Below are 57,671 nucleotides of genomic sequence, written 5' to 3' on the forward strand. Positions count from 1 at the left end.
ACTTTGCGCTTGATGACGAGGCTATCCTTCGCCATATCCATGAGCTCCCCCAGTCTCTCCATGAATTTATCCTCTGATGGTTGTTCGTAGCCAATCTGAGGCATATTCATTGTTACAACACCAATGGATCCCGTCAGCGGGTTCGACCCAAAGAATCCCCCGCCCCGCTTCCGCAGCTCTCGATTATCGATCCTGAGGCGACAGCACATGCTTCTCACATCCTCTGGGTTCATATCGGTGTTGATGAAATTCGAAAAGTATGGGATACCATACTTTGCCGTCATCTTAAAGATCTGTTCTGCGACAGGGGACTCCCATTCGAAATCTTCTGTGACGTTATACGTAGGGATGGGGAATGTGAAAACTCGACCTGAGGCGTCTCCTTCGCTGAGTACATTAGCAAATGAACTGTTGAAAAGGGCCATTTCCTTTTCAAAGTCCCCGTAAGCCGCGTCCTGAATTTTACCCCCGATTATGACTGGTTCATCTTTGAGGAATTTTGGAACGTTAATGTCTAGGGTGATATTTGTGAAGGGTGTCTGGAACCCGACTCTGGTTGGAACATTTATGTTGAAAAGGAACTCTTGCATAATCTGTTTTAATTCCTGTTCTTCTATTCCATCGTATCTTATGAATGGGGCTAGGTATGTGTCAAAGTTGCTGAAGGCCTGGGCCCCGGCAGCCTCTCCCTGAAGCGTATAGAAGAAGTTTACCACCTGACCTAAAGCGGTCCTGAGATGCTTCGCCGGTTTACTCTCCACCTTCCCCGGTACTCCCTTAAATCCAGATAACAGCAGATCCGGTAGATCCCAGCCCACACAATACGGTCCCAGAACCGCGAGATCATGAATATGGAAGGCCCCTGACCTGTGCGCTTTCCCTATATTCGGTGGATAGATCCGGTTTAACCAATAATTCGAGATTACGGATGATGAGAGATAGTTATTTAGGCCTTGGAGGCTGTAACTCATGTTCGAGTTCTCTTTCACCCTCCAATCTGCGCGGTCCAAATACTGTTCTACCAGATCATCAGAACTCAGCAGTGCCGCCATCTCCCGCATTTCTTTATGCTGCTGCCGATACAGGATGTAAGCCTTAGACATTTTGGCATGCCCATTCTGAATCAGGGTATTCTCCACAATGTCCTGAACTTCCTCTACTGTGGGAACCCCATCTAAACCAACCCTTTCATGGATTTTTTCTACTGTTTGATCGCTCAACCCTTGAGCAATATATCGTTCCTTTCCGCCAACCGCCTTAAACGCTTTCCAGATCGCCTCAGTGATCCTTTCTTGGTCGAATTTAGCGAGTTGTCCGTTTCTCTTTCTGACATAAGCCATCTTTTCTACCTCAACTCTTTCTATACACGCACTTCTTCCATCTGGGCCGCGAGGAACTCATGTTCCATCATCCAATTAAGTTATTCCGCCTTTCTTTTGAGAACTTCCACGACGCTATTGGATCGACATTCAATGTATACTTTTTTAAGACTGCGGTTATCTAAGTTGAATTTATCTTTTTTTAAAGAGATTCTAACGTTACTCTTGAAAAATCGACTTTACTCAACTTATGTCTGTTTCCTTAATGCATTTTTGACTTTCTATCCAGCTTTATACTACTAAATCCGCACGCCGTTACCTACTAGTTGGCCAGCTCCTGAAGTTGTTTGTTAGTTTGCCCAGTGGATTGCGTGTTTCACGTTCATTCCAATGAAGCCGTGGCATATAAAGTAGAACAATTCATGTACTCTCATGTTTGTTGGGGTTATACCCTTTATAGAAAACAATTCGCTTATTCGCGTTTTTGTTGGATTTATATCATTTGTAGAGAACAATTTACGGAGTCTTTTAGGGCGAGCCCAAGATAGGATCAGCCTGCCATGGATAGCTTTCATTTCTCATTTTCTTGGCATTTCAAGTTTGATAAGCAGCATTTGACGAAATGCTTCTTTATCACTTTAAAGAGGGGATCAAGCGTCTCGCGGTTTACTGAGTAGAGTCGCTCTCTGCCTTTCTTCTCAACGTTAACAAACTGACACCGAACCAGGGGGCGGAGATTATGAGAAATCATGCTCTGCTCTTTGCCCAATGTTTCAGCAAGTTGAGTCACGTTCATCGGGTTCTCCATTAAGCTCTCTAATACCGCTAATCTCGTTGGATTTGCCAGAGTTGAGAAGAAACGGTAGCAAGTCTCACTTATGCCTTTTTTCACCTTGTTAATCACATGATACTTTCTTCATATGAAAAATATATCATTAATATATAACATTTATCGGGTAAGCTAGCTTTCTTTGACGCCTTTGTTAAAAAGTCATATGCGTGACGTCAAGATCTGTCAGGTCCTAAAGGACATTAGTATAGTCGTGGCTATCATCAGGTATCTGAGATACTCCGGGGGATAAGAGGCTCTCTACACCTTTCATCAACACATATGAGAGTATTGACTATCTTATCGAGGTACACAAGTGAGTGCTATCCTAGTTTTTGTTTTCATACCCTTTATTTTATTAATCTGGAAGCAACTGTTCTAGTTGCCGGTCGGGTGACTGCCGAGTGAAGCTCCTCGAGTATCAGGCGAAAAAGATCTTTCTGGATTATGGCATTCGAACCCCGAGAGGAAACCTTGTGGATTCCGTGAGAAAGGCAAGGGAGGCCGTAACTAGGCTAGGGACCGTGGCAATAAAGGCTCAGGTACCTGTGGGGGGGAGAGGAAAAGCGGGGGGCATACAATTTGCGGACTCCCCGGATTATGCTGAACTTGTCGCCATGGATCTTTTGGGTTCAGAGGTTAGAGGTGCTAAGGTCGGACGACTTCTTATAGAGGAGAAAATTGATTTTACCGATGAGCTCTATCTAGGCGTTACAGTTGATCGGAGGACCAGGTCCTACGTGGTGCTGGCCTCCAGAGAGGGGGGCGTTGATATTGAGGAGGTCTCATCTATGACCCCTGAAAGTATCGTGAGGCACTCTGTGGACCCCGTGATCGGTCTGAGGGATCACCATAGCAGGAGGATCGCCGATCTTCTAGGCTATTCCGGAGATGAGATGTTCTCCCTCGCCTCGATTATTGGGAGATTGTATCGTGTCGCTTGGGAGAAGGATGTCGAGCTCACTGAGATTAATCCCTTGGTTTTAACACCCGATGGATTCGTAGCCCTGGATGCCCGTCTGAACATAGATACTAATGCTCTTTTTAGGCATCCGGATCTCGTGGAGGTCTCCAGATCTGGGGGCTTTAGCGATCTATCAACGAGGGAGATAAAGGCACAAGACCTTGGTCTCACCTATGTGGAGCTGGATGGCAACATTGGGATCGTGGGAAATGGAGCGGGGCTCACAATGGCCACCCTCGATACTGTGACCCTCTACGGAGGACGACCTGCTAACTTCTTGGATCTCGGTGGAGGGGCCTCCGCGGAGAGGATCGAGGCCGGGGTCTCCTTTGTAATGGAGGACTCTCGTGTGAAGGCGGTCTTCGTAAATATTCTAGGGGGCATCACTCGCTGCGATGATATAGCAAAGGGATTAGTGATGGCAAGAAGTCGGATGGGTGCTGATATACCTCTTGTCGTCAGGCTTGTCGGCACAAACGAGGAGAAAGGTAGGAGGTTTCTCAGAGCCCAGGGGATATCCACTTTGGAGACAATGGAGGAGGCAGCAGAGAGGGCAGTCTCCTTGGTCGGGGGGAGCTGAACTGGTCAGGTTCATAAACGCCGATACCCGGGTCCTCGTCCAGGGGATAACTGGTACCCAAGGCAGCTTCCACACGAGGCTCATGCTGGATTACGGGTCTAGGATCGTAGCGGGAGTTACTCCAGGAAGAGGAGGAATTGAGGTTGAGGGTGTGCCTGTCTTTGACTCAATAGCCGAGGCGCAGCTTCATGTAGAAGTTGATGCATCGATTCTTTTTGTCCCGGCTCGATTCGTTCTCGATCCCGCCTTAGAGGCTGTTGAGGCAGGGATTGACCCGGTGATAGTAATTACTGAGGGTGTGCCCGTTAGAGATACCATGGAGCTTGTGGCCCACGCTCGGCTGAGGGGCACGACAATCATCGGGCCGAACTGTCCCGGGATAATAAAGCCGGGTGAGATAAAGATGGGGATAATGCCCGAGCAGGTTTTCCAGAGGGGAAACATCGGAATCGTGTCACGTAGCGGGACCTTGTTCTACGAGATTGCATCCCATATTTCCAGACGTGGGCTAGGGCAGTCCACCTGCGTAGGCATAGGGGGTGATCCCGTAGTGGGCCTTGATTTCATTGATGTTTTGCGGTGGTTTGAGGAAGACGATGATACGGAGGCCGTCGCCCTGATCGGGGAGATCGGCGGGGATGCTGAGGAGAGGGCTGCGAAATTCATCTTAAATGGTGGGTTCACAAAGCCTATTGCCGCTTACATTGCGGGTAGGGCAGCAATTCCAGGTAAGAGTATGGGCCACGCAGGAGCCATAGTGTTAGGCAATTTTGGGACTGCCATCGGAAAAATTGAGGCGCTTAGGAACGCAGGAGTAACTGTGGGTGATCTGCCTGGGGATGTAGCTGACGCGCTTGCTAGGTTCCTGAAGGACTGAAGACTATGTCTCGCCATTGAGAATGTCAAAAACTTTCTCTAGCATCCTGTAAGTGAGACCCCATATTACTTTTCCTTTGAGGAGGTATGCGGGAACTTCTCGAGGACCTACCCTGGTTTTGCCCCGGGACACATCCAACTCCTCAAGGGGTATCCAATAGTGCGCTATGAGCTCCTCGTTCAGGACCATCTCTGGGGGATCCTTACAGAAGAACATGAAAGGTTGTATGCATAGATCGGGAATCACCGTCGAGTGGAGGCCGTCAAGAGGTCCAATGGTCTTGCAATGTGTCAGGTCTATCCCTGTTTCCTCCTGTGTTTCCCTGTATGCTGTTGCCATGAGGTCTGGATCTCCGTGGTCTCGCCTTCCTCCGGGGAACGCCATATTTCCAGACCAGGGATATCCCGTGCGTATTGCTCTCATAACAAGAAGGACTTTGAGTGTTCCCCCAGTCTCAATAAATAGCATGGTTACAGCTGCGTGGGCAGAGTCATCTTGTTTTGTGTGCCTATTCCGGATAATCATAGTAATGTGGTTGAGCATGGGGGTTACCGCCATTTGAGATGTGGACCTGAGCTTAATTTGTGTTTAATGGTGGAAGGAGTGCCTTTCCTTAGAGCTCTATCTCTTCTCTCTCTGAGGCTTTCCAGCCCTTGACTTCGTTGATGGCATCAGCAGCGGCTGCCCGGAGGAATCCCACGTCGCTGCTGACAGCGCAGAACTTGAATCCTTGTTCTATAGCGTTACTGATGTTGGTGGGGCCGCTGGATGTCTGGCAGTGCATCCCAGGGGCGACTCCGTACTCCTCCCCAGCTCTGATTATCATGTCCAGGGCGTCTGTGAATCTAGGGTGGGTGTACTGGCGGTGGATCCCCATATCTAATGTGAAGTCTGATGGACCAACGAAGCATGCATCGACTCCTTCTACAGCAAATATCTCGTCGATGTTATTTAGTCCTCTCTGGGTTTCGATCATGACAACCACGAGGGACTCCTCATTGACTGTGGTAAAGTAGTCCGGGTCCTGGAATGCGGCGAGTCTAGGGCCCGCGCCTCTCTCTCCTTTGGGAGGGTACTTCATAATCCTGACCGTCTCCTGGGCCATCTCCGCAGTCTCAACTCGGGGGATAACGAGACCCGTAGCACCGGCGTCCATAGCCTTCTTAGCCCAAATAAGGTCGTTCCATGGTATACGGGCCATAGGCAGGCAGTTTTCCCGGTTGTAGAGCATCGTTTGGACCATGAAATGATACGTCTCGGGGCCGAAAGGGCCGTGCTCCATATCACAGACGAGCCAGTCGAATCCTAGGTCGGCGAGGTACATCGAGACGTCGGGATGGCCTACTGTGATCCATGTGCCGATGCTGGGTTTACCTGCCTTGAGCTTTCTTTTAACCAGGTTCTTCATTGTGGAATCTTGTTATGTCTGGGTTTATTATGATTTAAGACTGAGGTGGTAACTGACCTGTTAGTCCTTCAGGGTCTATCCAGCTGAATTTACTCTGGAGGGTCTTAGAATAGACGTTCCTCCAGTTGTAATCAACTTTCTGGCTCCAGTTGTAATAGATTCGTGGGTCAATGTAGCTTTTCATGGATGTGCCAAGGTTGTAGTCCCGTGTCTCCGCCTGGGCCGTAATCTGAAGTTTGAGTTTTTGGATGGCCTCCCTATCCCGTTTTTTTATCTGTAAGATCCTCATCTTCAATTTCTCTAGGCGCTCCCTTTGCTTGATCTTGAGGTTCTTATTGCGTTCCCGCTGAGTCCTAATGGCCCTTTTCTTCGAGGCGATGCGTTTCTCTATGCCCTTTGTGGATTTCTCCTGTAGCCTCCTCTCCTCGAACTTCCCCTTGTACTCCTCCAGCTTTACTTTATGTTTCTCTAGTTTCAGATGGTAATTGCCGAGCCGTTCCTTATATTTCTCCTTTGTCTCCACAGTTTTCTGCTTCAGCTTTTTCTCTTTCTCTCTAGCCTTAACCTTTCTAGTTTCAAGGCGGTCTCTCTTCTTCTGGAGGGATTGCTCCCAGGTCTTAGGGATGGAGCGCTTGTGGTTACAGACCTTTGCTGCCTCGAGGTTGGCCATAATGGCGACGTGTTTCTTGACGTACTCAAGGGTTTCTGGGGCAACTTGAGTCCGGTTTAGTGCTGATTCCACGGCAGTCGTGGCGTAGTGGGTCCTGAATACCTTGGCGGAGAGGCCCGTCATAACCTCGTCAAGGAAGTGGCTTACCCGCTCCGAGTTAACTTTCTCAAATAGGGGCTTTTCAGGGTCTCCGCTGAACTCCTTGAGGTTGTTGACGACGGAGTCGGGGATCGCGACGCAGAGGGTGTGTCGGACTGAGTCCTTTCCAATGAAATTAAATGTGACCGTGCCGTTCCGATTGAAGTTTATATGCTCAGGGCGGAGGGTGGAAGCTCCGATGGTCTCGGCCTCGTCTTCGCTTTTCTCGTCGCCTACCCTGAATTTACAGTGGTCTATGAGGAATGTGACCGTGGCGGTCTGTTTCCTGGTGAGGTCATCGGAGTCTAGGTTGTCGTTGATATAGTTTTTGACCTTTTTGATGTTTTTCCTGAATTCACGGGCTTTATTAAATTTATCAATGTCCTTCCTCTGTTTTATGGTGCTAGAGTCGTGAGGCCAGACGTATTTGATCTTGTTACTAAGCTTGTCCTTCCATCTTGCGATCCACATGGTCTCTGGTTCCCAGTAGATCTTCTTCCAGGCCCCGGGTGGATATGGTACATTAGGGGAATGATTGAGCTCGACATCCTCATGCCTAGGCCCCTCCTTCCATTTTCCCCTCATGGGGTGCTGCCCTCGGCCCATGAATATACTGCTGGGTTCTACAGTGTAGTTTCCCAATTGTGTATGTTCCCCGTCTATGGTAGCCCAGCCATATCTCTCCTTGTTCGCCTCCCGGATCTCCTTTCTTTTGGCCGCAAGGGCTTTCTTCTCCTCACGCGTCATGTTGGCACGGGTCTCGCGTTCCGCTATGATGATCCGATGGATGGGGGTGAAGTCGACATCTCCTGGGAGGACAGTCGTCCCGAGGATCTCCGAAAAGTCCTTATGGAAATTTGAGGCAAACTCGGGGTCCTCAACATAGGGTGTGCCTATCTTTTTGGCCCAGGCCATGGCCCGTTCCTCCTGTTTGTTGTTGAGCGTAATGGTATGGCCCTTGACCTTGATGGTGAGATCCTGGCCTTTGTATCTGGGGGGGACCATGACTCCGTTGTGGCTTAGCTGCTTCATGGGGGTCCTCTTTTCTAACTTCGATTGAGATGTTCACCGTTATCTATAATAATTTCTGGTCCATTCATCTGATTCCCGGATTTTTTTCGGTGATATCCCTATCCATCTCGCGCCCATAAAGGTATATCCCTCGTCTGGGAGAAGATCATCGACAACTTGATGGTTAGAAGATATCTATTATTTTCGGAGTCGGGCTTGTGAGTTGTATTATGTTAACGCGGTTCTCAAGGGCAATAGCGATATTGTAGTCTGGACTTTTTCACGCGCGTGAGGAATCCCCTCTAAAGAGTGGAATAGTCTTCACATTGAGGGATTTGGCTAACGGCTATAGCTTCGGTTTAAACCCCCTCAGGAGGAGGCTGTTAAAGACTACGCTAATGCTACTAAATGCCATCGCCCCGGCGGCGAAGAGGGGGTGCATCTTCAGCCCCCAACGGATGAAACATCCAGCCGCAATGGGGATAAGCATCATGTTATATCCGAAGGCCCAAAACAGATTCTGCTTGATCTTGGAGTAGGTTGCCTTGCTCAGCTGTATGGCTATTACGACATCTATTAGATTATTCCTGATCAGAATGATCCCTCCCGTTTCCCTCGCCACATCTGTCCCGCTCCCTAAGGCGATACCCACCTCTGACTGGGCCAGAGCTGGAGCATCGTTGATGCCATCCCCCACCATCGCGACGATCAACCCCTCCTCTTGGAGACCCTTGATAACCTGGACCTTGTCCTGTGGAAGGACCTCAGCGAGGTAGTGGTCTATCCCTACCTTCCCTGCGATGGTCTCGGCTGTGCGTTTGTTGTCTCCCGTTATCATAACTACCTGTAGGTCCATGCTCTTCAGCTTGGCCACCACCTCGGCGGCATTTTCCTTGATCTCATCGGCTACCCCGATTAGGCCATTGACCTTCCCACCTGAGGAGATGAAGATGATGGTCTTTCCTTCCCCGTATAGCTGGTCAGCCTTGGCGTTGAGGTCTTCAGAGATCTTGGCCCCGATCTCATCCATGAGTCTTTGTGTGCCTACTATCATCTCCTGGCCATCGACAGTTCCCTTAATCCCTTTCCCAGCTAGGGCCTCTACATTTTTTGGCTCTAGGAGGTTCAATCTCTTCTCTTTAGCATATTTCATAATTGCCTCCCCAATGGGATGCTCCGAGCGTCGTTCTAAGGAGGCTACTAGCCTAATGAGTCCCTCATTTTCAGAGATAACATCCGTGACGGTGATCTCCCCCTTTGTGAGGGTCCCCGTCTTATCAAAAGCGATGGCCTGGAGCTCCCGGGTCTTTTCCAAGTATTCTCCTCCTTTTATGAGGATCCCATTCTCTGCCCCCTTGGCTGCCCCTACAAGGATTGCTGTAGGAGTCGCGATGCCTATTGCGCAGGGACATGCCACTATCACCACAGATATGAACGCCCTAAGGGCAAACCCGAATGTTGATCCCATAACGTAGTACCATCCGGCGAAAGTGATGATGCCGACGGTGATGACTATGGGCACGAAGTATCCAGCGACTATGTCGGCGACCCTCGGGATAGGAGCCCTGCTGAGCTGAGCTTCCTCGACCATCTGGGCTATCTGTTGCATGGTGGTATTCATGCCGATCTTAGTGACTTCCACCTTGAGGGCTCCCTCTTTGTTTACCGTTCCCCCAATTACCCCGTCCCCTGCAGACTTGACCACGGGGATGCTCTCTCCGGTGACCATGCTCTCGTCCACTGAGGAGTTCCCCTCAAGGATCTCTCCGTCTAGAGGAATCTTCTCTCCTGGTCTCACAATGACTACGTCGAAGGGCATCACCTCCTCCACTGGCAACTCCTCTTCCGTCCCATCTTCTTTGAGGATCCGTGCCACAGGTGGTTGGAGATCTAAGAGTCTGCGAATGGCCTCAGAGGCCCTCCCCCTTGCGATCTCTTCGAGGAGTTTACCCACCAAGATCAAGGCGATTATCAAAGCTGCGGTATCGAAGTAGACCTCGTTGCTGGGGGCTATTTGAGGGAAGAAGACAACAATGGTACTATATACCCAGGCGGTTGAGGTCCCCACGACTATAAGAGTGTCCATGTTCATGGTCCGAGCTTTGATAGCCCTCCAGGCTCCCCTGTAATATCTCCAGCCCGGGATAAACTGAACCGAGGTAGCAAGGAGGAAAGCCCACATCCGCTTGGATAACCAAGGAAGCGGGCCCTGGTAGAACATGATCGCCATCGTCAGAAGCCCGAAGCCGAGACTGAAAACAACCATGCGTTTCAGCAATACGCGTTCCTCTTCAGGTTGGACAAAAGTGAGCATGCAGGCATCACTGCAGAAGTAATAGGCCTTCCCTTCCACCTCCGCGGTGAATGCGGCTAATGTCTCATCAACATGCATCCCACAAATGGGGTCTCGTGCCATAACAATCTAGGAGTTGTTTCATGGAGATTATTAAATATCTCTTGAAATAATACATGGTCCCAGATCTATGGGATCCATCATTACTGCAAACAATATGCGTGCGATGGATTGATCCGCTGGGTGCGAAAACGATCTCAAAGATTAGACTTTAGTTTAGCCAAGATCCGTTCCCAGACATCTTCCTCAGTTCCCGCCCCGTTAATGATGATCCATCGGCTAGAACTAGCCAAGGCAAAGGCACGGGACCCAATTTTCTCGAGCTGTTCTTTAGATTCGAACATTTCTATTTGGCTTCGACCTCGAACGATACGAGAATAGGCTTCCTCGGGTTTAATATCTAAGTAGAAGACGTGTTTCGACCTGGGGAGGATGGTGGTGAAGAATCGGTAGGCAAAGACCCCTATGGGCGGAGGCAAATATATCGTTCCCATAAGGTATCGGACATAGATGACATAGTCATAGGCCCGCCACGGGGTTATGATAACACTCCTGAGGACGTCAGCTATGTAGAACATCGCAGCAGCAAAGTGGGCACTCCACCCATCCGCTAAAAGGAAGCGCCTCGCCCTGATCCCCGCCCAGTTGTCACTTTCAGGGTGGAAACGAGCGTAGACAGCGCATCCTCTCGCCTCCAAATGGTCCCTGAGTCTCTGCGCCTGGGTTGTCTTCCCTGAGGCATCTAGGCCCTCTACGACCAAGAATACCAGCTTAGGGAACCTCCAAGACCAGAAAGAACTTTAACGCTCATAGACAAAGTTCCGTAATGTTATCTGAACCCTTGGGAGATAGGGTCTTAGCTCCTGTGTATATGAAGGCGGCTGCAACTGATGGTGCCCTCCGCTGGACCAAGGTAAACCATTGATAGGATGAGTTAAAGGAGAGGTCTAGGATGAGGCTAACCATCCTCACCACGAACATCGAGACTGCGTCCTCCTTTGTTTTCCATTTCCCCATTCGTTACACCCCTAGATTGACCGAATTGACTAATATGCCAAGGATATGATATCTGTGACTATGATATAGAGCGCGTATTACGATAACTTCTAGGACGTGGCAAGAGAGGATAACGAAGACTCTCTTTTCCAACCTCGTCCCAGCATTCCCTTCCCGCCTAGATCAGAGGATGATTGAAATGTGTAAGAGTTTTTTTTTCCGTTCCACGCGCACGAAACAGGTCAATATACTATAGAAATCCTTTTCGAGTCTCTTAGGGAATCTGAAGAAAGGTTTGCCTTATTATTATCAAGCCATAAATTTCATATACCTTTTCTTTTCCCCAAAATCCATAAAAGTTGTAGCGCTTACAGAGAGGAGGATGACCTTCTCATTTTGTTCTTTTTTCGCGAGTCTCGCCTCGTCGATAGCAGCTTTAACTGCGTAGGCTGATTCTGGGGCTATGAGGCGGCCCTCTGTCTTTAGGAATGTTTTTGCTGCTTCAAAGATTACTTTTTCATCTTTAGGATAGGCGACCGTGTCAATAATGCCGATATTGTTAAGGTATCCAAGTAAGGGGGCTGTATTTGATGTCTGTATACCGATACCCATGACCTCCGGTCTTGGGTTCTCAATCTCGAATTCGTATGTTTTCCCGAGGTAGCTTGAAATCGGGCCTTGTAAGCGGATATAACTATAGATTCCTTGGGTCAGTTTAGCCGATGTCTCGGATTCAACAGCTAAGAGCTTGACTTGGCTTTCTTTTTTCAGCTTTTTATGAACGAATGGCGCTACTAAACCGTAAAAGTTGCTACCCCCGCCTACTGGCGCTATTATTATATCCGGTTTCTCTTCGATAGTTGTCAGCTGTTTTTCTGCCTCTAGACCCATGATCGTTTGGGTCAATAGGGCGTGATTTAGAAAGCTTGAGACTACCGCGACTGCATCATCTTTTCTTGCAGCCTCTTCCACTTCGGCCCTAACGACATTTGACTCGCGTTGATTATGGTCGCATCTAAGCGCTTTTCGCCCGACCTCTGTGGTCTCACTTGGGGAGTGAATAATGTCAGCACTTAACATTTCCTTTAGGAATTTCGGGTGCTCGGGGCTCCTTTTTGCATCCATTCTTGAAATAAACACCGTCGGTATGAGCCCGAAATACATCGCCGAATATGCGTGGGCCATTTTCGTCCTCGTGTTCGATGAACCGACGAAGACAGTTCTTCTGTAGCCCTCCTTCATAGCCCAATAAGCCTGAGGCAGTGCTGTATTTGTTTTAAAGGTCCCGACCGGATGCATCTCCTCGCATTTATAGTATATTTTCGCAGGCGTCTTCAAGGAATCTTCTAGCCTTCGGGCCCTTCTCAAAGGCATGGGCCTCCCCGATTTAATGTATGCCTCTAAAACTTCCCTCGGGATATCCACCCAACGCCTGCCCGAGAACTCTACTTTTGACGAAGCATCCGTGAATATACTGGGAAGATATCTCACCTCTTTTCCACTGTTAATGATCTTATAGGGTGGAAGCTGGTAGGGTAGGTCCGGAATGATGTTATACCACTTACTAGGTATCTCATCAGGGTCTAGAACAATGCAGTCAAGGCTCAATGAGACTCATGGCGTAGTTAGTGTCTTTAGCTTCATAAAATAATCGCGTGTGCATGAGGACAATTTTTGTAGTAATAAATAAAGTTCTATGTCTAGCTAAAAAAAATCCACTAAGCTTTGTTGTTTTGTTAAAACGGATGGCATTTGTAGTTGGGTTTTTTCTCCCACATTAAAAGTCTAGAATATTTTACGCGTTTGTATTGACACTTGACCTTTGTAGGTCTACATAGACAACCGTGTCGTTGACCCTAAAGTCCACCTTCCTCCAAGTGTATCTCGGTGGAACCTCCTCGAAGGAGTAAAAGGCTCCCAGATAGTAATGGAATCCCCAGTCCGCGAGCTCAACGACGTGGATTCTGGGGACAAATTCGGTTATTAGTTTCATTGGCAATCGATTCAGGTTTTAGCGATTGATAAGCATGACCGACATTTGAAAACTAGGGAGAGGAGAGTGAAACTGGAACTTTCCTTAGATCGCTTTTCTAGGAACGTCAAATTGGGATTGACCTAAACAATTTTTCATAATGACTGGGCTTGATGCGCGCGCTGACGGCATGATCCATCAGCTCTTCATACCTGAGAAAGTGTGAAACTACAGCAATATCGTTTCCCTAGTGGAATGACCCGGACAATAGCTTCTGCCGAGCCCGTGAGAGCTATTTCATGAGGTTTTCGGCAGAAACAGGATAAAAAAAGCTTTCCAGAAATCATAAGGGCTATATAATTTGCTAATTTTAGTTCCTAAGACAAAACCATGCCGTTATCCGATGTACTTCTCAGAGGCAACAGCCTCAAGAAGATCGTTACCCTCAGGAACCCCCATGTTCTGAGGCAGGTACGGGAGTTTATTGATTTGTGTAAGCCTTCCGGGGTCACCGTTATCACAGATGACCCCACGGAGATCGAGTACGTCAGGAACCTGGCTCTCAACTTAGGAGAGGAGCAGCCCCTCAAGATGGACGGCCATACAATCCACTTCGACGGGTACGCCGACCAGGCCAGGGACAAGGCTCATACAGCAGTACTTCTCCCAGAGGGCCAGAACCTGAGCCGAGGCATCGTTTCCGTGGAACGGGAGTCAGGGCTCCGGGAGATGAGGGGACTCTTGGACGGCGTCATGAAAGGTAAGGAGATGTTGGTCCGGTTCTTCAGTCTGGGGCCGACCAAATCCCGGTTTAACTTATGTGCTCTCCAGATCACGGATTCAGCCTACGTAAGCCACAGTGAGGATCTCCTCTACAGGAGCGGCTACGATGAGTTCAACCGCCTTGGGGGGAGTCGGGAGTTCTTTACATTCATCCACAGCGCAGGGGCCCTTGACAAGAGAAAGTGTAGCATCGACATCAAGAAGCGACGCATCTATATCGACCTCCTTGATGGCAAGGTCTACTCGGTAAACAACCAATATGCCGGGAATAGCTTGGGCCTTAAGAAGCTCGCCCTCCGCCTCGCGGTCTATAAGGCCAACCATGAGAATTGGCTAGCCGAGCACATGCTCGTGATGGGGATCCACCCCCCCGGCAAGGACCGAGTTACCTACTTCACCGGAGCCTACCCCAGTGCCTCGGGCAAAACCAGCACGGCGATGATCCCCGGGCAGACCGTCGTTGGGGATGACATTGCATATCTGAGAACTGATGGGGAGGGAAACGTCAGGGCCGTAAACATCGAATCTGGGATATTCGGTATCATCAAGGACGTTCACCCGGATGATGACCCTCTTATCTACAAGGCCCTAATTACTCCTAGGGAGCTCATCTTCAGCAACGTTCTCATTGAGGATGGGGTCCCCTACTGGCAGGGCATGGGTAGGGACCCCCCGGTAAGCGGGGTAAACTACTCGGGGGACTGGTGGAAGGAGAAGACCGACGGGGATGGCAAGGGGATACCCTTTGCCCACAGCAACGCCCGGTACACCATGCGGATCAGCGAGCTGGGCAACGCCGATCCCCACGTCAATGACCCCGACGGCGTTGTGATCCGTGCAATGCTTTACGGTGGTCGGGACTCAGACACCAACGTTCCAGTCTGCGAGGCGGTGAGCTGGGAGCACGGGGTCTACTTGGGGGCTATCATTGAGTCCGAGACGACCTCAGCAACCTTAGGCCGAAAGGGAGTACGAAAGTCCAACCCCATGGCAAATATGGATTTCCTCGTCATCCCCTTAGGAGCTTATCTCTCCAACCATATTAAGTTCGGACGTAGGCTCAGAAACTGCCCAACGGTCTTCGCGACCAACTACTTCCTAAAACATGAGGGTGAATACACCAACGCGATCCCAGACAAAAAGGTCTGGGTCCTCTGGGCAGAAGGCCGGGTCCACGGGGACTACGACACTATCAAGACCCCTATCGGCCTCCTCCCAAAGTATAGGGACCTAAAAGATCTGTTCAGGGACACCCTCCAGAAGGATTACTCCTTGGAGGACTATCATATCCAATTCTCGGTTAGGTTGGACAGGTACTTAGAGAAGATCGCTAGAATGGAGGAGATATTCAAGCCCGAGCCAAATATGCCCACTGAGTTTTGGGAGATCCTCAACCAGCAATGGGCGGAGCTAGAGGTTCTAAAGGCTGAGACCGGGAAGGCGACTCTGACCCCTGAGTACTTTCTATAATCCCTTCCATGGTAAACCATAATATCCTCACGGCGAAAGTAACCTATTCGTTAGGTGTCGATTTTTTTATGGGCTACGAGGAAAAGACAAAACGATCCAAGGGTTTGTATGCGCGGGCAGCGGAGGTCCTCCCGGCGGGGGTCTCCTACGCCATCAGAGACTTCCCCCCTCATCCCTTCTATATCGCTGAGGCAAAAGGGGCGAAGCTTACCGACGTAGACGGTAACGTTTACACAGACTACTGGATGGGTCACGGAGCTCTAATCCTGGGCCACGCCCAAAAGAGTGTGGTGAAGGCGGTCACGGAACAACTCATCAAAGGGACCCACTTCGGCTATGCCCATGAGCTCGAGGTCGAGCTAGCCGAGTGCATTGTGGATATGATCCCCAGCGCAGAGATGGTCCGGTACACCAGCTCCGGGACCGAGGCGAACATGTATGCAAGCCGCCTCGCTAGGGCCTATACAGGGAGAGACGGCATGGTAAAGATTGAGGGGGGCTGGCATGGGGGATACGATTCCCTCCACACTTCGGTCCATAACTTTGGGGCACCGGAGTCGGCAGGCCTCAACCCTAAGACCTATGAAGACACCCGGGCCGTCCCCTTCAACGACCTCGAGGCAGCTAGGAGAGCCCTAAAGGGGGAGGATGTAGCCTGCCTCATCATAGAACCGATGATGGGGGCCGCTGGCTTCCTAACCCCTGAGCCAGGCTATCTAGAGGGTCTCAGGGAAGTCTGCGACGCGAATGGGACGCTTCTCATCTTCGACGAGGTGATCACAGGGTTCAGGCTTTCCCCCGGGGGTGCCCAGCCCCTCTACTGTGTCGACGCGGATGTCACCATCCTTGGAAAGATCATGGGCGGGGGCTTCCCTATCGGGGCATTCTGCGGGCGCAGGGAGATCTTTGAGCGCCTGAACCACCGAAAGTACCCGGATTCCAAAAAAAGACCCTTCCACGGGGGTACCTTCACCGGCAACCCCGTCAGCATGGTTGCCGGGATAACGATCCTCAACATCTTAAAGGGGGGTAAGGTCCATGGGAAGATTGATAACCTCGGTGGTAAGGTCGTCCGGGGTCTCGAGGACATTATTAGCCGGAGCAGGATCGACGCAGTTATTACCGGGGTGGGTTCTGCCTTTGCAGTTCATTTCCAAAAGTTGAAGCCGAGGAACGCTAGGGAGATGGCAAGGAACGACACAGAGATCGCGAAGGGCTACTGGTCCCACTTGCTTGCGAAGAGCATAACCTATGTGAGTCCCAGCCTGCCCCACTCTTTCATCGGGGAGCCCCACACCAGCGAGGATGTCGAGGCTTATCTAGGGGCATCTGAGGAGTTCTTCAAGGACGGGATGAGTTAAGGACCATCAGGAGCCTTTAATCGGTTTCAGATGACGCCCGTAGCTACTAAAGATATCTGAAACCTGGTCCAGGGGTAAGGCGTGTCTCGTATTCCCATTCATACCGATCATGGTTTCAGCTTTGAACAATGCATTAAGAACGGCCTCTTGGATAGCCTCTCCCGTAGCCCTATACACTGGGTTCATGAATCTCTCCCCTAGCCGAGGACGCCAGAGCTCGGGATCCAACTTGATTAGTTCAGCTATGGGCTTCATTCCGGTGCTAAAGGCGATTGTGAAGTCACCGCTTGTGTTGGCTCCAAAGGTACCTGTTTTGGATAGTCCTAACATAGCCCTCTTAGCTGCATTCTGGAGCTGGCGGGAGTCAAGGGCGAGGTCAGTAGCAACCACCATCATAATTGAGTTCCCTGTGGAGGCGTTGGGGGGCTCTGGTAGCTCCACCTCCCTACCCACAGGGACGCCGTCTATCATAAGGTCCTCTTTCCTGCCGCAGTTGAGCTGGACGAGGGCCCCTACGGTGAAGTTATGGTATATTCTGGATGCTGTGCCGATGCCTCCTTTAAAACCGTATCCGGTCATTGGGGTGCCCCCGCCAACGTTTCCTTCTGGGACGGGACCCGTACCCACTCCACTCCGGGCAGTATCGATGGCTTCAAAAACCTGTTTCCTGCCAATATGTCTTCCGTGGTTGTTTGTGAGGTAGCCCCCGTTGGTCTCCCCCACCACTACGTTCAGCGTCCGGGGGGCATTCCCGTATCTTTCCTTCTGATAATCTAGCATTGCGTCAGCTACCCTCCAAGTGTTCATGGTCTCGGTGAGGAGGATAGGGACTTCAATGACTCCCTCGAGCATGACCTGAGGGAGCCCCGTTACCTTCCCAAAGGCGTTGAAGAGGTCGACTCCAGCTGTCACCTTCTCTCCATGGATGTCCCCTTGATGTGGAACTATGGCCGTCACACCAGTCCTCACGTTCTCCCCGCAGATCAGGGTCGAGTGACCCACGCCGACCCCATGTACGTCTGTGATGGCGTTCATTTTTCCTCTTTCCATTAAACCTAGATGTATCCCGAACTCTCTAGTCCTCGGCCTGTCGCCCATAACCTTCATTCAAAGAAAGCTTCTCAACGGGAAAAGGGTTGGGCCTGAAAAAGGTTTTATCCACTTCTCATGTAGTGGATCCATGAACATTTACGAGGAGCTTGGAGTTAAGAGCGTCATAAACGCTTCCTTCGCTCTTACCCGGTTGGGGGGATCAACCTTGACCAAGGAAGTCCAGCAGGCGATGGAGGAGGCGAACAAGACTTACGTCTACCTATGGGACCTGATGAAGAAGGGCGGGCAGTTATTGGCCGATGGCTGCGGGGCTGAGGCGGGATGGATAACCAGCGGTGCGTTTAACGGGCTTGTCCTCAGCGCGGCCGCATGTATTGCAGGGAAAGACCCCGAAAAGATCAGGCGTCTTCCTGACACAACGGGGATGAAGAATGAGATCATCATTCAGAGAGCCAACAGGATCCTCATCTACGATAGGGCAATGCAGGTCCCCGGAGGCAAATTCGTTTTCGTCGGGGACGAGCGTTGGGGGTGCACCCCGAAGCTCATGGAGGCCGCTATTAACGAAAACACTGCTGCCATCAACCACGTTATCATCGAAAATGACAAGCCCCGGATCGTCTCCATCGAGGAGACTGTGAAAGTAGCTCACAAGCACGATGTCCCAGTCATACTGGACTGTTCAGGGATGACCTATCCCCTAGAAGGTCTCACTAAGTTTGTGGAGATGGGGGTGGACTTAGCATGTTATGGGGGAAAGTATGTGGGAGGACCTAACTCCACAGGGTTCATCGTAGGAAGGAAGGACCTCATCGATACAGTGGCAATCCACAGCTTTATTGGGCACGAGGCCGGGCCCAACGAGCAGGGGGGCTATTACAGGGGCATAGGGAGAGGCTATAAGCTGGATAGACAGGAGATTGTCGCACTGTTGGTATCCTTCAAGAGGTGGTTGAAAATGGATCACAAGAAGGAGCGTATAGAGCCCGCCTGGAAGAGGGCTCGATACATTAATAATCAGATCATGAAGCTCCCCGGTCTCAAGGGCGCCGAGATAAACTTCACCCCGGAGGAGGGCGAGGAAATAGGTTACCATACTATAGGGATCGCCCTGAATTTTAAAGAAAAGACTGAGGATGAGGTTAGAGAGATGGTCTTAAGTCTCCGTGAGGATGATCCAGAGATCTGGCTAAGGTCGAGGGGGATAGGAACCTCCTTTGTCATCAACTGCCTTACATTGCTGCCCGGGCAAGAAAAGATCCTCGTAGAAAGATTCACCAAGCTCTTCTCTTAGTTCCGGTATTTTTCCCTGTTTTTTCATCCCTTGTTTTATTAGGACTGATCGTCGTTCCAGTAGCGGTAATAACCTTGAGGAAACCTGCGAAGATACATGGCTTAACCGAGGAGGAGCTCATGGATTTAGATCCCGTTGTCCTAAGGGCGATCCTCCATGAGAGGACGCACCACACCATAGAGGTGAATATTTATCGGATTATGGCAGGGAAAAAAGGGATATCCAAGAGCTTTGGGGAGACCGCGGGGCGTCTCATAGACATCTGGAAGGCTAGGGGGCTTCCAACTGACGCCCCCGATATCCAGTGGTGCCTAAACTACGTCGGCTTCGCACGGATGCTGAGAACGGGAGGAGACTTGGATCTGGGCCTGGAACTCGCTAAGCCATTCACAAAGGGCGAGATGGAGACCGTTGAGAAGCTCATTTACGGGAGGAAGAGCATTCGCCAGTTCAGGGACCAACCCGTCACTGATGAGATGATCGACAGAATCCTCCACGCAGGGCTTTATGCCCCCCACAGCTGCAACATGGGCTCTACCCGTTACCTTGTCCTCAGGGAACCCGAGGAGTGGAAGTTGGTGCGGAGCGATATTCCCCTCGAAAACTGCGTGATGATCGTGGTCCTCCAGGATCTACGCATGTATAAGGCGCTTAACTTCGACGAACTGGTTCCCCAGAACCTCTACTATGATGCCGCTGCGACAGCCGACCACATCTGTCTCATGGCACACGCCCTAGGGCTCGGGGGATGCTGGCTTACCCACGGGGAGGATACCCAAAGACGTCTAAGGGATTATTTTGGCCTCCATAAGGAGATCGTTAGCAGAAATCATATTGTCGTGGGCTGGCCTGATGAATCACCCATTAAATCCCAAAGGATGAAGCTAGAAGAGACTGTACTTAACCGCTAACCTTATCCCTCCGCGTACGCGTGAATTAAGACGAAATAGAAAAAATAGCTCTTTTCTTGGACCTCGCTCAAGCTGAGAAGGTACCCCTTGAAGCATTTGCAGAGTCGATAGGAGGATCTTTGAAAAAATGGGTTTAGAGGGAAGAGCTGGGGACCTTATGGGAGAGGTCTTTTAGGAACCTCTCCAATCTAATTGAGACCTCCTCCAGCTTCTCCACGGGTTTCACCAGGGCAAATCTTATGTGTCCCTCGCTGTTGGTGCCGTATTGTATTCCCGGGGCGCACCTAACCTTTTCGTGATAATAGAACTTTTGAACAAAGTCCTTGGACGTGCAGTTCAGTTCAGAGATATCGGCGAAGACGTAAAAGGCGCCTTCAGGCTTTGGACAACTGATCCCATCGATCTCGTTGAGCCGGGGGACAAAGTAGTCGATCCGCTTCTTGAACTCCGACTTCATCTCCTCCACGAAATCCCACCCCTCCTTCAGGGCTAGAGTCCCTGCCTTTTGGAAGGGGACCGGTATGCTAGTGATCCCTATAGGGACCCCCTTTACGACCTTCATCAGCTCAGGGCCTGCTATGATGTATCCCGCCCTACACCCTGTCCATGCGAAGGTCTTGGAGAAGCTCATGAGCACCATAGTCCTCTCCACCATCTCTGGGAGATTAATGATAGGACGATGCTTTCGGCCTCCCCATACGTACTCTGTGTAAATCTCATCCGCGATGACTATGATATCTTTCTCTACAGCGATCCCGGCAATCTCCTCCAGCTCCTCCTGAGTATAAACAGTCCCGCACGGGTTATCGGGATTGCAGATGATTAGAGCCTTTGTCTTACCTGTGATAGCAGCCCTGATATTGTCCATGTCGGGCCTAAAGTTCCCATTTTCGTCCTTGATCATATCCGCCTTTTTCATTGAGGCACCAAAATAAGCTGCAGGTAGATTGTACCCCTGATAAGCAGGGTCCTGGATGACGACCTCATCTCCCGGATTTAGGATCGCGCCAAAGGCCCTAAAGATGGCTTGGCTTCCCCCGGACTCAACAAGGATCTGGGTTTTTGGGTCTACGGTGACTCCATATTTCTGATAATACTCAGCGATGGCGGTCTTAAACTCAGGATCCCCCCCAAAAACGTAATGGGTGTGACCCTCCTTCATGGCGTCATAGACCGCTTTGTTGATGAACTCTGGTTGGTTGAAGTCCGGGTCTCCTGCCCCCAGATTGATCAGACCAGGTTCACTGGGTACCCTAATCCTGGTTGTGATACCTTGTTGCATAGCAGAGATCTCCTTTTTAGCGAATCTCTTGACGTCCAACTTAGTCATATATCGTCTTAGCTAATTGAATTCACTATAAAAGCGGTTCGGAACCTTTTCCCAGAAACTGGTGAAACTCCACAAAAAGATGGGAAAAGGGGGCGCGTATGAGGAGGTCTCTGAAGATCAGCTTGATCGTGCCATCGCTTTGGACTCGAACTGAATGCTTGACTTAGAGGACCCCCCTACCCTCTTTTTGCGCTCGTGAGTGCCAGTCTTCCTATTCATATTTTTCTTCCCATGAGCTAGCTGCGCGTGTGGAGGACTATTACCTAATAGAAGGGATCCAAGGCCATTTGTGTGTCCCCCATTTCCAAGGCTTGGGCGCTCATGATTATGGGGACAGCGGTCTTTTCCTTCATATGAACTCGATTATACATTTGTATTATAGAATTCAAATCTAAGTCCTTGAATTATTTTAGCTACAGGATTCTACAAGTGAGGTGGTGTTGCTGTGGTGCTTGGTGGGATTTTTGGGAGGTTATATAGGTGGGAGTGATTGGGTTTAGGCTTTGGGTTTAAAAAATTATTGTAAAACTAGATCAAGTGATTTTTGGACTGATACGATATGAATATAAATGAACTTGGATTGAACCAACCATTATCTCAATAGTTATCTGTTTAATTTTCTTGATAATTCTTGCTGGGATAAACATGTAACGTACTTTAGACAGATTATGCAACCTGAGCTTTCCGATCTCGAAGAATTGTTAGGCCGTAATGACGATTAAGGAACATTTAATGATATACCTCGAGATTTATGGAAGGTATGAAAATGGTTATGAGCTTGATCATTCTTCCAAGTTAACAGGTTTGATTAGTTAACCCTCTTTTACTATGTTATCACTTATGTGCATATTCAAGAAAAATGTCTTCTCAGTTTGAAAGGTTTTAATCGACTTAATTATTTTGGCCGGAGAGCCCCTTTAGGTGGCCAATCCTTCAGCTCATCTCTCTGATCTCGTCCGGTTTTGCATCGCGAACGCAGTAGCCATTCAATACCAAACATGACATCAGAAAATCAATAATAACCAACCAAACAACTAAACTACTCTAAATAATCGTCATCTTGAATGGGGGGGGATCAATCAAACACTAACCCCAGCCACAGATTGGAAACATTAAAACACCTACACCCAAACAATTACACGCCTTCCTAACGACGCACCATACAGACAAACCCCGTTGAGGGAAGACCCAGTGAACCGGGGTCCACCAGCTATGGTACAGGGGGGCAGGGCGGGCGCCGGAAACCTCATAGATGAGAGAGCTCGGCCGAGTGGGGCGCAGCCCCGACCGTGACGTCGTGAGTTTGCTAGGAGGGACAGGGGCGCCTGCCCTCAACCCTTAAATCAACGCCGACATCAACAGATACCAATTCCGAGGTTAAATCAATGGATACTGAGACTCGACTCCAACTAGTCACCCGCAACCTTCAGGAGATCATAACCAAGAACGAGCTCAGAAATCTTCTCGAGACCAACCAGCACCCCCGGGGATACGTGGGCTTCGAGCCCAGTGGCCTTATGCATGCTGGCACCGGCCTTATCGTAGGCCAAAAGATGCGCGACTATGCAGACGCTGGTTTCCACTTTATCATCTACCTCGCTGAGTGGCACGGCTGGATTAACAATAAGATGGGAGGTGTCCTAGAGAATCTTTCCACCGCCGCAGAATACTTTAAGGACTGTTTCACTGCCCTAGGCCTGCCCGAAGGGAAAGTTGAGTATCTCTGGGCCTCTGACATTGTAGACACTAAGGACTACTGGGAGAAGGTGATCCGGGTCATGAAGTTCACAAGCCTCCGTAGGACCCTCCGGGCCATGCCTATCATGGGCAGAAGCGCCGACTCCGTCGATGTGGAGTCTAGTTGGGCCCTCTACCCCGCTATGCAGACCAGCGACATATTCCAGATGAACCTAGACTGTGCATGTTCCGGCATGGACCAGCGCAAAGTTCACATGCTCGCCCGGGAGGCAGCCCCTAAGTTGGGCTTACCGCCCCCCGTTTGCCTCCACAACCCCCTCCTTCCCTCCCTTCAGATCACTGAGGCTAATGGGAGCTTTGATGATAACACTAACATTAATGCGAGTATCAAACACAAAATGAGTAAGAGCGTTGGCAAAGGTGCCCTATGGATAAATGACACCTCTCAGGAAATCCGGGAAAAGTACAGGCAAGCCTATTGCCCCCAGAAGGTTGTTACAGGCAATCCTGTCATGGACCACGCACATATGCTCGTATTCCCCCATTACCATCAGCTCGACATCCAACGATCCAGCAAGTACGGCGGAAATATTACCTACCACAGCTTCGAGGAGCTTGCTAAAGCGTACGGCAAGGGAGACCTTCACCCCCTCGATCTCAAGAACGGCGTTTCAGCTGCAGTTACCAAGCTCATCCAGCCAGTCTCGGACTATTTTGAGAACAAACCCGAGAACTTGCAAGCCATGCGCCGACTTCAGGTCACCCGCTAACCCATCGACTCAGCTAAACGTTTCGCCATTTCCGCGAGACGGCACGCGTACCCCCACTCATTATCGTACCACGCCACTACCTTCACCAGCTGTCCCCTCGCCCGCGTTAGGGGACCATCCACCACGGCGCTCAATGGATTATGGATATAGTCCCCTGAGACCAAGGGCTTCTCTGTATAACCCAGCACCCCCTCGAGTTCCCCCTCCGATGCCTCTTGATATACCTTATTCACTTCCTCAGCGGAGGTCTCATCCCGGAGAATACCGGTGAAATCCACCATCGACACCGCGGGGACAGGCACCCGATACGCAATGCCATCAATCTTGCCGTCCAGCTCCGGAATCACCTTTCCGATAGCCCTCGCCGCCCCCGTCGTGGTAGGAATGATATTAGTCGCCGCATTACGGGCCCTCCTGAGATCCTTCTGAGCTCTATCCAACAACGTCTGAGTATTAGTGTAGGCATGGATCGTATTCATGAACCCAGATTCCACCCCAAATTCATTGTGAATGACCTTTACCATAGGGGCGACACAGTTAGTTGTACACGAGGCATTAGAGACGATCACATGCCTCTCAGGATCATAGAGATGATCATTCACTCCCATCACCACAGTGAGATCCGGATCATCTGCCGGAGCAGAGATCAACACTTTCTCGGCCCCTGCCTCGAGGTGCTTTAAGGCCCCCGCCCTATCTCTGAACCTTCCTGAGGCCTCAATAACTAGCCTAACCCCTAGGTCTCCCCAGGGGAGCCTCCCGGGATCCGACTCGTACAGCACCCGGAGTTCACTCCCATCTACAATGATACAATCCCTCTCAACCTCTAACGTGAAAGGCAGCGCACCATGGACACTATCATACATCAAGAGATGGGCCATCGCCCTGGCATCTCCTCGATTTACTGCAACAAAATCAAGATCGAGTCCTAGCTCTAGGGCAGCCCGATATGCCAATCTCCCCGTCCTACCAAACCCATTTATACCAATACTAACGCCCATCTAGAATCCACAGCAACCTTTCTCCCCATTCCTGATTAACTTTTTTAAGAGCTTGGGTTCGATAAGGTTTTTATTTGGGGGGTGATGCTTATTCTCAGGGTGTGTAAAAATCACCTATCACTCTCATAGCAGGGACATCGATTGATTCCTCATGGAATGGAGCCTCGAGCCCTCATTAGTACACGAAGGGTTTGATACCATCAAACCCAGAGAACTCGACACGAGGACAAGGGTCATCTGCAATAGGAGTGAAGTAATGTATAAAAGTGAAAATAGATGGGTTCAAAGGAGAAGTTAAGCCCAAAATATCTTATCGAGGCCAACTTCATTGTTGAGGGTGTCGTAGAGCACCATGATGTAATAGGCGCAATTTTCGGTCAGACTGAAGGGCTGTTTCCAAAAGAGTTTGAGCTTCGGGAGCTACAAAAGTCCGGCAAGATAGGGCGTATCGATATCACACTGAAGTCAGAGAAGGACAGGACGGAGGGAAAGATCTCCGCTCCGTCGAGTCTGGATCGGGCGGAGACGGCGATCATCGCAGCTGCGATGGAGTCTGTGGATAGAGTGGGTCCTTGCGGTGCGACCGTGAGTATCGTCAAGATCTCAGATGTCCGCGTGGATAAACGAGATCAGATCCTAAAGAGAGCTAAGGAGCTGATGCGTGGCTGGGTCGTCAAAGAAGGTCAAGATATTGAAAAGCTCTTGAGCGAGGTCTCTCGGGTAGATAAAAAGATCAATCCAGTGTATTATGGTCGGGAGAGATTGACGGCAACGCCTAACATCTCGAAACTGAAGGAGATCATCGTAGTAGAGGGTCGAGCTGACGTGATCAACCTGCTAAAAGCAGGGCGGACTGGGGTGATCGCTCTTGAGGGGGTGAAGATTCCTCGGACGATAATCAATTTGGTGAAACGTAAGGAGATCACAGCATTCTTGGATGGTGATCGGGGTGGGGATCTGATCCTGAAGGAACTATTACAGGTGGCCAAACCGGCTTATGTGGCTCGGGCGCCTTGGGGTAAGGAGGTTGAAGATCTGGAGCCGAGTGAAATTGATGCTGCCTTGGCAGCTCGGGTGCCGGTTTCTGAGGTAGAGAAACCCTCCGACTTTGCTAAGCGGGCTCCTGCTAAGCGGGCTCCTGCTAAGCGGGCTCCTGCTAAGCGGGCTCCTGCTAAGCGGGCTCCTGGGAGAAAGCATGTTCCCCCAGCTTCATCTGAGCCGCCTTTGGACCTAGGTCCGTTTGGCGGGATCGCAAAGGAACTTGAGGGCACGCTAGAGGCGATTCTGCTGGGTTCCCGCGGGGATGAAGTGGGACGTGTGCCTGTACGAGATCTTGTAGAGGATCTCCGGAAGCGTGAAGGCATCAGGACTGTGGTCTTCGACGGGATCGTGACGGGGCGCCTTGTGGATGCTGCCGTGGAGCGAGGCATCACGATTATCGTAGGGGAGCGTTTGGGCGACGGCGTCCGGGTTCCCCGAAAGTTGACAGTCCGACTTTTTAAGGACTTTTAACTTGGATTTTCCCTTATCTTTTTTGTTTTTCGGTTCTTTCTCTTCTAGGTTTATAATCGCTGTCTTCTTCGGAGAGAGGGGCGTATTCTGGCTAGTTTCTGGTAGACGTCTCCGAAGCCTTCTTCGGGGTGGAGGATTCGTTGGATATAGACTCCTGTACGACCGATCTTTTTGCGGCGTTGAAGGGTGCGGATCCTGTTATGGACTGCAGTGACGCTTATGCCTAGAGCTTTGGCAGTGAATCCCTCGCGGCCTGAGACCGCTCTTTCTAGGTGGCCTTGGGGTGTAGGGGTGATAAGCTTGAGGGCTTTGGTGACCCCGGGGACCCTATTATCGTTACCAAGATGGGAATTGTCGACGGATCCTGCAAAGCTGTAAAAGTCCCTTTCGTGACTGCGCAGGGGGACCAGGGGGAGACTGTAGCTTCGGTCTTGAGCGGTGTGGATATATGCTTTTGCCGCGTAGTTAGGGGTGGCCTGAATGATCATCCTGAGTGAAATGCTGGTCTCGGCCTCGATGAGGGTCTCGATTATGGAGGGTGCTGGTGGGTTGGGGATGATAATGTCGATGTCGCTGGTAGGTTTGACGTCACCTCTTGCGATACTGCCATAGGCGAGGGCTTGGATGTGCCGTTGGTGGAGGGGGCGCATCATTTCTAGGGCCTCGTCCCTGAGACTATTGAGGAGGTTCCAATGGCTGGCCGTGTAGTAGGTCTCGATGCCTTCGGTCATTTTCAAGTTATATTTATGAGGGTGGGTGTTTTATTTCTTAGTCTTTGCGGTGAGGGGTTGGAGCTCAGCAGCGTCCAGAGTCTAGGGCTTATTGTTGTGGCGTGGTTTGTATTCTACGGCATTGTGAAGGTCCTGCGGCTTGAGAGATATGGTGTGGATCTACATCCACTGTTTGCTCTGGTCAAATCGACGAGGTTGAACTCGTTTCTGCTGCGGGTGGGAGGTTGGCGTCCGGGGTTCTGGAGGGCGTTGGGGAATATGGGGGTCGTGTCTTTCCTGGGGCAGGTGGTCTTCCTGACGTGGATGCTGGTCCAGAATCTATTCAAGTTCGTGTATGTTCCTGAAAAAGCGTCTCCCATGATGCCTCTGATCCCTGGGGTGACCATCCGTTTCTCTAACCTCCCCTGGTTCTTGGCTGCTGCGGGCGTAGTTATTCTGATGCACGAGTTGGCGCACGGAGTGCAGTGTGTCGTGGCGGGAGTGAGGGTGAAATCTGCTGCGCTGCTGTTGGCCGTGATAACCTTCGGGGGGGCTGTGGAGCCTGATGAGGATGATATGAAGGCAGCACCGCTGTTGTCAAGCCTTAGGATCTTCGCCTTCGGGAGCTTCGTAAACTTAGTGATGGGGGTCTCTCTGATCCTGTTTTTCTCCTTGTGGCGGGGCACATTACCCTTGGCTATGGGGGCCTTCCTGAACTGGCTGTATTTTATATCGACTAATCTGGCACTGGTGAATATGCTACCGGTGTATCCTCTGGACGGGGGTCAGATGCTGAGGGCTTGGCTGTCGACTCAGGAGGGCTGGATGGTCAGGGGGGAGAGGCTAGTGCGTTATGGTTTCTTAGCATTGATGGTCTCGAATCTGGTGTTGAGTTTAGCACGCTTCGGGTTGGTACCATTCTAGGCGGTTGACTTTTATCGTTGGCCACGGCTTTCTTTGATGCAGTGGCGGGTAGGATCGGGAGCTAGCCCTGCCCTTTGCCCCAGTACGGGCTACAGGGGGGTCAGTAACTCTGGGTTGGTTCGGTTGATGTTTCCGTTATGCTCCTGGCACCTCGTGGATGGCCTGCCCCGTGGGGCCGGCGGTTGTCCACTATGTCCCCGTAGGGGGGCATGGTGGCGGTAGTCGGGCGAATCGGTCAGGCCCGGGAGGGAGCAACCTAAACCCGGACGTTGGGTGCTCGCGGGTTTCCGGGCCGGAGGGGAGCCTGGGGTCTCTGGCGGGAGGTTGATATCGAGTCGGTCTAGGGGGCCGTCGCTGCACCTCCCGGTTTGTTGGGATGAGATTGTCTTGAGTTATTTCTCATTCTTTTAGCGCAGTTTCTGTACAAGTAGAGAATTATATTTTTTATTAGATGCCGTTACTGAACCGAGGCCTAGATAGATGCAACAGTTGATAAAAGAAAGAATTCCCACGCCAATTAAAAGACTCCCCGAAGAAGCATGGGTTTGATCTGATGTTCTTTATGCCCATATTAGGGGTGATCTAAAACCCTGGGATTGTGTTGATCTCATAAGAGCTCAAGGATAACTACCTCTAATGTATGCTAACTGTGCGCTGGTTCAAATCTACCACCTTCATTATATTCAAGCCTGAATGATATGAGGCGTCAGTTAGCTGAACTTTTTCTCCTTGAAGCCGCCCTCGGGGGTCTGGTATCTGACCGTCTCTGGCCAATCAATGGGCGTGTAGACAGACTGAATGTGCTTGCCCTTATACCGTTTGATAGCGGCTTCTTTCCCCTCCTCTCTAAGGACCTCGGCCAGGGTCTTTGTTAGCAGTCTCTGACCTGTTATTCCGCTTCCATCCTGCAGCGCGAGGAAAACCCAAGCGTCCTTGAAGAAGCGGACCATGGAGTCATCATCAGCGTACAGTTTCCTCACTGAGTCTGGTAACTCCTCCGCTGCCTCTATGGTAAGGGCAGTTGGCTTGAGCCTCAACCCTGGGGGAGATGCCACGTTGAGGCTATTAACGGCTATATTGTATTCCTTTAGCTCGAAGGCGAGGGCCTGGGTTAATCCCTCGAGGCCGTATTTGCTGGGGCAATAGGCTAGTTGGGCGAGGCTGGCTGACTCAGCCGATCGACTTGTGATGTTTATGATATTGCCCCCGCCCCGTTCCTTCATAGAATGCAGGAATGCCAAGGTGAGGGCGAACGGGGCCCTCAGGTTGATACGCATGATGTTGTCCCAGTTCTCCATGGTTTCATCCTCTATAGTCAGCCAGGAGTTCGTGGCCGCGTTGTTTACTAAGACGTCAAGACCCCCGAAGGCATTGATAACCTCATCGTGGACCCGCCGTACACCGCTATCAACGGAGATGTCAGCAGGCACCGTGAGCACCCTCCCACTGACCTTCTTTATAGCGCGCTCCGTCTCTCGGAGTTCATGGATGCTCCGGGCAACTGAAACCACCTTCGCCCCCTCCGAGGCAAAGGCGATGGCGAGGGACTTGCCAAAGCCTCTGCCTGAACCCGTGACCATCACTACTTTTCCCGATAAGCGATTCATGTAAAAGTAATCCATTTTTCGATTTAAAAACCATTTAGATTTGGCGCAAGCGGCTTGCGAAAGACCCAAAGGTCTGGTCTTACGTTCATACTATTATGTGCATGTGTTTTTGAGAATGTGAGGCGGTGAATAAATAATGTTTACCCGAGATTTATGAATGAAAAAAGGATTAATTGGCTGCAGACCTCTATCTACTCGGCTATCCTGTGGAGGCCCCCCCGAACATTCTTAGGTTCACTATATTGACTGTCTTCCTGACGGCCTACCGCTCTTCTCTGAGCTTCTGGCCTCTCTCATTCACTCAGATCTTTGCAGTCGTCTGTTGTAGTGGGATTCGTTTATGTACGCGGTGATCCTATGTCTTTGGGTGGGTTGCCCATATTCTCCCTTCTTCTGATCACTTTGACCCCGTACTCATCGAGGTCTCTTTGAACCACGTGGAGACTTGATCTAAATCGCTTTCCAAGAGCCTATTCTCATTGTTCAACCTACCGATATAAATCTTGGAGAAGTTGGTATCCCCTATTTCCGCGCGCTCGAGGAAAATGTACCCTCTAAATGGAGTCTTCGCATCTCATAGAGCTGGGGCACTTTAACCTACCTCTCAAACATATAAGTAAAACTCGCACAGAATTCCCTGAAAACCTATGTCTGGTGTAAGTGACCTTTTTTTTGACGAGTTCTACGCCGAGCTCGAAACAGCAATGGAGGACTACGTTAACCTCGAGCACGACCTAGAGCCCCCCCGCCTCGCAGACGAACTCGCTGACCGATGGCACCCCTACATATTTGGGGACAGGAATCCCGGCGAGGTCCTAATCTCTGTGGACGGAGGGGTCCAGATTAGCAGATTCGCCTACGGGGGATTCGTTGCCGTCGCCCGGGCCTGTGCCCTCACCCATGCTCCTGGGGATGGAAGACGTCTCACTAAGCGGGTCAAGATCCAAATCCAAGAGGTCTATGACAACAGGGACCGGGGTTTCATTCCAGGATACGCCCGAACAATTTCCGAGTATAAGGCCGCGGCAGGGGCGGCGAGGGAGGCCCTGGACAGGGGACTGAAGCCTGTAGTCCTCATGGATGGCTCCCTCTACATGGGGCGTTTCCCCTACGCGACCCGAGAATACCACCACCACCCCTCCCTCATCATCGAACTCCTGGACTCTGTTGCGGACCTCCGCACCCTTGCCAGGAACCACAACTTCCCGCTAGTGGGGATCTCCAAGGACTCTTCTGTATTCTATTTCCACATGGAGCTCCTCAAAGTCGCCCTTTTTAGGGCGGGCCACCCCCGGATCAGGATGCTGGTGGGAGATGCCTCCTCCCCTTTCGATCTCCGATTAAAGCTGGGAATCCTGGAAGAGCAGGACCGAGTAGCCCTGGAGTCTTTTTTAGACAGACGCCCCCTTTGCGACAGCGCCTTGGTCCACCTCTGCACCAAGTCCCAAGGTTACACCCACCCCCTCCTCATCGCCCCCAGCCTCTACCGCTCGGGCTCCGAGGGGGGCGCCCTCTATAAGCGCCTAGAGCTAAACCTCCCCCAGGAGACCGCCGACGCCGTTATCACATCCCTGAGGCGCTTTCTCAGCAGTCCCCCTGTTGCAGTCTTCTACTGGAAGCCCGCCCCGAACTCTCGCCCCTTCAGGGTTGACGTCTCCGGCCACAGCTTGGGTCGTAGCAAGCCTTTGATCCCAAGCGAGGGAAACTATCTCCTTGAGACTCCCGACCACAGATCCATGAAGGGAGTTATAAATCACCTTCACTACTGGTACTGTAATGACGTGGAGTATAACATCCCCCTGAAGCAGGCGGATGTCCTGGCCCACTTTGACCGAAACCTATACACCACCAAATACGAACCTTTTATCATAAATCGCCTTGAGAGGGCAGGAGTGGACATATTGGGAACAAGGCGGAATTTGAGGGAGATGAAGGCATGACAAGGTACGGGGTCATTATAGGTCAGGCGAGGCCCAGTTTCTATGAATTCAACATCGCGGACCCTTCCATTCGTCCTGTTAACTTCGAATACGTCCAGATAGTTCTTGAGGAGCAGTCCCCCGGAGGAGTCCGAAACGTACAGGTCTTGGGCCAGGTAAAGACGCTCTTCAGCCGCCACCCTTTCTACGACCAGCGCACCACTCCAAGCGCCGTCTGGAAGCAGCACGAGCTCGGAGTCGGGGACGAGTTGATGCAGATTATCGCCTCTGTTAAGATTCTTGGGTACATCCACGAGGAAAATGGACACCGCGAGGTCCGCCGTCCTAGGAGCCCCCCCCTACCTGGCACCCCGGTCTATAGGGCAGAAGACAGACTCTTGGAGGAGCTCCTAAACCTAGACGAGGAACAGATCCCTCTTAATGTTGGCCACCTCCTCCATAGGGAGAACATCCCGGTCCCCATTAGCGGTAGGGAGCTTCACCGCCACGCTGCGATCCTAGCTATGACCCGGTACGGGAAGAGCTACTTCTCCGGTCGCATCATCGAGGAGCTCCTCTGCCAGGGGGCAAGTATCCTCACCATCGATGCCCACGGAGACTACGCAAACATGACCCAGGGCCCCGACGGGGGGCTCCACCCCTTCTACCACGACAAAGTCACCGTCTATCGACCCGAGGCCGCAGAGCAGTTCGAGGCACCCCATGCGAGGCCCCTCAGGATCAGCGTCTCAGGCATCGGTTTCAGGGAACTCAGGGCCCTAGCCCAGGTATCCGGGAGCCTCCAGACCATACTCCTCCGTAGGGCCGTCCGAAAGGCCAAGTCGGAGAACCCCCTGTATACCCTAGACGACGTTGTCCGCCATCTCGAGGATAGGATGAAAGACGCGAAGGCTGACCAGGCGGATCGCATCGCCCGGATCGTGATGCGTCTTGAGGACCTGAGCCGCAGGGGTATTTTCACCGACGGGGACCTCGATCTCCCGGCCCTCTTTAAGCCGATGCACATGAGCGACATATTTCTGAGTGGCATGACCGACTACGTCCAAGACGTTATCGTTGGTATGATTCTCCGAAGGGTCTTTGACGCAAAGTTCAAGAAGGAGCCCTGGGCCCGCTCACCGATCTTTATCTTCGTCGAAGAGGCTCATCGCTTTGCAGCTCCCCCCAGTGAAAGGGGAGGACGGTTCAGCAGGGATATTCTAGCCCGCATCGCCGCTGAGGGGGCCAAGTTCGGGGTTTTTCTCACTGTAATCAGCCAGCGACCCAGGCGCCTCGATCCCGATATCCTCGCGAACTGCAGTAACCTTGCGATACTCCGGGTGGTGAACAGTCAGGACCAGCGCACCATCCAGGCCGCAAGCGAGTCCTTTAGTGAAGATCTCCTTGAGGATCTCCCCGCCCTGGAGCAAGGGGAGGCTATCTTGGTGGGGCCCTTCGTCCCCTTACCCGTGATGATCAAGACCGCCACCCGGGAGACTCGTCATGGGGGCAGGACACCAGACATCCACATGCTCCTTGCCGAGGCAAAGGAACGGGTTAACACCAAGATGGATGACGAGCCCCTATACTAGTCTCTCCCATTTTGGACAATTTTTTTTATGTTCACTCAAGTTTTGCTCTTTTTTAAATCGAAAAAAGGTGAGATAGAGCCTCAAGGGGCAAACCCGAATTTGAGTGTAAGGGGCCCCTGCCTATTGACAGACCGAGCCAGCTTAAGTGATCTAAGGTCGAGGTCAGACCCCGACGTCTGGGACAATTTATTTCTAGTATGAATTGCCCTTTTTTTATCCGATCCTTTTCACGCGTTGAGCGGCTAAATGGATCCTTTTGCCTCCGTCTGGGGCATCTGTCCGACGACGGTGTAGAACTTTTGGGATCTAATCGTAAATCTTCCTAGTGATCCAAAGGCCTCGTAGGATTATCGATCTCCACCCTTTTGATCACTCAGTGGCGGCTCCGGTTGAGCATCTTGCAAACTGCCCACTCATCCTGTCAGTTGTACCTACTAGGCATCATCATGAAGACCTCCAGAGCATGGTAGCGTCCACTCTCCTAATCAACCATGAAGCGACGGAGCGCTCTTTCAGGCAGATAAGCACAAGTATCACGTGTTTTGTTTCCCTTCCACGATAACGTGATCCATATCCCCTGGCTGAGCAGCCCGACTGTCCTCAATCCCACGGTGAACCCTTAATTAAATTTTTCAGAGGTTAATCCCCTGAATGAAAATAGATTTAGACGCGAACCTCCCTTGGTGAATGAAATGAGGTTCGCGGTTCTCGCCGACATCCATATCGGTCGCAGCATTCCTCTTGCTATAGCCGAGCATAGGAGATTGGCCTTCAGCAGGGCCTTCACTCAGGCCGTAGACGCTGTTGTCGAAGCAGGCGTCGATTATGTCTTCATCTGTGGAGATCTCTTTGAGCGGCGAACCCTCCGTCCCCACCTAGTTCAGTTTACCCACGACGAGCTCTACAGGCTCGCCAAGGAAACCAAGGGCCGTCACGGGAAGACTCCCAAGATTCTCGTTATCCGGGGCAACCACGACGGTCGCCCCCAGAGCGACGCCCTTGACTACCTTAAGCACCCTCTTGCCGAGTACCTCCACATCTTCGAAGAAGGGAAAGTCACCTACAAGGACGAAAACATCACCGTTGTGGGAATCAACTATTACGACCAGATCGACAGGGCCTACGAGGCATACGCAAAGCCCGCCCTAGAGGAGGCCCAGGGGCTCAAGGTGCTCATGATTCACAGCTTTATCGCCGGGTACAATCTAATCCCCCCCTACAGCTCCAGCCTCTCCCTCGATGTCTTAGCCGAGACTGACTCCGACTACGTTTTCTCAGGCCACTATCACCTGAAATGCCCTCCAAAGCGCCTGCCCAGTAATGGCTGGGTTCTCACGCCGGGGAGTCTTGAGATGTACGATTTCGGTGAACACCCTGAGAAGGGCTTCTATATTATAGATCACGGTGAGGCGCCCAAGTTCACTTGGATCCCCCTTGAACCCCTTCATTTCATGAAGCGGGCCCGAATAGACTCCGAAAGGAGGCAAACCCCCGCCTGGTTCAGCAGAAGGATCCTTGAGGAGGTGAACCTCTTTAGATTAGATCTCGAGAGAACCGGGAAAGAGGGCTATCTAAGGATAAGGGTCCGAGGTCCTCTCCGGGACGGATTACCCGGTGACATCGATCTTGAACCTGTGAATCGCCTCATCCATGACGATCCGAGCCTTCTTTGGGTCGATGTTGACACCATCGGGGTAGAGATGCCCCTCGTGGCTAGGGCCGTGGAGCAGGAGCAAATCGACGTCGCAACATTCTTCGCTCCTCTCGGAGAGTTTGCCGGGGAGATCACTAAGATGCACACCAGGGTCCGGGAGGCCCTCGAGGAGCAGGCAAGTGCCACCACAGGACTCCTCACTGCCAGCCAGAGGGTCTCCCTGGTAGAGGAATGGGTGGGGCACTTCGAGGCAAGAAAATTCAGGGAGGAGGACCTGTGATCGAGGAGCTCACCCTCAGGGGGTTTAAGTCCTACCCCTCGACCCGCACCGAGACGGTATCTTTCACCCGTGGGGTGAATAAGATCGCAGGGCGGAACGCTGCTGGGAAGACCTCGCTCCTCGAGGCGGTCCTCTTTGGTCTCTATGGGGACGTCCCTGGGGTCAACAAGCATGATCTCGTCTCACTTGGTGGGAGCAGCCTCAGCGTTACAGTCAAGCTCAGGAGCCCTCTAACAGGGCATCTTGCTGTTATCCACAGGGAGGGGAGCCTCGCTAAGGATGGAAGCTTCAGAACATCCAAGTCAGTGATGACCGTGGAAGGAGAAGATCACGCCTACACCAGGGAGCGGGACCTCCAGTCTAGGCTCCGGGAGCTCCTCGGCATCGGCCGAAATACCTTTCTCAACGTCGTCTACGCCCAGCAGAAGGAGTTCATCGAGATCCTCAATCCCAACCGCACCAGGATGGACGCCATCCTTGGACTAACCGCCCCCGCCGAGGTCCGGGAGCAGTTCCGGGAGGTGAAGCGTATCCTAGGGGAACGGGGACGGATATCCAAAAAAGGCACATTCCAGGAACGTATCAGAAACGCCGAGGATTCTATCGCAAAGGGCAAGTCCCAACTTAAGGAGGCGATGAACAGGAAGGCCAATCTAGAAAAGGGCCTCGGGGCGATGAGGGACAAGCTCTTTGATGCCAAGGGAAGGGTCAATGACCTTGATATATTCCTCGAGGAGTTCGCGCGCCTCGACAGCCTCCAGGCCGAGATCGAGAAGCTCGAGCTTATCTCGGATGAAAAGACAAAAGACCTTGAGGACATCCAGAACTCCCTGGGGAATTCCCCAGAGGACCGCCTTGACGAGCTCAGGGTTGGGGTGATGGAATGCAAGGCTACAGAAAACCGGCTCCAGAACCTAGTCGACAAGGAACTGGGCGGGGAACGCAGAGACGTGGCGGGTGAGGTCTCACGCCTCAGCCACCAGATCAACGAGCATGTTACCTTCAAGGACAAAGGACTCACCCTTTGCCCCACCTGTGGTCAGGAGATAAACTATACCCTCATCGAGGACGAACTCAAGAAATGGCTAGAGGAGCACACAGAAAAACGTTACCGCCTCATATCCCTTGATGCCGAGATCGAAACCATTCAGGGTCAGGTCAGGGTCACCCGGAGGAAGTGGATCAATGCCGACCGGGAGATATCCGATATTGAGGCCCTCATGGCCCGGGTGAAGAAGCAGACCCACGCTCTGGAGAGGATTTCTAAACAGGCAGCAAGCCTTGAGGCACGCCTGGAGGGAGAATCGGATGCTATTGTCAACAAGGCAGAGGAAGCACTAAACATGACCTTTGCCTCCATCCCCAGCGCCCAGATGAAGCTTGAGGACGAACTTAGGAAGGCGAGGAGTGAACTTGGGGTGCTTCAGAGAGACGTCGGTGGCCGTGAAGGACAGCTCAAGGATTCCGATAGGCAGCTCAGGGAGGTTGAGAGGCGTATAGAGACCCATAAGAGGGTTCTAGGAGAGGCCCAAGTTGTCCTGGGCCGCATTTTGGAGTACGAGGCCAAGCTCAGGGCTCTCGACAGGGTCCAATTCCTCTATGACGAGTACGGGAAACGGCTCAGGGAGAACACTCTAGCTCAGCTCGAGTATCAGACCTATCAGTATTTTAGGCGCCTCACGGACCAACAGCTTTACGGGGCCTGCCGAATCGACAGGGAGCGATATATCTTGGAAGTCTATCTTTTGGGTGGCTCTGGGAAGCTCCCGGCGTGGCGCGCCGGGGGGGGACACCAGAGCCTTTTCGCCCTTGCGGAGCGCCTTGCTCTGCTCCGGGTCATGGGCTTCCCCCATCTCCTCATTCTTGACGAGCCCACCGACGCTGTAGACTCCGAGAATATCCCTCAGCTTCTCGAATATGTCGCGAAGAGTAGCAGGCAGATCGGTCAGGTTTTACTTGTGACCCACCACGGCCAGGGAGAGGAGGAAGGGGTCAATATTATCCGCATAAAGAAGGAGAGCGGTGTATCACGGATAACTCAGGGTCTTGCAACCAGTTGAGGCTATAGCTCTTTCTATCTAAAATAGTGATTAGGATGGTCTTGAAACCTTTTAGCTCCTCAGAGAGTCCCAACCCCATGAGAAACAGCTTTTTCTCCTTTGCCTTCTTGTTTTTTTAAACGGTTCCTGATGATTTGGTCCTTTGCATCCCCAAACAGATAAAATATCCCGCGTCAAACTCTGGGGTGATGACGATGAGAGTCATAAGGACCGCCTGCCCTAGGGACTGTTACGATACCTGCAGCCTCCTGGTCACGGTGGAGGATGGTAGGATCGTCAAAGTAAAGGGGGACCCAGACCACCCAGTCACTCGAGGTTTCACATGCCCCCGGGGCGCTGCCGATATCCAGAGGACATATAGCGGGGAAAGGGTCCTTTACCCTCACGCTAGGACCTTGGACAGAGGATTTACTCGGGTCACTTGGGATGAGGCCCTCGACACGATTACCTCTAATCTAAAAACGGCCCTCTGGGAGCACGGCCCTGACAGCCTCCTTCAACTCGACTACTCAGGGAACATGGGACTCCTCACTGAGCCCTGGGCCCAGAGGCTCTGGAACGCCCTCGGCGCTGCCATTCATGATTCCACTATCTGCAGCGCCTCAGGCCATGCTGGCCTCGCCCTCCACCATGGTCTCACTTACGGCGTCGAGCCTGACGAACTCCAGGAGAAGAGACTCATCGTGTTCTGGGGTTTCAACGCCAAGGTGAGTGCCCCCCACACCTGGGCCCTAGCTGTCAAGGCCAAACACGAGACTGGCACAAAAATAATTGTCGTGGACCCTCGGAAGAGTGACACTGCCGATTCCGCCGACGTCTGGATTGCTCCTAAGCCAGGGAGCGATATCGCCCTTGTCTACGGGATCGCCCGGAGCCTCATTGAGAGGGACCTTATCGATAATGGGTTCCTCAAGGAGTGGACCCACGGTTATGATCAGTTCAAGGAGGAGGCTCTTAGGTGGAATCTGGAAAGAGTTGAAGAGGTTACATTGCTCAGCCCTGATCAGGTGGAGAACCTAGCTGACGCCTACGCTGGCAACAACCCATCCGCCACTATGATCGGCATAGGACTACAGAAGAGCATCTACGGCGCCGACAATGCCAGGGCCGTCGCCTTAATACCCCCCCTCCTAGGACTCCACAGGGGATTCTATTACAGCAGCGGCCAGGGCAGATACTTCAATAAGGGTCTTATCTCTGGGAGCAGCCTCACAACTAAGGAGAGGAGAATCTTCAGCCAAGTGGGCCTCGGCCGCCTCCTCCAGCGGGGTGACATCAAGTTCCTCTATGTCAACAACATGAATCCTGCAATAACCCTCCCCGACCAGGAAGCTTTTCACAACGGCCTCGAACGAAAAGACCTCTTCACTGTGGTCCACGAGACCCACTGGACGGAGACAGCCCGTCACGCTGATGTTGTCCTTCCCGCCCAAACCTACCTCGAGAAAGAAGACCTCGTCCCGGGTTACTCTCATTCCTATATTACGAAATCTAACAGGGTCGTGGAACCCCTTGGGGAGAGCCGAAATGAAACCTGGATCACCATAGAACTTGCTAGGAGACTCGGGCTCAAGGAGGAGTGGCTCTACTGGGACCCATGGCTTGTTCTCAAGGAGGTCTTCAAGGACCAGTTCCTAAATGGGACCTTCGAAGACTTGATGGGGGGCGCAACCCTTAAGCTGAGGACTCGGATCACTTCCGAGTACCAGACCCCAACAGGAAAGTTGGAATTCGTCTCTGGGAAGGCAGTCGAGTCCGGCTTCGACCCCCTCCCTCTGCAGCATTCACTCCCCAGCGAGGAGGGGGGATTTACTTTTCTGACTACAGGGATCCCAAAGTACACCCACACACAATTTCAGGATGTTTACGGCCCTATACCCCCGGTTGTCTGGATTAACCCTAGGGATGCGGAGCGCATGGGAGTCGCAGACGGGGACCCGGTAAGCGTATACAACGAGCGGGGCGCCATCCGAGTTGAGGCCGTTGTGACCGATCGCGTGTCCAGAGGAGTCCTATGGTCTCCGAGGCTACTAAGGGGACTCAAAGGGGAGCTCCAGAACTTGTTGATGCCCGGGGATGTCCAGGCGCTAGGCGGAGGGCCGGTCTTCAACTCCACTATTGTGAACGTGAGTCCCGAAAAAGGGTCCTAGCCTGAATAGATTACGTGACGTAGAACCAGGGCTATCTACCCTTGGGCTTGTATTTCTTCTCCTTGTATTTGCTCACGATCCGCACGTGTGTCCCCTTTCGGGTTATCGCGGAGTCTATTCCATCGGCCATCTCCTGACACCCTCTGTTCCACTCGCAGACGTCGCAATCGTCCTCTGCGCCGATCATACCTATGCAGACCGGGCGCCTACTCTTACTCATCTTCGCTTCAACCCAGTTAAACGGTTCTAAAAAACCTTGCGAAACATATTTCTTTTTATGTCTCTGGGAACCAGACTGAATTTTCGCGTGCGCCTTTGTTCATCTGTTGATGAACTGCTTGTCCCCAAAGACCACCGGCGTTATCCTCCAGGATGCAGGAATCCGGGTGTTTGCCGTCTAGGGGACACGTATTAACTTTTTAGCCAAATATCTGAGACAAACATCACTATATCTGATATGCTAAACCCTAGCTTATTCAAATTCATGGTGTAATGTTATGGGTGTGATTAGAGGAAACTATATAGTGCTCGAAAAACTCCCGGATGAAGATCTTTGGTGGAGTTATCCCTATTCCCCCTGATACAAAGAGGGTTAGACGAGGGTCTCCCCGGCGAGCTTCTCGACCGCCTTTATAATTGCCTGGGTGCCCTTCTCGGTGAGGCCATCCGCCTCTAGGCTTTTATACATTTGCTGGACTACAGAGGACTCCACTAGGGGCATTTTGACCTCAGCTGCAGCCTCCATGATGAGCCTCAGGTCTTTTAAATAGTCCTTTATCTTAAACCCCGGGTCCATGTCCCCCTTCAGCAGCCTGGCCCCATTGTTGGTGAGCTGCCAGCTCCCTGCGGCTCCCCCAGAGACTGCGGCGTGACACTTTTCAAGGTCAACACCAGACTTTTTTGCAAACATGAGGGCTTCAGCGACACCAAGCATAGTCGTTCCCACCAGGATCTGATTGACGAGCTTAACCGTTTGACCCATCCCGTTTCCACCAACGTGGGTTATGGTCTTCCCCATAGCTTTTAACACTGGGAGGCACCCTTTGAACGTCTCATCGTCGCCCCCCACCATGATGCTGAGGGTCCCGTCCCGAGCACCGATAGCGCCCCCGCTTACCGGGGCGTCTAGCATCTTTACCCCCTTTTTCCCAAGATGATCGTTTATACTCTTCGTTACCGCCGGGGAAATTGTGCTCATATCTATCACTACGTCCCCTGGACTCGTTCCATGAATCACGCCTTTGGAGCCTAGGATCACCATCTCAACATCGCTGGAGTCGGTAACGATGCTCACGATAATATCCGAGGCTGCTGCGACCTCTTTTGGGGAGGATGACGCTTTCGCCCCGGCCTTTACTAGGGGGGCCATCTTTGAGGTCGTCCTGTTCCAGACAGTGACGGGGAAACCGGCCTTCACCAAGTTCATGGACATCCCTCTGCCCATGAGACCCAATCCTATAAATCCAATCCTTTTCAAAGATTACACCGAAGGTTAATCCCTGTCACCGTCGTTAAACCTTTTTCTCTAGCGCCCAATGGTACTCTTAAGGAGTAGGAGGTAGTGACTCCCGGCGAGCCCCATTAGGATGAGGGTGATGCCGATGACAACCATCGAGTTCGCCTTTCTCGAGTCGTTGGAAACCTTGGTGCTCTTATAGGCAATGATGAGCCCCCCTACCATGAAAAGAGTGAGAAGCATGCTCACGATGCTCTCGTTGATGGTCTGATCCGACTGGAAAGGATGCACCGCCACCCATCTGTTGCCCGAGGGGTAGAGGGATGGCGGGTTATCTAGGAGATCATAGATTCCACCGCCTGCGATAAAGGCCGTAAACAGGATCATGATGATTGACACGACTGCTGGGGAGACACTGGGTAATCCCCGTTTTCCCTTGCCGAATCCTTCCAAGAACCTAGCAAGCCGTTCACCAACTGATGGGATCGTTCTCTGCCTCCTTTCAAGAAGGTTAACATGTAACCCCCTAAATATATGGGTTTTTTAAATATCTTGATCCTAGACTCTCTGTTAAGAACCCTTTAAAGGAGGTCCCTCGCTTGATATCCGGGACGTCTTTATGCCACAGAAAGTGACCTGCTCTGAGTGTAACTATCTTCTCTATGAGGGAGACCTACTAAAGTCCCCTCAGGACATCATCAAGAAATATGACGGGCGCTGCCCTAAGTGCAATAGGAAACTAGTCTTTGCAAGTGGGGGAGTAACTATTAGCCCCCATATCGATAATAGCGAATAATGTATTTTTTTATTATTACATAAGTACTATTCGCGCGCACTTTCCAAATTGGAGAAAAGTGGGAGCAAGCCCTACTCCCGATACAATATCTTCCCGGGCCTGGCTCCCGTATGGGATGATCCCTTCACGACATGTATCCCGTTAACGATAACGTGCTCGATCCCTTCCGGGTATTGCCGAGGGTTCAACTGATCTCCTTTATCGGTTACCGTCTCGGGATTGAAAAGTACTATATCGGCATGGGCTCCCTCAGCTAGGATTCCCCTGCCCCGTAGCTTGAATTTCGTTGCAGGGAAGCTCGTAACCTTTTTGATGGCCTCCTCGAGGCTGAGGGTGCCCGACTCCCTGTATGCCTGCCTGAGGTATCGGGGGTAGCCCCCATAGCTGTTTTCACTGGGCAGTCCCCAAGGTGGGTGCCTGCTGATCTTCTTGTCATTGACCCCAAATGTATCTATGCCTATCATGGCTTGGGGGTGCTGATAGAACATGAGCTTCACCCATTCGTTTCCTCCCTTTCTAATGGCCTTCGTCTCTGGGTCTGCTGAAACGACTGTGAATAGGGCGTCAAGCTCGTCGATTCTGAGTTCCACTGCTATTTGCGCTAGGGTCTTTTCAAGAAATCTCTCGTGTTGGCACTCCACAATTATGCGCTGTTTCGCCCAACCCTCATTGACGTTAGGGTTGAGCCCGTAATGCATTCCAGCCCAGATGGCTTCTTTGATCTCATCTCGGAACTCCTCAATCCTCAGGGCCTCCCCTAACTGCCAGGGGCTACCCGTTATTCGTAACCATGGCGTGAGATAACTTACAAGCCAAGGGGTACCACCTATCCCTCCCGTGCTATGATTTGGTATTTCATCGAAGCTGACGTCAATCCCCTCCTTCTGAGCGTCATCGATCATCTTGAGGGTAGCTTTCACGGCCGCCTCAGTCATAATCTCGCTCCCCATGGGTCTGACAATAAAGACCGCGCCGAGGTGAGAGACTTGGACAGATATCCCTGTTTTCCTGCCTATATCGATTGCCTCTAAAAGTCCCTCGGTCTTGACGGGGGGAAACTGTCCAGGCTTCCGTGACTTTCTGTGGCCCGTGCTGAGACAGTGGCTTGCATAAATGCCACCATATTTACCGGCGACCTTGGCACAGGCAAGAAACTCGTCGAAGCCAGCGTAGATACCAGGGTCATAGTCCCGGCCGACGCTGATCCCGATACAGCCGTCCTCCATGGCTCGTTCTACGTGAACTGTCATCTCGTGGATTTCCTCTGTTGTCGCCTCCCGTTTAAAGTCCGTGCCCATAACGAGGCTCCTGACGTCTCCCTGACCCACCAGCGGGGCGAAGTTGGGGCTTAATCCCTTTGTCTCAACTCTCTGAAAGAACTCCCCCATGGTATTCCAGTCGATCTCCCAGCCGAAGAGCTCTTTATGCCTCGGGTTGAGGAGATCTCGGGGGATCAGCCACTCCCTGTTGAAAAGCGTGGGGGAGAGGTCGACGTAGAGATCGCTGAGGACCCAGGGGAGCCCAATATACTCCCCAAAGGGACCGGGGCTGTTACCGCACTGACCCCCCACAAATGTGGTTATCCCCTGGCGGACGAAGCTCTCAGCCTCGGGGTAATAGAGGATACTCAGGTCTCCATGATTGTGTACATCGATGAATCCTGGACTTGCTACAAGGCCTTCTCCGTCGATGATCGTCTCTGCGTCCGCTTTAATGTCCCCCTCCACCTTCCCTAGGGCCGCTACTTGACCCTCTTTGACCGCTAGGGCGCCCCTGAAGGCGGGGGCTCCCGTACCATTCACTATCGAGGCGTTTTTGATGAGGATATCATATTCTTCCGGCATATCTACCGTGAATAGATTAGGATATAGGCGCTTAACCTTGGTGGATGAACACCGGGGCATTATTAGACGAATTTCGCCTTCACCCATCGGGATCCCTCAAGAAGATTGTAGTTCTGTTATTCCTTTCTATTATTACACGAGCAATATCGCTCTTCTCCCAGAGCTCTAGGAGTCTATCTTGGGGTAAAGAGTGTAGGCCCCGCGGTAGTAGCTCATGACTGCTATTTTTTGCATAGATTCTCTCAATCTGACCCTCTCAGAGGTGACATTTAGGTTAAGGGATTTCCTTCTCTGAAACAGGCGTATCCCTGGTTGCTTCTGGTCTTACCCTCTCTTGAACTAAAGCATAGATAAGGACGACATCGATCAGTGCAATACTAAAGTTGAGGAAAATGGGGAGGTCAAATCCAAATGCATCGAAAAGTAGACCTCCAATGAAAGGAGCAGGGAACGCGATGAGTCCCTTGAATGTTGAGAACCCCCCTATGGCCTGGGCTCTCCTTTCTGGGTCCACGTTTGCTGCGATCCACGCCCATTCTGCGGGCTCCCAAAATGCGGCTGATATACCCAATATAATGTGGGCAGTGACGACGACGGGGAAGCTTTTCGAGACAATAAGTGTGGCGAGGGCTCCAGATGCGATAAGCTGGGAAATTACCAAGAACTTTACATAGCCGATCCTATCCACAAGCCTTCCAAGCGGAATCTGAGCGACTGCGGTCGTCCCGATGTTAGCTGCGGTTATAAGCCCTAACATAGCTGGGGTGTATCCATAGCCCTGGGAGAGCATACCGTTTAAGAGTCTGTAGCCAAGGTTGAAGGCGATGAGGTCTGCTGACATAGCGATATAGAATCCCCAGAGGTATCGTGGAGGTCTAAATGTCTCCATGAATGATCCTGTGAGTTCCCTCAAGTTGACTGAACCCGTTATGTCCGCAAAGATGGTCTCTGGTAGTCTCAATACGACCACTAGAAACGAGAGGAGTGCCAAGACTGCCGCCACAGTGAAGACGGGTTGAAAACCGTATGAGGTGGCTATATGACCCGCTGCGATAGTTGCTACGAGGCTTAGACCCAACGTGATGGTTCGCACGAGGCTGTAGGTATATCCTAGTTTTTTTCCTTCCGAGGACTCGGCGATAACGGTGTTCCAGACTGGATGGACAGCCAGGGATAGGCCAGTGAAAATGACACCGAGGAATAAGAATCTCCAGGACTCTGCGTATATATAGAGGACCGCTGCTGCTAAGATGAGGACCTCTTGGGCGATGATAAATCTCCTTCTTCCGTAGGTATCCGAGGCCTTTCCGAGGAACGGCATCATCATGATCTTCGTGAGATCAAGTAAGCTCTCTAAGCCTCCGAGTCTAGCCATGGAGACCCCTAGGCTGAGGACGAAGGGCTGCCAGATGACCTTCCAGGCCTTGAAGACAGCGCCCCTGAGCGCCGAGATAGCTGAGACTATGAACACCAGCCTCCTCTTCCCTGTCTTTTCCGATGTCATCCCGGCACTCCAGTATGGTATCTTTTCTTAGGACTTCAAACACTTCATCAAATCACGAGTTAGATAAAGTCAATGAGTAAGGACAGGGGGTCGACAAATTTTTCTCCAAGACCCTCTTTTTTCCCGTCATTTTTCTTAGACACCTTCTCTTTGAATGAACCTGGATGACTCTGGTTACATATAACCCTAAAAGAAATCATCAGTCGAAACTGGATCTGGTGAGGAGAACCATCCCTCCCAGCTGTTCCACACGCTGACCAGCGGCGGTGTTTACACCGACAACATAAGCCTTGATCCCTCTATTCTTTGAGGTCACCATGAGCCTCTGGACTCTTCTTCTGTGAGCGGCTAGGAACCTGTCCGTAATGATCAGATGTTCCGGTTTGGGTCTCCCCTTTATCTTCTGTCCGAAAATCCTTTCCTCCACCTCTTGCAAGGAGTACAGGATATGGTTCATATCATCCTGCGTGAGCCGTCTCTCCAGAAGACCCTTAACTCGGTCTGCTTCCTCCGCTGCTGATGTCATAATGGCCCTCTGAACCTTCCCTGTCCTGATTAACGCGGAGACCTCCTCCTGTGTGGTGGCTGATCCCACAATACTCGTGACCGATATGGACCTGGCGCCCTTCGTTAACCATGGCTGGTGTTTCACAACATGGTCGAGAAACTCCTTCATGTGGCTTGTTCTCGCTGGGGACACCATAACGACGCTCCCAACACCCTCTTTCAGGACTGGCCTCAGGGCATTCACGACGGTCTCATGGAAATTATATCTCTCTCTTTTGCCTCCTCGCGGAGCCTTGACTGTAGAGTAAGGCTTGATGACCTGACTATAGACCCGCCACAGGAAGGCGCGATCCCGGTCGAAGCCGATGAGGATCGCGACTGGATACCCTCTCTTGTACCCTCGTCTACGCCTCACCATCCCCGTGCCCCTCTCTCCCCCGTGATACATTCGTCGGGGTTTAACAATTATCCATGATACTCAAGTTTAAGATAACCTGATCAAAATTATTTTGCCAACATTTAGACCTCCGAGTTCCCGTTACCGTCAAGAAGCACCTCATCTTTTCAGGAACATACGGTCATACAATCTGGTCTGAAGGGTCTATATTATAGCTATTTAGTCCACATGAACAAACTCACCTAGCGATTTAGAAGGTCTCCGGTGTGAGAGAGGTCTTGTTTAATGTGGCAACCCATCTGCTGAAGCGCGCGTGAGTATAAGATTTATCCTAGTGATCCACCGAAACTTTGCTTGGACATTTTACACATATTAAATATGTGTGGTCAACTATTCTCGGGGGGGAAGGGTTCGAGAATTGTATAGATTGCCTTTACTCACTGCGATCGTGGCAGCCTTCTTCACATATAAGCTGGCCCGCCAGTATGTTAAGCGGAAAAAGTTCCACCAACTTCTATGGACTTTCTCGATGCTCTTCTACACTATCACTGCGTTTATAGAGTTTCTAATGAACCCCGAAATTCTCGGTTCAAACGTGATCGCCTTCAAAGTTTACTACATCCTCGCGTCCCCTCTTGTGGGACTCCTAGGCGCGGGCGTGCTCTACCTACTCGCAAGTAAGCGTAAGGCTGACATTTTCCTCACTATTATCGGAATCCTCTGTCTTGGCCTCCTCGTAACGGGGATAATCACTCCCCTTGACGACGACGTAATAGTTGAGGCCTTCAAGATGCCTCTGGGGAAGGCATTCCACACCGCAGTCGATGCTTACCCCATGACGGTAAGGCTCTGGGCGATAATAATCAACATTATCGGTGGATTTACACTGATTCTCGGGGCTCTTTGGAGCTTCATAAAGGACAGGCGCAGAATATACAATCTGTCGCTATTCCTCGGGGGAGTCATGCCCATGATCGGGGGATCCGCCCTCGCGTTCTTTGGTGAGCCCAGTCTCTTCTTCATTTTCGAGCTTGGGGGCGTTGTCTCTCTCTTTCTAGGATTTCACTATAGTAACGAGTTCATTAAGACAAGAGAATCAACAATCGCCGAGATATTAGAAAAGCGAGGAAAAGAATAGTCTGGAATCAGAGTAGGGCTAACTTCCTGAGACTAAAGCCACAGATAAGCACCTATCTCCTGAAAAACAAGGATTTTTACGTGGTTCTAGGGAGCATCGCCGCGCACGCGGTTTCCTGGTAATATTCCTATTCGGCATACACATTATTTTCATGGGCCTCCTAATTTAGGCCTGCGACATGAAGGCTCCGAGAGGCTCTACAGAAGGCTCCTTAAGCGTAAGTGGTTCGAGGAGTTGAAACGGACCTATCTAGCCGGTAAGGCGCTGCACAGGGCGATGAAGGTCAGTGCCCTCGATCTCATGTAAATCTTCAAAAAGATTTCTTCTGTCTTCTTTTTATAGAGCCTCCTAGCAGCAGGGCTGATATTCTAAACCGCTTTCCTTGTGATATATGCCTCATCAGGCTTCCTATTCATATGGACTAGCCTAGGAACTGGAGACCCTATTTTTCAAATAAAGGGGGGAAACGAGAGGGAAAAAGGTCACATGACGTAGATCGCAGGTCTGTAAGGCTTTGCCCTTTTTGCCCTATCTGCAGGGTCTTCAATCCACGGGTCACTCTCATTAGCGACGGTGACCTCGCACCCGAACTCTTGCTTGAAGAAGCTTGTGGCGTCCTCGATAAGGTTGGCCTCGTTTACTTGGCCCATCGTAAGTCTCCTCTCTACAATGGCATCGGGGGTCTTTATGACGTCCTTCACAACCATCCTGGCGAAGCCGGGGACCTCTTTGGCCCTTGTCTTTATCTCATCGTCCTTGAAGGCGTCCCGTATTAGGGTACCGATGTCCAACTTTCCTTCCTTGGAGAGTACTAATGCCCTCAAGTAGATTTTCCACTTCCATGATGTGGCAGTGTAAAAACTGATCTTACTTGGGTTGATACCCGTCACCTTCACGATCTTCTGAATGTCCTCGAGGCTGTTCTTGACGCTCTGTTCCCGCTCCTCAGCTTCAGGGTTCACCTCTTCCAGCTCAGGAGTGGGCCAAGGTGCAAATGCGACGAATCCCTCACAACCCATGGACTCCCAGATTTCTTCGCAGAGGTGGGGTGTGAATGGGGTTAATATCCTCACCTGGGCATCTACAACCCTTTTGAGTACATAGTTGACGGCGTTCTTTCTCTCTGCCTGCCCTCGCATTGAGTTAACACGCTTGCTGTACCAGCCCAGGTCCCCGTTGAGGTCGTAGAGGGCAGCGTGGATGGTCCTCCTTACCTTGAGCTCTGTCATGGCTTCATTTGCGTCGGAGATATAAAACTGGAGGCGACTCAGCATCCATTTGTCGATGTCAGTCAGTGTGGGCTCTCCTTCCACTTCTTCTCCTACGATCTCAATGGCGTCTGCGTAAAATCGCTCCAAGTTGCCCTGCATCGACTTCGCCAGCTCGGGGCTGAAGTCGGCGTCCTTGAGGGGTTCCGCGGTGATCATTAGGGCAAGGCGTAAAGGGTCCGTATTGAACTTGTCTATGGCATTGATTAAGGGGATAATATTGTTCATGGATTTGCTCATCTTTTGCCCTTCCATGAGGACGCTCCCGTTGACGAATATGCCCTGAGGCCAGTTCTCCCTGGGGAAGATGGCGTCGTGGTTGAAGAACATAAATGTGAGGTGGTTAGGTACCAGGTCTCTTCCGGAGTGCCTGGCGTCGAGGGGATAAAAGTATTGGAACTGACCCCTAATGGCTACAAGGTCTTCTGTTGAGATGCTTGTGGTCTCTGAGACAGCCTCAACGTTGCCTTTTCCTAGGAAGACATAGTCCCAGAACTGCTCAGTTAGAGCCTCGGCCTCTGGATTCACCCTGTTGATGTCCTTGATGACCGTGTAATATGCCATGTAGATGGTGGAGTCGCTAAGACTCTCTATGATCCAGTCTTTTTCCCAGGGGAGTTTAGTACCCATCCCCACGTTCCGGGCACAGGCCTTTCTATCCAGCCAGTCGATGACATGGATATACTCCCTCCTGAGCTCCTTAGGGATTATCTTCATTCCTGCAAGGTTTTCGTGGGCTAACTCCTTCCAAGACTGGTTACCGTAGTCGATGAACCACTGGTCCTCAAAGATCTTGACGAGGACGTCGCTCCCGCAACGGCACTGCACGGACTCGATGAGCTCGTACATCGTTGTAGCTCTTCCGTCTGCGATAAGGTCCTTCTTGACGGCGTCCTTCGCTTTCTCCACGGTGAGGTTAGCGTACTGTCCAGTGTTTCTCCGGAGCCTGCCGTTGTGGAACTCCTGACTATAGACCTCCTTGGTCGCTTTCTCGAGCTTGGAGTCGTTCTGGTTTGTGATCCCCTTCTTTTTTACGACATCCACAGCGGGACTCTCCCCCCATCCGGGAAGCTCTATGAGGCTGATTGGCTTCAGCTTAGCCAACTCGGTTTTCTTCAACCCAAAGCGGTCGAAAATCTCTTTTGGTCCCTTCTTGAGTTGCTCCAATGCGACGTAGTCAAATGGAGCATGAGATGGAACCGACATCACTACGCCTGTAGCGTTCTTAGGCTCCACGAAGCTCGCGGGTAGAATCGGGAGCTCTGCCCCCGTCATTGGGTTGGTGAGGGTACCCCCGATGAGCTTGGCTCCCAAGAACTTGTTTATGACCTTGACATCGCGTCCTAGGAACTGGAACTTATTGGCGGCTTCGCTGCTTACTATCCAGTCCTCATCTTCCACTTTTATCTGGAGATAAACTATGTTGGGGTTTAGCCATATATTAGTGACCCCAAAGATGGTCTCAGGCCTCAGAGTGGCTGCTGGGTAAATCACGTCGCCTCGTCTAAACTTTAGTATAGTGTACTCCTCTATCTCAGGTTCTTTGTCACCTATGGTGTCGTGCTGGCCCACTGGATTGCCACAGTTAGGGCACCAGCCCACGGGGTGGCTTCCCTGATTGATAAAGTTCTTCTGGCGGAGCTTGGTGAATTGCCACTCTATGAACTTGCTATAGTAAGGATCGATGGTGGTAAACTCCCTGCGCCAGTCGATGCTGAAGCTCATAAGCTGCATACCTGTCTTGATTTCCTGGGCGAAGTAGCTCGCCATCCCGATTGGGGTCTCCAAGTTAGGGAGGCACTCCTTCTTTATGTTGTACAGGTTTAGGAAGGTGGTAAGAAGCTCGGGGTCTCTCTCCTTGAGTCTGTCTACCATTGCGATGACGGGGGTCCCGGTGAAGTGCCACGCCATAGGGAAAAGGACGTTGTAGCCCTGCATTCTCCTGAATCGAGCGTGGACGTCCGTGAGAGTATAGGTTCTGCCGTGGCCGATATGCTGGGGCGAGTTGGGATAAGGATAGGCCACTGTCAAATAGTACTTTGGTTTATCCGGATCCGGGTCTATCTCAAAGACCCTTTCGTCAGCCCATTTATTTCTCCATTTCTCCTCGATATGCTTCCAGTCAACCATGAATCCAACTATCCTTGGTGGTAATTCGGGTTAAACCTCAATGGAGAGTGGAATAAAGGTTATGAATAAAAACAGTTGCGGACAGACAGCTTACTGAGCATTGTCAATGGCCTCGAGTAAGGTCCGACACTCTACCCGAGAAGGCGCTCTCTTGTCCAACTTTTTAGCCATTTTTTAGCTTCTATTCTTTTTTACTATGTAGTGGTCTGACCTTGTTATTTTTTTTGAATAAATGGAAACGCAGAGGCTAGATCATTCTAGAACTGCCCTTATTCTCCGCACGCCTGCGGAAATCCCTTCCTCTTTTATTATTTTAAATCGTCCCAACTCCCCGATATTTTCCACATGTGGGCCACTACACAGTTCCATCGAAAAGTTGCCAATAGAGTATACGGTGACCTTTTTCCCGTATTTCTGCTTGAATACCGCCTGACTCCCCATTTTTATCGCATTTTCTAGCGTGGTCTCAGTTCTCTTGACTGGGAGAGCATCGTTGATCTTCCTGTTGACTATTTCTTCTACGTCCTTGCTCTCTTGGTCAGTGAGCTTTCTGTCAAAGTTGAAATCAAATCTCATTCTCTTCTGGGTTATGTTTGAACCCTTTTGGGTGACTTCTTTCCCCAGGACGCGTCTCAACGCCTCGTTGAGTAAGTGCGTTGCGGTATGTAGTTTCACTGATGCCTCGGACGTGTCTGCTAAGCCACTGCCAAACCTTTTATCAGCGCTAGCTTTAGAAACTTTCTGATGTTTCTCAAACTCTTCATTGAAGCCGTTCACGTCGACTAAAATGTCGTTCTCTTTCCCCAGTTCCCGTGTTATCTCTATAGGGAATCCAAAGCTCTGGTAAAGAAGGAAGGCGTCTTTGCCGTCGATTCTTTCCTTTTTTCGAGCCATCCTGTTGAATCTGTTTAGACCTCTGGCTAGCGTATTTCTGAACTTCTTGTATTCTTTTTTAAGCTCTATCACGATGAAGTCTTCGTTCGCTTTCAGGTGTTGGTAATCTTCAGCATACATCTCTATTACTATGTGAGACAGACCGCTTAGGTACTCTTCTTCAATACCCAAAAGTTTTCCGTGTCTTATGGCTCCCCTTATGACTCTTCTCAGAACGTATCCTTGCTCTACGTTTAAGGGAATTATTCCCTCTGCCAGAATGAAAGTGGCCGTACGAGCATGATCACCTATTATTCTAACGCTTCTAATCTGATTTTCAGAGATTGCTTCTAACCCCGATCGTTCTATTATTTCATCAACCAGGGGAGCGAATATCTCAGTCTCGTAAACGTTATCCTTCCCCTGTAGGACCGCGACCGTTCTTTCGACTCCCATCCCGGTGTCGACGCTCTTATGTTTAAGGAGTTTGTACTCCCCATCCTGGGTTTTGTTGTACTCCATGAACACGTTGTTCCAGATCTCGATGTATTTTCCGCAGGAGCAGCCAGGCTTACATTTGTTTCCGCAGGGTTCCATTCCCTGATCATAGAAGATCTCTGTGTCTGGTCCACACGGCCCTGTGCTACCTATGGGCCCCCACCAATTATCCCCTCTAGGCAGATGAAATATTCTATCCTTTGGGATTCCGAGTCCTTTCCATATTCTCACGCTCTCCGTATCCATGGGTGTTATCTCATCCCCGGCGAAGACCGTGACGCTAAGCTTCCTTACATCGATATTTAGCCACTCTTTACTTGTGAGGAACTCGTGGCTCCACGTTATCGCCTCTTTCTTGAAGTAGTCTCCAAGAGACCAATTCCCTAGCATCTCAAAGAAGCTGAGGTGGAAACTGTCCCCTACCTCGCCAATATCACTGGTTCTAAGGCATTTCTGCACATTTACCAGTTTTCTCCCGCTTGGATGCTTTTGACCTAGTAAAAATGGCACAAGCGGATGCATTCCTGCCGATATGAACAACGCAGTGGGATCGTTCTCCGGTGTGAGGGACGCATTCGCAATAACCTTATGCCCGTTTTTCTGAAAAAAATCCATGTATAATTTTTTCAGCCTGTAAGAACTAGTCATTAACTCACCTTAATCGGGATCATATAACAGTCAAAGATAGCCAAAGGCAATAAACGAGATATAGACTGCCAAGCAGCATTTAGCTATGCCTACTTCAATTAGATTAAATTCTATATTTAGAAGAAACTTTGGGGAGTGATTAGGCTCCAAAGAGGGCGCTGAGTCCTTGGAGGTCCTCTTCTTCCTCTTTCTTTTCCTCTTCCTTAGGCTGTTCATCCACTACCACCTCTGCAGGGGCGACAGCGGCTGGGACAGCGGCGGCGGAGAGAACGGGGGCCTTGAGGGCCTCATCTATGTCGACCTCTGCTAGGGCAGCAACTAGTGCTTTCACTCTGACGGCATCAGGTGAGATACCCGCGGCATTTAGAACATTGCCTATGGATATCTCCTCGACATCCTTTCCGGCGCTATGAAGAAGCATCGCAGCGTACATGTATTCCAAATTTTTCACCTTTACCTTATTTACCGAACTAATGGACCTTAAACAACTGAGCAGGGAACCGACTTTTATTCTTTACTATTCGGCCCGCTTTTTGGGGAAGAGTTTTAATCCCCTTATCTCAAAACAAGACTAGGTCAACCAAATGACGAGGAGGATTAAGAAGAAACCCGAGGAGGAACTCGATGCTCTAGTTGATTCGGTTCTCGACCCCCGTACTCCCCCAATCGCGAACGTCAAGCCGGGGGAGACCTTAGAGGTGGAAACCTGGAGTGCTTTGGCTAGAGTTATCAACCCGACGACCGGACCTCTCTACATCGAGGGGGCCGAACCAGGGGATACTCTTGTGGTAGATATAATCAATATAGAGCTCCCCAGTCAGGGAATTGTTGGGATTATCCCGGGCTTTGGGGCCTTGGAGGGGTGGCTCAACCTTATGGAGCCCAAACGGAAGATCTGCAAAATCGAGAACAACACAATTACCTACGTGAGGGACGACGGCAGGAAACTGGAGCTAAAGGCCGACCCGCTCATCGGGACCATAGGTGTGGCTCCGGAGGTCGAGGCCATCTCTAGCCTCACCCCGGGACGCCACGGGGGTAATATGGACTGCCCAGATATCCGGCCCGGCAACAAGCTCCTGTTGCCAGTGACGAGGCCTGGAGCCCTTTTTAAGCTTGGAGATGTCCACGCCATCCAGGGGGATGGAGAGGTCTGCGGAGTGGCAGCAGAGGTGGATGCAATGGTTACCCTCAAGGTCAGCCTCAGGAAGGGATGGACCATCAACTGGCCTCGGATCGAGGCCCCAGACGAGATAATGACCGTGGGGAGCGCCCGACCTCTCGAGGATGCCGCTCGATACGCTTACAGGGAGATGGTAGAGTGGATGGTCGCTGACTACGGGTGGGATAGAGACGATGCCTATATGTTCTTGAGCCTCGCGGGCAAAGCGAGGATCGCCCAGATAGTTGACCCTCTCTATACTGTAGTGGCTAAACTGTCAAAGGTCCATCTGAGGATGTCCTAATTGGGTGAAGCCCAGCATAAAACCTGCCTCAAGTGCGGCGAATATATGGTGGAGGGGAAGGTCTCTATCACGCTCGACAAGATGAATGTCCCCACTATGGGACCGATGAGTACTGGCTTCATGAATCAGGGATTACCACCGGGGATCGAGACAATAACAACCTCGCCAACATGGGAGGAGAAGACCGGGAAGAGAACAGGCTTCATCTTTAAGAGCGATGAGGTCACGAGGATGAAGGTCATTGGCTACAGATGCAGCCTCTGTAACTTTATCGAGTTATACGCCAAGCTTTAGCTTCATAGTCACTACGCGTTGCAATAGACGCCATTACTGAAGTAGGCGCGCGAGGCTCTTAGCTCTTTTTTACTAACGTTTAAGACGCTACATGACAACTTCTTTTTATTGGTTTCAGATGCCTAAAAAGCTAGAGAGATTTCTTGAGAGCATGGTGAAAGCGGAGGAAAGGATTGTCAGGTCTGCTGAGTCCTCTTTGGAGGGTCTGGAGAATCTCGCGGTGAGGAGTGTTCTTAAGGGGATTAGTTACGACTCCCTAAAGCACGCTGAGATGTACAGGTCCGCCAAAGAACTCCTCTTTGAGCCCCGCCCTTCCCTGGACGAGGGACAGCTTGACGTGCAGAGGGTTATCGTGGCGAGGCATATCGCGATGGAGGAGCGGCTTATCTCGAGGCTGGAGAAGATTATCCCCGATGTCGAGAACAAGAAGATAAAGTTCATTCTCAGCTCAATCATCAAGGATGAGAGGTGTCACCACGGGGTTCTGAAGCGGGTTGAGGAGCTCTTGATCAAGGATGAGACTGTGACTGAAGAGGATTGGTGGGATACGGCTTTTGGAGATGTTCCCGGTCTTTGGGGATGACTCGAATCATTCAGAGTGACCAACAATATATACCAGCCCGGAGGACAAATCATACATGACTAAATGGACGTGTAGTATTTGCAATTACGTTTACGACCCTAATGAGGGAGATTCTGAGGTTAGCCTCGCGGTTATGACGCCTTTCGAGGAGCTCCCGGAAGGCTGGATATGTCCAGTGTGTGGTGCGGAGAAAGAGGTCTTTATACAGATATAATATACGGGTCTTTGATCACGGAGCTCCTCTATTCGGGAAGCCCTTGGTAATCGAGTACTCTTTTTATTCTTCTCTTCTTGGACAGCAGCATCGCGCCGGTGGAAACAATTAGATATATATGTCGGTCCCCCACCCAATTGAGTGCATTAGAAAAGTGATGTTAATATGACCACCGCCTATGACGTGCCAGTGGACGCCCTCATCTCGAGGCTCTCCGATTATATGAAGGGCAATATTAAGGAGGTTGCCCCCCCGGAGTGGGCCTCCTATGTTAAGACCGGGTCCCATGTAGAAAGGGCCCCATTGAACCCGGACTGGTGGTACGTCAGGGCCGCTTCCATGATGAGAAAGCTTTACACCAAGGGCCCTATAGGCGTCTCCCATTTCAGGAAGGTATATGGCGGCAGGAAACGTAACGGCGCGAAGCCCGCTCACTTTAAGAAGGCGGGGGGTAACATAATCAGGACCCTTCTCCAACAGATGGAGACTGCAGGGCTCGTCCAGAAGGAGGGCGCTAAGGGCAGGGTCGTGAGCGCTAAAGGTCGGAGTCTCCTCGATGCAATGTCCGGCCAGATAAAGCGGGAGATTGACAGGGATCATCCCGATCTCAAGAAATATTGAGGAGAGACCGGTGTCTTCAAACGAGGAACTTGAGAAGATAAGGCAGCAGAGGATGCTGGAGATCCAGGCTCAACAGAGGCAACAGGATCATGTCCAACGGGCCCAGCAGGATGCAGAGACTAAGAAGGATGCCCTGCTCCGCCAGATCCTTGTTCCAGAGGCTCGGCAGAGGCTCGCTAGGGTCCGTATGGTCCGGCCGGACTTTGGGGCTCAGCTCGAGCTCCAACTGATTCAGGTTGCCCAGAGTGGGAGGGTTAAGGTTCCCATTGATGACGAGACGCTAAAGCGTCTACTAACTCAGCTTCAGGCCCAACAGAGTAAGAGAGATATCACGATTACGAGGAGATAAATGAATGGCGAGGAACAAGCCTTTGGCATACAAGCTCCGCCTCAACAAGGCGGGAAGGCAGAACAGATCGGTGCCAGCATGGATTATAGCTAAGACTCAGGGTGGCGTACGATTTAGCCCCAAGAGCAGGCGGAACTGGCGACGTTCAAAGATCAAGGCTTAGGAGGATACTTTGATGTCATCTATTGAGCGAATCTACACTATCCCCCTCGCGAAGGCTTGGGCCGTCCCAAAATACCGTAGGGCGGAGAAGGCAATAACTGTCTTGAGGGAGTTCGTCCAACGTCATATGAAGCCTGAGGAGATCATCATTGATACCGCTGTCAACGAGGTCATCTGGGCTAGGGGCATAAAAAATCCCCCTCGTAAGATCCGGGTGAGACTGTCAAAGGATCCAGATGGCACCGTCATGGTTACCTTAGCAGAGGTGGAGATAGATGCGGAGGAGAAAGAAGAATGAGTGAGCCCAAGTTTTTCTGGGTTTCTGGGCGAATTGATAAACCCGGAGTTTATGAGCCATTCACATTCAACACAAAGGTGTCTGCCGCGAAGGCTGCCCACGCTCTTGAGAAGATATATGCAGAGATGGGGAGTCGCCATAGGGCAAAGCGTTTCCAGATTAAGATCAACTCTATCAAGGAAGTTTTACCTGACGAGGAGGCTTAGCCTTGGCTGCGGTGAGTCAACAGGAGCAGTTCCGCAAGCTTGCCTCCGAGCTCCAAATGATGCAAGGCAGCGCCGAGACTCTTCAGCAGAGGCTTGGAGTTCTCCAGAACGCTGCCACGGACCTGGGAGTCGCTAAAACATCAATCGATAGCCTCAAGAGTGGTGAGAAGGGAGACCCAATACTGGTCCCCACCGGCGGTGGTACCTTTGTAAAAGCCAAATTGGGTGATCTCAGCACTATTCTAATCACAATCGGAGCTGACGTCTCCGTAGAGATGGGGCTGGACGACGCAGAGCAAGACCTTTCTGAAAGGTTCAAGGAGGTGGAGAAGGCGAGGCAGTCCGTACAGGATCAGCTCCAGCAGATCCTTGGCCAGATGGAGGTTCACAGGGACGTCCTTAACAGGCTGAGCGCCAGCCTCCAAGGGGTCGAGCCCGCTGTTTGATAAGCTACGCCAAGGCCTCAGGGGCGTAGTCGACAAGATCTCTCAGAGCGCTTTATCTGAGAAGGACCTGGAGCCAATTCTTTGGGACCTTCAGCTACAGCTCATAAGCAACGACGTAGCCGTCGAGGTTGCAGCAAAAATTTCAAATGAACTTCAGAGCCGTCTGCTCAGTTCGTCCTTCCCCCGATTCGGGAGCAAAACTGAGCCCATCAGGGAAGCTTTTAGAGAGAGCATCAAGTCCGTCTTGGTTGCTGATGCTGATAAAGACATTATCGACCTCATCTTAGCCAAGAAATCTTTGGGAATGCCTTTTGTTATGATGTTCGTGGGGATAAACGGGACTGGGAAGACCACCACCATCGCTAAGGTCACTCGTCGACTCCTAGACAAAGGCTTCACAGTTGTTCTTGCCTCAGGCGATACCTACAGGGCGGGGGCCATTGAGCAACTTGAGGAGCACGCAAGGCGCCTCAGGGTGAGGACAATCAAGCATAAGTATGGGAGCGACGCAGCTGCTGTGGGTTTCGATGCAGTTCAGCATGCTAGGGCTCAAGGGATCGATGTGGTCCTAATTGATACTGCAGGTCGGATGCAGACCAATAGAAACCTTATGGACGAACTCCAGAAGATCAAGAGAGTTGTCCAGCCCGATTTTACTGTGATGATTCTAGATAGCCTAATTGGGAACGACGCTGTGGATCAGGCTAAGACATTCAATGAACATATAGGCTTCGATGCTACAATACTCACTAAGGTGGATGCTGATGCTAAGGGGGG

50 protein-coding genes and 1 other RNA gene (2 of these 51 cut by a window edge) are annotated in these 57,671 nt (G+C 51.3%); 28 read left to right on the top strand and 23 right to left on the bottom strand.

Features of this window, described 5'->3' with window-relative positions:
• Nucleotides 1–1,340, bottom strand: the 5' portion of a protein-coding gene (locus tag QGG23_02545; protein ID MDP6048312.1) for a ribonucleoside triphosphate reductase. The gene continues 781 nt to the left of window position 1, outside the view; 1,340 of the gene's 2,121 nt are visible here — the first part of the coding sequence; the start codon lies at nucleotides 1,338–1,340; the stop codon falls past the left edge of the window.
• Nucleotides 1,341–2,552: 1,212 nt separating this feature from the next.
• On the opposite strand from QGG23_02545, the gene sucC reads away from it, so the two are divergent.
• Nucleotides 2,553–3,692, top strand: coding sequence for an ADP-forming succinate--CoA ligase subunit beta (gene sucC / locus QGG23_02550; protein ID MDP6048313.1), 1,140 nt, complete (start codon nucleotides 2,553–2,555; stop codon nucleotides 3,690–3,692).
• Nucleotide 3,693: 1 nt separating this feature from the next.
• A complete protein-coding gene (gene sucD / locus QGG23_02555; GenBank protein MDP6048314.1) occupies nucleotides 3,694–4,569 on the top strand; it encodes a succinate--CoA ligase subunit alpha in 876 nt (291 codons plus the stop codon).
• Between the two features lie 3 nt (nucleotides 4,570–4,572).
• On the opposite strand, the gene QGG23_02560 is transcribed toward sucD, so the two are convergent.
• The 8 genes from QGG23_02560 to QGG23_02595 form a co-directional block, all read right to left on the bottom strand.
• Entirely contained in the window at nucleotides 4,573–5,127 is a 555-nt protein-coding gene (locus tag QGG23_02560) for a CoA pyrophosphatase (GenBank protein ID MDP6048315.1), read from the bottom strand.
• A gap of 55 nt (nucleotides 5,128–5,182) precedes the next feature.
• Nucleotides 5,183–5,977: an aldolase/citrate lyase family protein gene (locus QGG23_02565; GenBank protein ID MDP6048316.1), complete on the bottom strand. Its 795-nt coding sequence runs from the start codon at nucleotides 5,975–5,977 to the stop codon at nucleotides 5,183–5,185.
• Between the two features lie 34 nt (nucleotides 5,978–6,011).
• On the bottom strand, nucleotides 6,012–7,817 hold the full coding sequence (locus QGG23_02570) for a hypothetical protein (GenBank protein MDP6048317.1): 1,806 nt from the start codon (nucleotides 7,815–7,817) through the stop codon (nucleotides 6,012–6,014).
• Between the two features lie 325 nt (nucleotides 7,818–8,142).
• Nucleotides 8,143–10,212, bottom strand: a complete 2,070-nt coding sequence (locus QGG23_02575; GenBank protein MDP6048318.1) for a heavy metal translocating P-type ATPase — start codon at nucleotides 10,210–10,212, stop codon at nucleotides 8,143–8,145.
• 134 nt (nucleotides 10,213–10,346) lie between these two features.
• Complete coding sequence (locus QGG23_02580) at nucleotides 10,347–10,910, bottom strand: thymidylate kinase (GenBank protein ID MDP6048319.1); 564 nt, start codon at nucleotides 10,908–10,910, stop codon at nucleotides 10,347–10,349.
• Between the two features lie 46 nt (nucleotides 10,911–10,956).
• A complete protein-coding gene (locus QGG23_02585; GenBank protein ID MDP6048320.1) occupies nucleotides 10,957–11,166 on the bottom strand; it encodes a hypothetical protein in 210 nt (69 codons plus the stop codon).
• A 288-nt stretch (nucleotides 11,167–11,454) separates the two neighbouring features.
• On the bottom strand, nucleotides 11,455–12,753 hold the full coding sequence (locus QGG23_02590) for a pyridoxal-phosphate dependent enzyme (GenBank protein ID MDP6048321.1): 1,299 nt from the start codon (nucleotides 12,751–12,753) through the stop codon (nucleotides 11,455–11,457).
• Between the two features lie 187 nt (nucleotides 12,754–12,940).
• Nucleotides 12,941–13,138: a hypothetical protein gene (locus QGG23_02595; GenBank protein MDP6048322.1), complete on the bottom strand. Its 198-nt coding sequence runs from the start codon at nucleotides 13,136–13,138 to the stop codon at nucleotides 12,941–12,943.
• Between the two features lie 369 nt (nucleotides 13,139–13,507).
• Here QGG23_02595 and QGG23_02600 point away from each other — a divergent pair, with 369 nt between their 5' ends.
• Nucleotides 13,508–15,370: a phosphoenolpyruvate carboxykinase (GTP) gene (locus QGG23_02600; GenBank protein ID MDP6048323.1), complete on the top strand. Its 1,863-nt coding sequence runs from the start codon at nucleotides 13,508–13,510 to the stop codon at nucleotides 15,368–15,370.
• Nucleotides 15,371–15,438: 68 nt separating this feature from the next.
• Nucleotides 15,439–16,731 (top strand): aminotransferase class III-fold pyridoxal phosphate-dependent enzyme, encoded by a 1,293-nt coding sequence (locus QGG23_02605; GenBank protein MDP6048324.1) that lies wholly within the window; start codon nucleotides 15,439–15,441, stop codon nucleotides 16,729–16,731.
• Between the two features lie 6 nt (nucleotides 16,732–16,737).
• Here QGG23_02605 and QGG23_02610 read toward each other — a convergent pair whose 3' ends face one another.
• Nucleotides 16,738–17,838: a P1 family peptidase gene (locus QGG23_02610; GenBank protein MDP6048325.1), complete on the bottom strand. Its 1,101-nt coding sequence runs from the start codon at nucleotides 17,836–17,838 to the stop codon at nucleotides 16,738–16,740.
• 73 nt (nucleotides 17,839–17,911) lie between these two features.
• On the opposite strand from QGG23_02610, the gene QGG23_02615 reads away from it, so the two are divergent.
• Nucleotides 17,912–19,078 carry an aminotransferase class V-fold PLP-dependent enzyme gene (locus tag QGG23_02615; GenBank protein MDP6048326.1) on the top strand — a complete coding sequence of 389 codons (1,167 nt, stop codon included), beginning with the start codon at nucleotides 17,912–17,914 and terminating at the stop codon, nucleotides 19,076–19,078.
• Nucleotides 19,079–19,152: 74 nt separating this feature from the next.
• On the top strand, nucleotides 19,153–19,989 hold the full coding sequence (locus QGG23_02620) for a nitroreductase family protein (protein MDP6048327.1): 837 nt from the start codon (nucleotides 19,153–19,155) through the stop codon (nucleotides 19,987–19,989).
• Between the two features lie 133 nt (nucleotides 19,990–20,122).
• Here QGG23_02620 and QGG23_02625 read toward each other — a convergent pair whose 3' ends face one another.
• Nucleotides 20,123–21,319, bottom strand: coding sequence for an aminotransferase class I/II-fold pyridoxal phosphate-dependent enzyme (locus QGG23_02625; protein ID MDP6048328.1), 1,197 nt, complete (start codon nucleotides 21,317–21,319; stop codon nucleotides 20,123–20,125).
• A 1,385-nt stretch (nucleotides 21,320–22,704) separates the two neighbouring features.
• On the opposite strand from QGG23_02625, the gene QGG23_02630 reads away from it, so the two are divergent.
• A complete protein-coding gene (locus QGG23_02630) occupies nucleotides 22,705–23,787 on the top strand; it encodes a tyrosine--tRNA ligase (GenBank protein ID MDP6048329.1) in 1,083 nt (360 codons plus the stop codon).
• Here the strand turns inward: QGG23_02630 and gap are convergent.
• Complete coding sequence (gap, locus tag QGG23_02635; protein MDP6048330.1) at nucleotides 23,784–24,788, bottom strand: type I glyceraldehyde-3-phosphate dehydrogenase; 1,005 nt, start codon at nucleotides 24,786–24,788, stop codon at nucleotides 23,784–23,786. The two genes, QGG23_02630 and gap, sit on opposite strands and share 4 nt — an antisense overlap.
• Nucleotides 24,789–25,064: 276 nt before the next feature.
• On the opposite strand from gap, the gene dnaG reads away from it, so the two are divergent.
• A complete protein-coding gene (gene dnaG / locus QGG23_02640) occupies nucleotides 25,065–26,300 on the top strand; it encodes a DNA primase DnaG (protein MDP6048331.1) in 1,236 nt (411 codons plus the stop codon).
• A 50-nt stretch (nucleotides 26,301–26,350) separates the two neighbouring features.
• Here dnaG and QGG23_02645 read toward each other — a convergent pair whose 3' ends face one another.
• Nucleotides 26,351–27,031: a nucleotidyltransferase domain-containing protein gene (locus QGG23_02645; protein MDP6048332.1), complete on the bottom strand. Its 681-nt coding sequence runs from the start codon at nucleotides 27,029–27,031 to the stop codon at nucleotides 26,351–26,353.
• On the opposite strand from QGG23_02645, the gene QGG23_02650 reads away from it, so the two are divergent.
• Together QGG23_02650 and ffs are read left to right on the top strand one after the other, a co-directional pair.
• Complete coding sequence (locus QGG23_02650; protein MDP6048333.1) at nucleotides 26,993–27,934, top strand: site-2 protease family protein; 942 nt, start codon at nucleotides 26,993–26,995, stop codon at nucleotides 27,932–27,934. The two genes, QGG23_02645 and QGG23_02650, sit on opposite strands and share 39 nt — an antisense overlap.
• 41 nt (nucleotides 27,935–27,975) lie before the next feature.
• Nucleotides 27,976–28,289, top strand: an RNA gene (gene ffs / locus QGG23_02655) — signal recognition particle sRNA.
• A gap of 355 nt (nucleotides 28,290–28,644) precedes the next feature.
• Here ffs and QGG23_02660 read toward each other — a convergent pair.
• On the bottom strand, nucleotides 28,645–29,541 hold the full coding sequence (locus QGG23_02660) for an SDR family oxidoreductase (GenBank protein MDP6048334.1): 897 nt from the start codon (nucleotides 29,539–29,541) through the stop codon (nucleotides 28,645–28,647).
• Between the two features lie 647 nt (nucleotides 29,542–30,188).
• On the opposite strand from QGG23_02660, the gene QGG23_02665 reads away from it, so the two are divergent.
• The 5 genes from QGG23_02665 to QGG23_02685 all read left to right on the top strand — a co-directional run bounded on the left by QGG23_02665 (nucleotide 30,189) and on the right by QGG23_02685 (nucleotide 39,196).
• A complete protein-coding gene (locus QGG23_02665) occupies nucleotides 30,189–31,481 on the top strand; it encodes a DNA double-strand break repair nuclease NurA (GenBank protein MDP6048335.1) in 1,293 nt (430 codons plus the stop codon).
• The gene (locus tag QGG23_02670) at nucleotides 31,478–33,052 is read left to right on the top strand and encodes an ATP-binding protein (GenBank protein ID MDP6048336.1); all 1,575 of its coding nucleotides are present in this window, start codon (nucleotides 31,478–31,480) and stop codon (nucleotides 33,050–33,052) included. The genes QGG23_02665 and QGG23_02670 overlap by 4 nt, the downstream gene beginning before the upstream one ends.
• Before the next feature lie 692 nt (nucleotides 33,053–33,744).
• Nucleotides 33,745–34,986 carry a metallophosphoesterase family protein gene (locus QGG23_02675; GenBank protein ID MDP6048337.1) on the top strand — a complete coding sequence of 414 codons (1,242 nt, stop codon included), beginning with the start codon at nucleotides 33,745–33,747 and terminating at the stop codon, nucleotides 34,984–34,986.
• Nucleotides 34,983–37,046 carry an SMC family ATPase gene (locus QGG23_02680; GenBank protein ID MDP6048338.1) on the top strand — a complete coding sequence of 688 codons (2,064 nt, stop codon included), beginning with the start codon at nucleotides 34,983–34,985 and terminating at the stop codon, nucleotides 37,044–37,046. Before QGG23_02675 ends, QGG23_02680 begins: the two co-directional genes overlap by 4 nt.
• Before the next feature lie 194 nt (nucleotides 37,047–37,240).
• Complete coding sequence (locus QGG23_02685; protein MDP6048339.1) at nucleotides 37,241–39,196, top strand: molybdopterin-dependent oxidoreductase; 1,956 nt, start codon at nucleotides 37,241–37,243, stop codon at nucleotides 39,194–39,196.
• 31 nt (nucleotides 39,197–39,227) lie between these two features.
• On the opposite strand, the gene QGG23_02690 is transcribed toward QGG23_02685, so the two are convergent.
• From QGG23_02690 to QGG23_02700, 3 genes are all read right to left on the bottom strand, one after another.
• Nucleotides 39,228–39,416 (bottom strand): hypothetical protein, encoded by a 189-nt coding sequence (locus tag QGG23_02690; GenBank protein ID MDP6048340.1) that lies wholly within the window; start codon nucleotides 39,414–39,416, stop codon nucleotides 39,228–39,230.
• 372 nt (nucleotides 39,417–39,788) lie between these two features.
• Nucleotides 39,789–40,673, bottom strand: a complete 885-nt coding sequence (locus QGG23_02695; GenBank protein MDP6048341.1) for an NAD(P)-dependent oxidoreductase — start codon at nucleotides 40,671–40,673, stop codon at nucleotides 39,789–39,791.
• 48 nt (nucleotides 40,674–40,721) lie between these two features.
• A complete protein-coding gene (locus tag QGG23_02700) occupies nucleotides 40,722–41,105 on the bottom strand; it encodes a hypothetical protein (protein MDP6048342.1) in 384 nt (127 codons plus the stop codon).
• Between the two features lie 166 nt (nucleotides 41,106–41,271).
• Here QGG23_02700 and QGG23_02705 point away from each other — a divergent pair, with 166 nt between their 5' ends.
• Complete coding sequence (locus tag QGG23_02705) at nucleotides 41,272–41,448, top strand: hypothetical protein (protein ID MDP6048343.1); 177 nt, start codon at nucleotides 41,272–41,274, stop codon at nucleotides 41,446–41,448.
• 71 nt (nucleotides 41,449–41,519) lie between these two features.
• Here QGG23_02705 and QGG23_02710 read toward each other — a convergent pair whose 3' ends face one another.
• The 3 genes from QGG23_02710 to QGG23_02720 all read right to left on the bottom strand — a co-directional run bounded on the left by QGG23_02710 (nucleotide 41,520) and on the right by QGG23_02720 (nucleotide 45,751).
• Nucleotides 41,520–43,379, bottom strand: a complete 1,860-nt coding sequence (locus QGG23_02710) for an amidohydrolase family protein (protein MDP6048344.1) — start codon at nucleotides 43,377–43,379, stop codon at nucleotides 41,520–41,522.
• Between the two features lie 187 nt (nucleotides 43,380–43,566).
• Nucleotides 43,567–44,796 (bottom strand): MFS transporter, encoded by a 1,230-nt coding sequence (locus QGG23_02715; protein ID MDP6048345.1) that lies wholly within the window; start codon nucleotides 44,794–44,796, stop codon nucleotides 43,567–43,569.
• Nucleotides 44,797–44,995: 199 nt separating this feature from the next.
• Complete coding sequence (locus QGG23_02720) at nucleotides 44,996–45,751, bottom strand: hypothetical protein (protein ID MDP6048346.1); 756 nt, start codon at nucleotides 45,749–45,751, stop codon at nucleotides 44,996–44,998.
• 376 nt (nucleotides 45,752–46,127) lie between these two features.
• Between QGG23_02720 and QGG23_02725 the strand changes: the two genes are divergently transcribed.
• A complete protein-coding gene (locus tag QGG23_02725) occupies nucleotides 46,128–46,838 on the top strand; it encodes a hypothetical protein (GenBank protein MDP6048347.1) in 711 nt (236 codons plus the stop codon).
• A 482-nt stretch (nucleotides 46,839–47,320) separates the two neighbouring features.
• Here the strand turns inward: QGG23_02725 and leuS are convergent, their stop codons facing one another.
• From leuS to rpl12p, 3 genes are all read right to left on the bottom strand, one after another.
• Nucleotides 47,321–50,236, bottom strand: a complete 2,916-nt coding sequence (leuS, locus tag QGG23_02730) for a leucine--tRNA ligase (protein MDP6048348.1) — start codon at nucleotides 50,234–50,236, stop codon at nucleotides 47,321–47,323.
• 252 nt (nucleotides 50,237–50,488) lie between these two features.
• On the bottom strand, nucleotides 50,489–52,255 hold the full coding sequence (locus QGG23_02735; GenBank protein ID MDP6048349.1) for an alanine--tRNA ligase: 1,767 nt from the start codon (nucleotides 52,253–52,255) through the stop codon (nucleotides 50,489–50,491).
• A 139-nt stretch (nucleotides 52,256–52,394) separates the two neighbouring features.
• Nucleotides 52,395–52,697 (bottom strand): 50S ribosomal protein P1, encoded by a 303-nt coding sequence (rpl12p, locus tag QGG23_02740; protein ID MDP6048350.1) that lies wholly within the window; start codon nucleotides 52,695–52,697, stop codon nucleotides 52,395–52,397.
• Between the two features lie 142 nt (nucleotides 52,698–52,839).
• Between rpl12p and QGG23_02745 the strand changes: the two genes are divergently transcribed.
• The 11 genes from QGG23_02745 to ftsY form a co-directional block, all read left to right on the top strand.
• Nucleotides 52,840–53,721 (top strand): acetamidase/formamidase family protein, encoded by an 882-nt coding sequence (locus QGG23_02745; protein ID MDP6048351.1) that lies wholly within the window; start codon nucleotides 52,840–52,842, stop codon nucleotides 53,719–53,721.
• On the top strand, nucleotides 53,722–54,015 hold the full coding sequence (locus QGG23_02750; GenBank protein ID MDP6048352.1) for a hypothetical protein: 294 nt from the start codon (nucleotides 53,722–53,724) through the stop codon (nucleotides 54,013–54,015).
• Between the two features lie 118 nt (nucleotides 54,016–54,133).
• A complete protein-coding gene (locus QGG23_02755; GenBank protein MDP6048353.1) occupies nucleotides 54,134–54,598 on the top strand; it encodes a hypothetical protein in 465 nt (154 codons plus the stop codon).
• A 55-nt stretch (nucleotides 54,599–54,653) separates the two neighbouring features.
• A complete protein-coding gene (locus QGG23_02760) occupies nucleotides 54,654–54,812 on the top strand; it encodes a rubredoxin (GenBank protein ID MDP6048354.1) in 159 nt (52 codons plus the stop codon).
• A gap of 165 nt (nucleotides 54,813–54,977) precedes the next feature.
• Entirely contained in the window at nucleotides 54,978–55,433 is a 456-nt protein-coding gene (locus tag QGG23_02765; GenBank protein MDP6048355.1) for a 30S ribosomal protein S19e, read from the top strand.
• Between the two features lie 10 nt (nucleotides 55,434–55,443).
• Entirely contained in the window at nucleotides 55,444–55,782 is a 339-nt protein-coding gene (locus QGG23_02770) for a DNA-binding protein (GenBank protein MDP6048356.1), read from the top strand.
• Nucleotides 55,783–55,786: 4 nt separating this feature from the next.
• A complete protein-coding gene (locus tag QGG23_02775) occupies nucleotides 55,787–55,945 on the top strand; it encodes a 50S ribosomal protein L39e (GenBank protein MDP6048357.1) in 159 nt (52 codons plus the stop codon).
• A 21-nt stretch (nucleotides 55,946–55,966) separates the two neighbouring features.
• Nucleotides 55,967–56,242 carry a 50S ribosomal protein L31e gene (locus QGG23_02780; protein MDP6048358.1) on the top strand — a complete coding sequence of 92 codons (276 nt, stop codon included), beginning with the start codon at nucleotides 55,967–55,969 and terminating at the stop codon, nucleotides 56,240–56,242.
• On the top strand, nucleotides 56,239–56,448 hold the full coding sequence (rpl18a, locus tag QGG23_02785) for a 50S ribosomal protein L18Ae (GenBank protein ID MDP6048359.1): 210 nt from the start codon (nucleotides 56,239–56,241) through the stop codon (nucleotides 56,446–56,448). Before QGG23_02780 ends, rpl18a begins: the two co-directional genes overlap by 4 nt.
• An 11-nt stretch (nucleotides 56,449–56,459) precedes the next feature.
• The gene (pfdA, locus tag QGG23_02790; GenBank protein ID MDP6048360.1) at nucleotides 56,460–56,894 is read left to right on the top strand and encodes a prefoldin subunit alpha; all 435 of its coding nucleotides are present in this window, start codon (nucleotides 56,460–56,462) and stop codon (nucleotides 56,892–56,894) included.
• Nucleotides 56,887–57,671, top strand: partial view of a signal recognition particle-docking protein FtsY gene (gene ftsY / locus QGG23_02795; protein MDP6048361.1) — the 5' portion only. Its footprint extends 127 nt past the window's final position; 785 of the gene's 912 nt are visible here — the first part of the coding sequence; the start codon lies at nucleotides 56,887–56,889; its stop codon lies beyond the right edge, outside the window. Before pfdA ends, ftsY begins: the two co-directional genes overlap by 8 nt.

Source organism: Candidatus Bathyarchaeota archaeon (assembly GCA_030739585.1).
GTDB lineage: Archaea > Thermoproteota > Bathyarchaeia > TCS64 > TCS64.

Excerpts from the sequence above, each read along its gene's own strand:
- QGG23_02665 (MDP6048335.1), top strand. The coding sequence starts at position 30,189 with ATGTCTGGTGTAAGTGACCTTTTTTTTGACGAGTTCTACGCCGAGCTC.
- QGG23_02705 (MDP6048343.1), top strand. The coding sequence starts at position 41,272 with ATGCCACAGAAAGTGACCTGCTCTGAGTGTAACTATCTTCTCTATGAG.
- QGG23_02690 (MDP6048340.1), bottom strand. The coding sequence starts at position 39,416 with ATGAGTAAGAGTAGGCGCCCGGTCTGCATAGGTATGATCGGCGCAGAG.
- QGG23_02685 (MDP6048339.1), top strand. The coding sequence starts at position 37,241 with ATGAGAGTCATAAGGACCGCCTGCCCTAGGGACTGTTACGATACCTGC.
- QGG23_02625 (MDP6048328.1), bottom strand. The coding sequence starts at position 21,319 with ATGACTAAGTTGGACGTCAAGAGATTCGCTAAAAAGGAGATCTCTGCT.
- QGG23_02585 (MDP6048320.1), bottom strand. The coding sequence starts at position 11,166 with ATGGGGAAATGGAAAACAAAGGAGGACGCAGTCTCGATGTTCGTGGTG.
- QGG23_02600 (MDP6048323.1), top strand. The coding sequence starts at position 13,508 with ATGCCGTTATCCGATGTACTTCTCAGAGGCAACAGCCTCAAGAAGATC.
- QGG23_02595 (MDP6048322.1), bottom strand. The coding sequence starts at position 13,138 with ATGAAACTAATAACCGAATTTGTCCCCAGAATCCACGTCGTTGAGCTC.
- QGG23_02670 (MDP6048336.1), top strand. The coding sequence starts at position 31,478 with ATGACAAGGTACGGGGTCATTATAGGTCAGGCGAGGCCCAGTTTCTAT.
- QGG23_02775 (MDP6048357.1), top strand. The coding sequence starts at position 55,787 with ATGGCGAGGAACAAGCCTTTGGCATACAAGCTCCGCCTCAACAAGGCG.
- QGG23_02765 (MDP6048355.1), top strand. The coding sequence starts at position 54,978 with ATGACCACCGCCTATGACGTGCCAGTGGACGCCCTCATCTCGAGGCTC.
- QGG23_02650 (MDP6048333.1), top strand. The coding sequence starts at position 26,993 with ATGGCTGGCCGTGTAGTAGGTCTCGATGCCTTCGGTCATTTTCAAGTT.
- QGG23_02710 (MDP6048344.1), bottom strand. The coding sequence starts at position 43,379 with ATGGGTGAAGGCGAAATTCGTCTAATAATGCCCCGGTGTTCATCCACC.
- leuS (MDP6048348.1), bottom strand. The coding sequence starts at position 50,236 with ATGGTTGACTGGAAGCATATCGAGGAGAAATGGAGAAATAAATGGGCT.
- QGG23_02720 (MDP6048346.1), bottom strand. The coding sequence starts at position 45,751 with ATGTATCACGGGGGAGAGAGGGGCACGGGGATGGTGAGGCGTAGACGA.
- QGG23_02570 (MDP6048317.1), bottom strand. The coding sequence starts at position 7,817 with ATGAAGCAGCTAAGCCACAACGGAGTCATGGTCCCCCCCAGATACAAA.
- QGG23_02660 (MDP6048334.1), bottom strand. The coding sequence starts at position 29,541 with ATGAATCGCTTATCGGGAAAAGTAGTGATGGTCACGGGTTCAGGCAGA.
- QGG23_02715 (MDP6048345.1), bottom strand. The coding sequence starts at position 44,796 with ATGACATCGGAAAAGACAGGGAAGAGGAGGCTGGTGTTCATAGTCTCA.
- QGG23_02645 (MDP6048332.1), bottom strand. The coding sequence starts at position 27,031 with ATGACCGAAGGCATCGAGACCTACTACACGGCCAGCCATTGGAACCTC.
- QGG23_02565 (MDP6048316.1), bottom strand. The coding sequence starts at position 5,977 with ATGAAGAACCTGGTTAAAAGAAAGCTCAAGGCAGGTAAACCCAGCATC.
- QGG23_02675 (MDP6048337.1), top strand. The coding sequence starts at position 33,745 with ATGAGGTTCGCGGTTCTCGCCGACATCCATATCGGTCGCAGCATTCCT.
- QGG23_02610 (MDP6048325.1), bottom strand. The coding sequence starts at position 17,838 with ATGAAGGTTATGGGCGACAGGCCGAGGACTAGAGAGTTCGGGATACAT.
- QGG23_02745 (MDP6048351.1), top strand. The coding sequence starts at position 52,840 with ATGACGAGGAGGATTAAGAAGAAACCCGAGGAGGAACTCGATGCTCTA.
- QGG23_02605 (MDP6048324.1), top strand. The coding sequence starts at position 15,439 with ATGGGCTACGAGGAAAAGACAAAACGATCCAAGGGTTTGTATGCGCGG.
- QGG23_02755 (MDP6048353.1), top strand. The coding sequence starts at position 54,134 with ATGCCTAAAAAGCTAGAGAGATTTCTTGAGAGCATGGTGAAAGCGGAG.
- gap (MDP6048330.1), bottom strand. The coding sequence starts at position 24,788 with ATGGGCGTTAGTATTGGTATAAATGGGTTTGGTAGGACGGGGAGATTG.
- QGG23_02735 (MDP6048349.1), bottom strand. The coding sequence starts at position 52,255 with ATGACTAGTTCTTACAGGCTGAAAAAATTATACATGGATTTTTTTCAG.
- QGG23_02760 (MDP6048354.1), top strand. The coding sequence starts at position 54,654 with ATGACTAAATGGACGTGTAGTATTTGCAATTACGTTTACGACCCTAAT.
- QGG23_02630 (MDP6048329.1), top strand. The coding sequence starts at position 22,705 with ATGGATACTGAGACTCGACTCCAACTAGTCACCCGCAACCTTCAGGAG.
- rpl18a (MDP6048359.1), top strand. The coding sequence starts at position 56,239 with ATGAGTGAGCCCAAGTTTTTCTGGGTTTCTGGGCGAATTGATAAACCC.
- QGG23_02575 (MDP6048318.1), bottom strand. The coding sequence starts at position 10,212 with ATGGCACGAGACCCCATTTGTGGGATGCATGTTGATGAGACATTAGCC.
- QGG23_02615 (MDP6048326.1), top strand. The coding sequence starts at position 17,912 with ATGAACATTTACGAGGAGCTTGGAGTTAAGAGCGTCATAAACGCTTCC.
- dnaG (MDP6048331.1), top strand. The coding sequence starts at position 25,065 with ATGGGTTCAAAGGAGAAGTTAAGCCCAAAATATCTTATCGAGGCCAAC.
- QGG23_02560 (MDP6048315.1), bottom strand. The coding sequence starts at position 5,127 with ATGGCGGTAACCCCCATGCTCAACCACATTACTATGATTATCCGGAAT.